Genomic DNA, 57,062 nt, shown 5'->3' with positions numbered 1-57,062 from the left:
TTCCAGGAGCCGATGACCTCGCTCGATCCGCTTTACAGGATCGGCGCGCAGATCGCCGAGCCAATCGTCCATCACCGGGGCGGCAGCAAGAAGGAAGCGAGGGCACGCGTTCTCGAACTCCTGAAACTTGTCGGTATTCCGGACCCGGAGCGGCGCATCGACAGCTACCCGCATGAGCTTTCAGGCGGCCAGCGCCAACGCGTCATGATCGCCATGGCGCTGGCAAACGAGCCGGATATTCTGATCGCGGATGAGCCAACCACCGCGCTCGACGTGACAATCCAGGCGCAGATCCTCGATCTTCTGAAGTCGTTGCAGCAGCGCTTCGGCATGGCCGTGGTGCTGATAACGCACGATCTCGGTGTCGTCAGGCATTTTGCCGATCGTGTTGCGGTTATGCGCCGAGGCGAGATCGTTGAAACCGGTCCGACGGAAGAGATCTTCGAGCGCCCGCAGGCGGACTATACGAGGATGCTTCTCGATGCCGAACCCAGCGGCCACAAGCCGCCGGTCGGCAAAGAAGCGCCGGTCGTTCTCGCTGGCCAGAACGTCACGATCGATTATGTGATCCCGGGCGCCTTCCTGTCGAAGTCACGGGCTTTCAGGGCCGTGGACGGCGTTAATGTCAGCCTTCATCAAGGGCAGACCATCGGCATCGTCGGTGAATCCGGATCAGGCAAGTCCACGCTCGGTCGCGCGCTTCTGCGCCTTGTCACTGCAGAGGGCCGCATTTTCTTCGGCAAGACGGAAATCACCGGACTTGGCCGAACGGCAATGAGGCCATTGCGGCGGCAGCTGCAGCTTGTGTTCCAGGATCCGTATGGATCTCTTTCGCCAAGGCAGACTGTTGGAGAGATCATCACTGAGGGTCTCTTTGTGCACGACCCACAGCTCAGCCGCGCGCAGCGCGACGAGCGAGCAATAGAAGCGCTGAAAGAAGTCGGCCTCGATCCCGCCGCCCGCAACCGCTACCCGCACGAGTTTTCAGGCGGGCAACGTCAGCGTATCGCAATTGCCCGCGCGATCATCCTCAAACCAGATGTCGTCATTCTCGATGAACCTACATCGGCGCTGGACCGATCCATTCAAGGACAAGTTATCGACCTCTTGCGTAATTTGCAGAAAACGCACAACCTTTCCTACATCTTCATCAGCCACGACCTCTCTGTCATCAAGGCCATTTCGGATTATGTCATCGTGATGAGAAACGGGAAGATTGTCGAAGAGGGAGAAACGGACGCGATATTCGAGCGGCCGGCGGCTGAATATACCAAAACACTGATCAAATCCGCGTTTTCGGCCGAAGTAACATCATAGATTACAGCCCGGCACTGCCGGGCTTTTTCTGGCGCCGTTACAAAAGATCCGGTTTGTGGAGGAGGTCGTTATTTAGAGGCCATGGCGGCCTTCCTCTCCTGTTCAATCCCGACCATATCGCCACGTAGCAAGCAGGTTCGATGATGTGCGAAAGCTGGTACCCGTCACAGGACTAAGCGACTTCCAAATTCATAACGAAATCCGCGGTTTCATGGGCATGAATGCGGGTAAAACGTATCAGCTCGTCGAAGTGACGTTGCATCTTACGGATGGCTTCAGCGTTGTTGAGCACAAGATACATGGCGCCGACGAAAAGTGCTGCCCGTTGCGAACCGAAGATCGTATAGGGCACGGAAAAGCGTTCTTTTTCATTGAACAGAAACAGCCGGAATGATGGGTATAGCTCGCTGATAAGTCCCGACATATGTTTGAGTTGTTCGGCACGTGTCTCGCGGTCCAAACCGCTCCACATACCGCGCCCCTGCGCAAAAGCTTCCAGCGTTTCGAGCGGCATGCAAACTTCCATGTCGGTACCAGGCTGGCGATTATAATCGAGTCGAAACGCCGTTTCGCTGGCCTGCGCCATCACACTCTGATGCGCGCCCATGGCCTCGAAAGCGATGATCTCGGGTGTGCGAAGCAGATCGGGAATGCGTGCCGGAACATAACGGATTTTGGTGCCTGCAGCTTCCGCATGCCACTTCATCAACAGCGTATCCGTATAATCAGCACCGCCCTCCTCGATCTCGAAACTTGGCCGCAATTCCCCCATCAACCCCTGATCATGGGAAAGACCGAGTAGCCAGTCGAGCGAGACGGAATGTCGCTCGGCGATATTCAGCAGCGTCTCCACACGCGGAAGCCGCGCCGAATCACCGGAAAGCAATTGCGAAAGTGCTGATCGATCAATGCCAATAGCGGCGGCAAAAGACGCTTGGTTGTCTTCTGACCTGTTCACCAGCTGGATCAGGCGTGCACGAAACAATTCTGCGAGCGCGCGTTTGTCCATAATTCACCCGTTTGTTTATAATTATCACCATAATGCTTAAACTGTTATCAAAATCAACAGTTGGTCACCATAAACCCGTTGTGGCTGGCTGAGACTGATGCGACCCTACGGTGACAGGGGCATCAAGAGTATGAAATGACAGACATATTGGCAAAGAAGACGGCGCGGCTGACTGGCGTGCGCCGCAGAAGAACGCGTGACCGAATTGAATGGCCAACAGTCTCGCTGTTGGCGGTCTGTTACGGTCTCTGGATTTTCGCGGGATATTTTCTGTATCCGATGTTTCCAATCGTTTCTCTGGTGCTCATGGGCATTGCAGTTGCCCTGCACTCCTCGCTCCAGCACGAGGTTCTACATGGGCACCCCACGCGCAATGCACGACTGAACGAAGCTATGGTCTTTCTGCCGCTCGGGATTTTCTACCCCTATCGCAGTTACAAGCGCACGCATCTGCAACACCATGCAGACGAGCGTCTGACCGACCCATTCGACGATCCGGAAAGCTATTACCGGGCTATGGGCGACTGGCAAAAGATGCCGTCGTTCCTCAAGGTCCTGCTGGGATGGAACAATACGTTCATCGGGCGTCTGGTCATCGGCCCTCCGCTGATGGTTGTTGGTTTCACGATATCCGAATGGCGCAAGATCGCGCAGGGTGATCGGAGGGTGATCTATGCCTGGACCCTGCATCTGGCCGGACTTGTTCCGACACTGCTGGTCATATCCCTGATTTTCGGCGTTCCAATCTGGCTCTATGTTAGTGTGGCGGCCTATCTGGGCATATCCATCATTGCCATTCGCTCCTATTGCGAACATCAATGGTCCGAACAGCCGGATGGGAGAACGATCATTGTTGAAAACTCCATCCTTGCTCCACTGTTTCTCTATAACAACCTGCATTTCGTGCATCACAAAATGCCGACAGCCGCCTGGTATAAATTGCCCTCCCTCTACAGCGAGAGGCGGGCGGAGTGGCAGAAGATGAATGACGGATATGTGTTCAGCAATTATTTCGAGGTGTTCCGCGCTTTCGCCTTCAAGGCCAAGGAACCGGTAGCGCATCCTGTCTTGCGACGGGACGAGCAAGTTTTAATCGCGTCACCCGTCGTGCCTGCCGCTCTGATTTTTTCTGACAATGCGATGCAGGAACAAGACGTGAGACTGGAAATTCCATCGTGACATGGATCGCGGCACTGCCAATGTATGACTGGCCCGAACTGCGCAATGAGACGGACAGGCTGTGGGCCGATATGCGCACCCGTTTTTTAGCAGAGGGTATCGACGCTCCCAAAGGCCTCACCAGACGCAACGGCGATATGCCGGCGGTTCCGGGAGGTATTCGTGGAAAGGACGGCGCCATCATTGCCGCAGACCCTGCCACGCTCGATCCCGATGCATTGGATCTTGCGGTGCTCTGGCGGCATCCGGCTCTGCTGATATCCGGCACCTGCTGGGGCCCAATGGAGTTTGGCCTGCAGGATCATGTGCAGGTGATTGGACAGAGCGATTATAATGGCATCAAGGGTGGTGCAGGCGAGTTCTATTCCAGCGCCATCATTGCCCGCATAGCAGACGGTGGAGAGGGTGCTGAACCTTCGAAAACCGGTGAGGCCGCTTTGCCGAAAGGATTTCTTAGCGGGAAAATACTGGCATTCAACGAGCACAAGTCATTATCCGGCTATCTCAGCTTGAAACGCGATCTGGAAGCAGAAGGCGCGGGCCTCGATCTGTTTGAAAATTGTCTCGAAACCGGTGCGCACCGCGCTTCCGTCATCGCAGTGGCCGAGGGCCGGGCGGACATTGCCGCGATCGACTGCAAATCCTGGATGCTTGCGCAACGGCATGAACCGGCCGCCCGGAGCCTTCACGTTATCGGCTGGACTGCACGGCGCAAAGGCCTGCCCTTCATCCGCGCCAAGGGTATCGATCTGCCTTTCACCATGTAAGGCACGAGCCTTACGGCTTTCAATCACATATCCGGTGGCGAGAAATCACGCAGGAGCAGCCTTGCCTTTTCCATGTCCGCAGACAGGGGCCGGTCATCCGAATAGGGCTGGAGGTGCTCGCGAAGCAGATTGTAGACCGCATTTGTTCCGGCTGCCCGCCCGGCAACATTTTCCAGGAAATCATGGGCCTGCACCCCGGCCATCCATTCGATGGCCAGAATATATTCTGCATTGTCGAGAACCGCGAGCAGCTTGTTGGCGGCTGCCGTGGGATGAGAGAGGAAATCCTCCTGTAATCCCGATGTCAGCCCTCCATCTGTGGAGGCAGGCGCGGAAAGACGTCTGCTATCGCCGACAAGGGCTACGGCCGTATATTGCGCGATCATGAAACCTGAATGGCTTCCGGCATCGGTCGCCAGAAATGGCGGCAGACCACTCACCAGAGGATTGACCAGCCTGTCGATACGGCGCTCGCTCATGGACGCAATCTGTGCAATGGCGATGGCGAGACTGTCTGCCGCCTGCCCCAATGCCGGGGCAACGGCATGGGCCTCCGACGAGACGATGGGCTGCTCGGGCGTGCCAAGGATCGCGGGATTGTCGGTGACGGAGGCGAGCTCTCGGTCAACGATGGAGGCGCAGGCATCGAAGATGTCGCGTGCAGCACCATGCGCATGCGGCACGGCACGCAGGCTTAGCGCGTCCTGTGTCCGCCTGCCATGAGCGGCGGCAACCAGCCCACTGCCTTCAAGCCGGGATCGCAGAGCGGCCCCGACGGCCGCGATTCCCGTCGAGGGACGCAGCGCGAGAACCGTCTCGTCAAAAGCGTCGATCTGGCAGCCTGCTGCTTCAAGCGTCAGCGCCGCTATGGCATCGGCCCAATCTAGCAGGTGATTGGCCCGCGCGAGTGCCATGCAGGAAAGACCGGTCGCACAGGCTGTACCATTGACGAGGCTCAGCCCTTCCTTGGCACCCAGCACAATGGGTTGAAGTCCCATTGCCGCCAGGGCATCTCGTCCACTCATAACGCGCCCGCCGAGCCGGGCCTGGCCCTCTCCGATCAGAACAAGCGCAACATGCGCGTTGTGCACCAGATAGCCCGCCGATCCGCAGGACGGCACGTCGGGAATACAATCCTGTTCCAGAAACGTCGACAGATGCGAGACGATCTCGCGTCGGACACCGGAGTGCCCATGGGCGAAATTGGCGATCTGCGCCGCCATGATTGCCCGAACTTCGCGAGGATCCAACAACGGGCCGACACCGCAGGCATGGCTGAGAATAATGGAGCGCGACAGCCGACCCTGCGCGGTGCGATCCACCACAGTGTCCGACAGTGCACCGACCCCGGTATTGATGCCATAGGCACGCACACCGCTTTCGACGATGCTGTCAACGATCTGGCTCGCCCGGTCAATCCGCAGATAGGCCGCGTCTGACACACGCAGTGCCTCGCCCTTGCCGATATGGGCCACATCGCGCCAACTCAATCCATCATCCAGTAGAACAGTCATGACGTTTTCCTATGATGCAGAAACGGCTGCGAGGAGCGGGAATTTTCCATCTTGAATACTGCCGGCGTTGGCCCGTGTCTCAATTACTGCTGTAAAGACGATAGCGGCTGCCGGGATAAAGGAGGCGGACAGAAGACACGATCCCCTTTGTCGACCATGTGCGACGACGCACGAGCAGGCATGGTTCCGTCTTGGAAATCGCCAGCAGCTTGCATTCCCAGGGCTGTGCGCTGACCGCCTCGATATGCTGCTCGGCTTTCACGATCGGTGCCACTCGCGTGAGATAACCGTTGGGTGTTACGAGGTTGAAATCCTGTTTGATGTAATCGGGCGCGCAGTCCGAATTGACGAAACGATCCTCGATTTGCATCGGCACGCCGTCTTCCGCATGCACAATGATCGAGTGCGCAGCAAGGCTGCCAGCCGGAACAGCGAGCGCTTCGGCAAGATCTGGATCGCAGGTTTCGATTTGAAGAAGTATGACCCGCGCGCTGTGAACACCGCCGTTGCGTGTTATTTCTTCGGCAATGTTGGGTACGCTCTGGAACTGCGATGTGCGCTTCTTGGACGCAACGAACGAACCTTTGCCGCGTACACGCACCACAAGCCCTTCGTCGGCCAGCTCACGCAAAGCGCGGTTGGCCGTCATACGGCTGACACCGAGAATATCGACCAGTTCGTTTTCCGATGGAACACGTTGACCGATCTTCCACTCACCCGCCTCGACGCGACTGCGGACATAGTCCTTCAGCTTTACATAGAGTGGTGAACTCTGGTCTTCGGTGCCCTGCGCGTCATGAGCGTTCTCAGATATCGGTGACATCACTTCCCGGAAAATCTTTCTGTCGTGATCCATAGCTATGACGTCACCAATACGCAGGGTTGTCGGCAAAGGGAGGGGCAATGCCACGCCCTTTGCCGATGGATTCAGTTCAATTTGTGTTCGGCCAGCCAGTCGCCCGCCACGACATCGAAACTGTCGTGATTGGCCAGACGACCGTTCATAACGACGAGATCTTTCGTCGTCAGGGCGGCAGAAACAGCATCGAGAGTGCTTGTCACAACGTCGCTAGCTTTCGGTGTGGCAATCACTGGTACGATGTTCTGGGCGGGAAAGAGGTTCTTGACGTCTTCAAGCACGATGAGATCGTTTGCAGCGATGGCCGGATCGGTCGAGAACAGGTTTGCAGCATGGACCTGACCGTTGATGAGTGCCGAAAGGGTCAGCGGGCCACCGACGTCAAGCGATTTGAACGACTGGAACTCGAGGCCATAAAGTTCCTTCAGACCGATAATGCCTTCCTTGCGCGTTTTCCATTCCGGTGGACCGCCAAGTACGAGCTGCGAGGCTACGGGTGCGAGATCGGCAATCGTCTTCAGCTTGTATTTGTCAGCGGTCGCGCGCGTCACAGCCACGCTATCGGAATCCTGTGCTGCGGAGGGTGTCAGCATCGAGACGCCTTTCGGCAGAGCCGCCTTGAGCGCTGCGGCCACATCGCTTGGCGAATGGGCCGTGGCGTTCTTGTCGAGATAGCTCAGCGTCGCACCAGCATACTCCGGCAACAGATCGATTGATCCGTCCAGCAACGCAGGGATATAGACTTCGCGGCTACCGATGCTCAACTTCGTTTCGACGGCAACACCCTTGGCGGCAAGGGCCTTGGCGTAGATCGTCGCCAGAAGCTGGCTTTCGGGGAAGTCGGCGGAACCGACGATGATTGTCGTCGTATCGGTTCGCGGAGTGGCTGGCGCGGCCAGCGGATTGCTTTGCGCCAATGCCGAAGCAGCGGAAAGTGCCATGAGCGCAAATGCGCTGGCGGCAGTGATGATCCTGAATGCCATGCGAGCTTCTCCTTTATGTTGAAACAGTCGTGGAATAGAAAACCCGGTTATTTTAGAACCTCTAACGCTTCGCTCGACGCGTCAGGCCTGGTGATACGGTGACCCTCGATATGACGCCGATGATCAGATCCACGGTCAGGGCCAACGCACCGACGAGAACGGCACCTGCGGCCATCTGATAATAATCGTTCTGCGCCCGCCCATCGATGATCAGGCGACCGAGACCACCAAGAGAAACATAAGCGGCGATAGTTGCGGTCGAGATGATCTGAAGCGTGGCGCTGCGCAGACCGGAAAAGATCAATGGCAGAGCGCAGGGCAGTTCCACATCGAACAGAATATCGAGCGGACGTTTCCCCATGCCTCTTGCAGCATCCACCGCAGCGGGATCCACCGCCGCGATACCGGCGTAACTGCCAGTCATGATCGGCGGCACGGCCAGAAGCACGAGCACGATAAGGCTGGGTACGATAAAAGCCATATCGGATGCGAAAACGGGGCCAAAAACAATCACAAGAAGTGCGATCAGGCCGAGGCTTGGAAGGGAGCGCAGCGCATTTGCAAGACCCGCGATGAAGACGACACCGCGTCCCGTGTGTCCCACATAAAGCCCAACCGGCAAGCCAATCAGACAGGCGAGGAAAAGGGCCGCAAAGCTATAAGCCAGATGCTGACCGACGAGAACGATGACACCATCACTCCCTGTCCAGTGAGCTGGATCGCTAAACCATTCTATCATCGCGCCGCACTCCCAGGCTGCCACGGCGTCAGGCGGCGTGAAATGAGCAGAACAAGCCCGTCCAGCAAGGCTGCGAGAAGCACGCAGAGTACGATGCCTGCTATAATCGGCGTCAGGAACCGCAGCTGAAGCCCCTGCGTGAAGAGCAGACCAAGTTGCGGCGTTCCAACCAGTGCCGCTACGGAAACGATGCTGACATTGGAAACCACGGCCACACGCAATCCGGCGGCAATCACAGGGACCGCGAGCGGTAGCTCCACCACCACCAGACGCGCAACCTGTCTGTAGCCCATGGCATTGGCCGCCTGGAGGACGTCTGGCGAAACCGATTCCAAACCATCGTTCACTGTTCGCACCAGAAGCGCCAACGCGTAGATCGTCAGCGCGACGACGACGTTTAGCGGATCGAGTATACGGGTGCCGAGCACCAGCGGCAGCAGGACGAACAGCGCAAGCGACGGAATTGTGTAAAGAAGTCCGGCAACCCCCAGCAGGGTCGACCGGAATAAACCGGCCCGCTGCGCAATCCAACCGAGCGGCAGGGCAAGAAGCAGGCCGATCACCACCGGGATGACCGAAAGGCCTAGATGCCAGATGAAAAGCTCGAAAATCCGCCCGGATTCCCGGTAGAGCCAATCAAACCTCATGGCTGACCTCCGAAGCGACCGACCCGCGCGGCTTCGATGGCTTTGGCGACATCAGAGAGTGTGACGGTGCCGACAAGCTGGCCCGTTGACCCTACGATGACCCCGCGGCCGGAGGGCGAACTCAACGCTGCATCGAGCACATGGCGCAAACTGCTGCCTTCCGCCGCCAGCGTGCCACTGAGATTGAGATCTCCCTCACGCAGTGGCTGCCTGAGACCTTGCGCATCGGCCCATCCAATGGGACGATGTTCGGCGTCAGTCACCAGAACCCAGCGATCCGTTGCAACGCCACGAAGGCTGTCCGGTGTTGCGCCGAGCAAGGCTGTCGGCTCCGCACCGAGAGGGACTGCTTCGTCAAATTCTGCAAAACTCAGGAAGCGATACCCTCTGTCCCGGCCGATAAAGTCCGCCACGAAGGCATCTGCCGGGCGCGCCAGCAATTCCTCTGGAGTGGCGATCTGCGCAAGCGTTCCGCCGGCACGCAAAACAGCAACCTGATCGCCAAGCTTCAACGCCTCGTCTATATCATGGGTCACCATGATGATGGTCTTGCCAATCTCACGCTGCAAGCGAAGAAATTCGTCCTGCAACTGTGTGCGAACGACGGGATCGACAGCACTGAAGGGTTCGTCCATCAGCATGAATTTGGGATCGGAAGCGAGTGCACGCGCAACACCGACGCGTTGCTGCTGGCCACCCGAAAGCTGCCACGGATAGCGATCGGCAAAGGCGGCGGTTAGCCCTACACGCTCAAGCAACTCATGCGCCGTGCGCAGTGCTTTTTCCTTCGGCGATCCGTTTAGCCGCGCAGTGGTCGCAATGTTCTGAACAACGGTGCGATGGGGGAAAAGCCCGGCATGCTGGATGACATAACCGATACGACGACGCAGCAGTGCCACGTCCATGCCATCTGTCGGTTCGCCGTCAAGAAGGATCGAACCGGACGATTGTACGATCAACCTGTTGATCATCCGCAAGGATGTGGTTTTGCCGCAACCCGAAGGGCCGACGAACACGGTCAGCTTGCCGTTTGGCGCCGTCAGGGACAAACCGTTTACGGCAGTAGCCGCGCCCGCATATTGCTTGGTGACGTTGTCGAAGACGATCATGCAAATCTCTCCTGCGCTCTGTCTGCGCCTTCAGGCTCGGCAACTGTGATGACTGCCTAGGTTGTCTATACAAGCACGCAAATAGCGTATCCGCAAGATAGATCGATGAAAATATCCGCAACCCTGCGAATGACTAAACTTTAAGCATTTTGACCGCTATAGAGGCGCTGTATGCACATAGAGCAAGCGATCTCGGCGGCCGCAACTCTCTACGCCTTCAAACTGCGCTGCTTTGCCGATCAAGATCAGGCCCGCTCAACGAGACAAATTTGTTCATAAGCAACTCGTTGCTTCAATTTTTGTGCGCGGGAGCAGAATGGAAATACGAATTAATTCGTGCTGAAATTCAACAGATCGCGTGCTGATCGTGACTGAGACCGCAAAACAGGCGTTTTTGAAAACCACTCATCCACGGCGACTTGGCTCGAGAAGGCCATAAAGCCTTGTGGCCACCGCCATCGAACAATAGTATTACCGCGTCGTATTCAATTAACGAGGATAACATGGCAACAGGTACCGTCAAATTTTTCGCACAGGACAAAGGCTTCGGCTTCATCACTCCGGACAACGGCGGCCCGGACGTCTTCGTCCACATCTCCGCCGTAGGGTTTGGTGGTTCTCTTCAGGATGGCCAGAAGGTCAGCTACGATGTGGGACAGGACCGCAAGACTGGAAAGTCCAAGGCCGAGAACGTCAGCCTCATCTGATCAGCGTCTCTTGGCTCCGCGATTACTCGCGGGGCCAAATCGGTCCTGACTCCCGCTGACCTTAGGCTGTTTCCATCCCGTCGCTCCCGATCCGTGCCAAGCCGGATGCAAAAACTTCGGCGTCGATGGGACGGCTGAAAAGGTAGCCTTGGCCGACCGGACAGCCCATTTCGCGAAGCATTTTGCGCTGGGCCTCGGTCTCCACGCCTTCTGCAACCACAGTTAACCCAAGGGCGCGTCCAAGATCGATAACGGCCTGGACAATCACCCTTCTGGACGGCCTCGTTGCGAGTTCGCTGATAAAGGTGCGGTCTATCTTGATCTCGGTAACCGGAAAGGTTTCGAGCGATCGCAGGTTTGAATAGCCCGTGCCGAAGTCATCGACGGAAAGGCCGACGCCGCTCTGTCGCAGCCGCTGAAATGCGTCCATCACGCCGGGTGTATCGCTGAGAAACATGCTTTCGGTGATCTCAAGCGTCAACCATGCCGGGTCGGCCTTGGTCAGGCACAGGACCCGATCCAGCATTTCGGCCATGTCATGCTGCAGGAACTCCCCGGCGGATACATTCACCGCAAAGCGCAAAGCCTTGCCGCGATGCGCGTTAATGCGCCGTGCATAAGCTGCGACGGTCGTCAGACTTCGTTCGGTCAGATCAAGCAGCAGACCTGATCGCTCGGCAGTCTCGACGAAACTTCCGGGGAGCTGGCTGCCAAACAGAGGATGATTCCAGCGTATCAGAGCTTCCGCACCCACCCACTCGCCGGTTGCAAGGTCTACCTGGGGTTGGAAGTGATACACAAATTCGTCATTCGCGACCGCGACCTTCAATTCGCGAGTCATTCGCACGCGTCGGCTTGCCTGTTCGTGATCCGAGTCTCGAAACCGTCGCGGACCACCCAGAGGGGCGGACTTGGCGGCCCACAGGGCGATGCCGGCATTGCGGATCAGCGAAATGGGTCTCGCCCGAGGCTGGCCCACCGCATAGCCGATGGCGAAACGCAGTGAGACACTTGCACCTGGCACGACGAAGTCAGCGGCAAGCGAAGCGAATACCGCTGCCACGATAGTATCCGCACTTGATCCATCCGTGAGCTCAAAAGCCAAAGCGAACTCATTGGCGCCCATGCGTCCCACCTGGGCAGCGCCCACGTCCCGCAGCCGCCGCCCTGTTTCATAAAGCAGGGCATCCCCGACTTCGAAACCGTATCCCGTGTTGAAATCGTGAAAACCGATCACATCCAGCTTCACGACCAAGGGCGTCGCTTTGGCATTGGTTGCGAAACGCTCCTCGGTAGCCAGGATAAATGCTTGACGGTTCAGGCAACCCGTGGTCGCGTCGAGGTTCGCGACACGATCCAGCGCGGTGTGCGCCTGGCGAATCGCCGAGACGTCGCGCAGTATGCCGACGTAGAATAGTTCTTCGCCCACCCAGGCAGGCCGGAGACTGAGACTGTTCCAGAACGCCGACCCGTCCTTTCGATAGTTACGCAGCGTTGAGTCCAGAGGCTCCGCCGCCTCGATCGCAGCGCGAATGTGGACGACCTCTTGTTGGTCGCGCTCGTTGCCCTGCAAATAGCGGCAATCTTTCCCGACGACCTCGTTCCGAGCGTAGCCAGTCAGATGCTCGAAGGCCTGATTGACATAGAGCAAAGGCGAATTGGCGCCCAAACGCTGTGCGATCGCGATCCCATCGGTTAGTTCTTCGACCAGCGTCGCAAGAATTGGCCTGATAGCGTCGGAGCTGAGAAGCGCATTGTCCGAAATGACCGGCGCGGGCTGCATGAGGTGCGACTGCATGCGTTTTTCGAATTCTTCCATGACAAGAACCATGGACGGCGAACACGGGCGGGGCAACCCGCAGCCGAGGCGGTTCCAAGACAAGCGTCAGCCGTTTTCGGACAAACTGATTCTCGCGCCATCGCCGGACGTCCGAAAGCGATCACGGTAGTCGGACGGCGTCACTCCAGCGTGCGAAACAAAGGCACGGCGCATCGCGCGTGTCGATCCAAAACCACTTCTCGCTGCCACCAAAGCGATTGGCAGGCGGCTCCCCTCCAAAAGGAAGCGCGCAACGTCGATACGGGTCCGGTCGACATAGTCTGATGGCGATATACCGACCTCCTGCGAAAAAACACGCGTAAAGTTCCGCACACTCATGGCCGCGATCTTCGCCAAGGCGCTGACAGAGAGGTCAGCCGCCGGATGGTTCAGAACATATTGCTGGACGTTGTGTAGACGGCTGCGGTCGATAGCCTGTGCCGCCAGATGCACGCTGAACTGCGACTGATCGCCTGGTCGCTTCAGAAACACGACGAGTCGGCGAGCAACGTAGAGCGCAATCTCCCGGCCCAAGTCCTCCTCGACGAGGGAAAGGCCGAGATCTATAGCCGCGCTGGAACCGGCCGACGTGATCATCGCGCCATCACGGACAAAAACCCGGTCGCTTTCCACCCGCGTCTCGGGGAAGCGCTCGGCCAACAGTGACGCGAACTGCCAGTGCGTCGTAACACGCCGGTCTTTCAGTAGACCTGCCTCGCCAAGCACGAATGCCCCTGTGCAGACGGAGCCATAGCGCCGCGCCTGAGCCGCGATTTTAACAATCCAGTCGACAACACGCCCGCCCGGACTTTGCGGAACTCCGACGCTGCCGGCTACAAGCAATGTATCGGGGCTACCAAGGTACGCATCGAAAGCGCAGTCGGTCAGAATTTTTAGCCCCGATGCACAGCGGATCGTGCCCTCGTGCCCTGCCAAGACAGCAACTTCGTAGAATAACTTTTCAACACGGGCATTTGCTTCGGCAAACACGTCCATTAGCCCTGCAAGCTCCAGAGAATGCACGTCCTTTGGAACGAAGATCACGATCCGCATGAGAGTATCTTTCCCTGCACAAAGGACTCAAAGCTCTCGACGAGGATCTACGCGCCGACGCCGGTCTATGTGGCGACGGTTGCACAATGCTGAAGGTCCGTCAAAGTCAAAGGTATTAGCTCGAAGCGACGGAAGAACTCTGCACGCGCTGACTTTGTTCGAACTGCCGACCACTAATGGATGCTTTTATGATTGCTACCGCAATCCCAGCCGCCCGCCATTGGTGAACGAGATATTATCTCATTTTGTTGCCGATCTGAGCCCATCTGTTCGACATTATGAGGTCCGAATAGTCTGGGCTATGAACGCTTTTCGGCGAGGATAGACAGCATGTGTATCTGCGGCGGCTTGGCGAACAGGTCCCCTGCCTCTGCCTTCGCCATCAAGGCTGCAGCGACTTGGCCATTTAAGTGCGCATCCCTACCGTCCTCATCGTCGAACGTATCGAAGATTGCAAACGAAGTTGGGCCTCCCTGTATCGCATACCAGGAAATCGTGCCGGGCTCTGCATTGACCAGCGGTAAGGCTGATCGCAGAAACTCGGCGACCTCCTGTTCTTTGCCGGGCATTGCCTCGAGCGGAACGTAAAGCGCGAATTTGGTCATGACCACCTCCATGGGCACATCATTGTGCCGCAACTGAAGGAACGCGTTAAGCACGACAAATGTTCGGTGATGGACAATAAAAAGGGGTGTCGATGTAAAAATGCGATCCACGCCTCTGCACACATGAGGTTTCGATGATCAGTCGATTTCTGGATGGCCACCTAAAGCAACGAGCTGCTCTGTGTTGTCTATGTCCACCTTGGCGCTTTCGCCAATCTCTATGTCGATGACGTCGAGACCAGATTGGGTGATTATCTTGCGCGCGCCGCTGTCGCCTATAAGCGCCATGAGCTGCGGGAATGCGGCGCGAGGAAAGACAACCGGGTTTCCCGGATTTCCTTCGCACACCGCGCGAATAATCGCCTTTCCGTTTCTCTCCGCAAAAGCGCCGATGAGTGCGTCAATATCCGCAGGTTCAAGCAACGGCATATCCGCAAGCATGATCATAATCCCGTCGGGAGCTTGCAACGCGGCGCGCTGGACGCCGAGCACGATCGAGCTTGCCATTCCGTCACTGAAGTTGGAATTTCTCGCGATGATCACGTCGAGCCCTGCAATTTCGGCCTCGACGTCCGAGCTTCGGTATCCGGTCACAACAACCACAGAACGACTGCCGGCCCCAATAGCTGCCAATGCGGCCCGACGAACGAGGCTGGTTTCCCGAAAACGCGCAAGAAGCTTGTGCCCGGCACCCGCCATCCTGCTCGATCGTCCAGCGGCCAGGACAACCACGGCAACTGACACTCGTCTATCTCCTGCCGCTTCCACACCGAACCTCACGCATAAAGGGACAAGCGGCTCGCCGCGATGTCGGCAAGGATGGACAGGGCAAGGGAGTTCGCATCGCGGGTTGGCCCGAAAAGTCCGATCGGTGCCCTTATCCGATCAGTATCTGCCCGGGAGAAACCGGAGCTGACAAGGAAATCGACCCGTCTACGGTGTGTACGGGTGCTCCCCAAGGCGCCGATGTAGAATGCGGGTGACCGTAACGCGGCTTGCAGAACGGCCTGCTCCGCATCAAGGTCGTGATGGAGAAGAACAACAGCGGTGTACTGATCGATATCGGGCACAACTTTTTCGTTCGCTGTGCAGGCCACCACCTCGTAGCCGGAGGATTGGGCTATATCAGCGACCCTCTCGGCCTCTATACTTTGACCGGAAATCACGACACGCGTGCGCGGCCGATAGACCGTGAAAAAGCGGTCGTCGGCGCAACCGGCCCGCGATGGCGGTTCGACGATCTCGAGCTGTTGGGTCTGCCTCGTGTAGCACAGGCCCGTGGTCCGGCGCTGATGAAGCTGTTCAAGAACGCCGCTCAACATCTCGGTATTTTGCAGCACGTGGATCGACACTGTAATCCCACCACCGCACGGCAGGGAAATGTCGAAAAAGGGGGAGCCTAATCCGAACTTCACCTCCCTATCTCTGTTCTCGCCCATTGCGTCGAGCGCCTCGGAAGCGACAGCCGCCTCAATGCAGCCCCCAGACACATAACCACAAAAACGACCATCGGCCGCAACGGCGACATGGGAGCCAAGCGCGCGCGCCGCTCCCCCGCGAATTTCGACAAGGGTGGCAAGTGCCACCCTGCCCTTTGCAAGCTCCCTTATCGCAAAGCCAAATATTTCTTCCGTATCATCGGTGAGCAACGACCTGACCGGCGTCGGCTTTGTCGCAGCTTGGATATCCTCCTGAGGACAGATATCCGTGAGGGCGGCGATTTCGTCATGCAACATCCGGCAGCCCGCCTATGATCTTGTCGAGCGTCACAGGATAGTGACGCACCCTCACCCCGGTGGCATTGTAGATTGCGTTGGCGACAGCTGCAGAAACCCCGCAGAGACCAAGCTCGCCAACGCCCTTGGCCTTCATCGGCGACGACATGGGATCTGCTTCGTCCATGAAAATCACTTCCTGATGGGGAATGTCGGCATGCACCGGAACTTCGTAGCCAGCCAGATCGTGGTTGACGAAGAAGCCTTGCTTCGTATCGACCGCCAACTCCTCTGACAGCGCTCCACCCACACCCATTGTCATGGCACCAATCACCTGGCTGCGCGCTGTTATCGGGTTCAGGATCCGTCCGGCCGCACAGACGGCCAGCATGCGTCGAATGCGCGTTTCACCCGTGGCCACGTCAACGCCGACTTCCACGAAGTGGGCACCGAACGTTGACTGTTGATGGGCTTCGGAAAGATCGCCCCATTCCATTCCATCCTCGCCAACAAGGCCGTTTGGCGCAGCCGCCTCCGTAAGCGCTACCGAACGGTTTCCAGATCGAACCTGTCCGTTCTCGAACACGACGTCATCAGTGTTAAAGCCGAGTTTCTGCGCCACCGCCTCACGAAGCTTCACGCAGGCTGCGTAGACGCCGGAGGTAGAACAGTTCGCGCCGAACTGCCCGCCCGACCCCGCCGAAACCGGAAAGCGGGAATCGCCCAGCTGAACGGCCACTCGATCGACCGGCAGGCCCAGCATCTCAGCTGCTGTTTGTGCGATGATGGTATAGCTGCCGGTCCCGATATCCGTCATATCGGTTTCAACCGTTGCAATGCCGTCCGCGCCGAGCCGAACCCTTGCTGCGGATGGGAGGAGAAGATTGTTTCGCAAAGCGGCTGCAACACCCGATCCGATCAGCCAGTTTCCTTCTCGCCGGGAACCCGGCTTGCCGCGCTGGTTCCAGCCAAACCGTTCCGCCCCGAGCTTGAGACAGCCGACCAGGTTCCTTTGGGTAAAAGCGCGCTCGGGCTTCTCAGGGTCGACCTGGGTGTCGTTCAGTATCCGAAACTCGACCGGATCGACGCCCACCTTTTCGGCTATCTCGTCTATGGCGATCTCGAGAGCCATCAACCCCGGCGCTTCGCCCGGCGCCCGCATCGCATTGCCTTCGGGCAAGTGAAGCGTGGCCAGTCTCATGGCAGTCATCCGGTTCTCACCCGCGTAGAGCAGTCGTGTCTGATTGACAGCCGTTTCCAGCTGCCCCCCAGGCTGGTCACCCGACCAGCTTTCGTGAGCAATCGCGGTGATTTTGCCGTCCTGTGTCGCTCCAATGCGAATACGCTGGATCGTCGCCGGCCGATGCGTCGTGTTGTTCGCTATGAACGGACGGGGAAGCGCGACCTTGACCGGACGTCCAGTAGCCTTTGCTGCAAAGGCAGCAAGCACCGCGTCGGCTCGCAAGAAAAGCTTACCCCCGAAACCCCCGCCTATGAATGGCGACATCAAATGGATATTGTCCTTGTCGATACCAAGTGTAGTCGCCAGATCGGATCGCCACCAATCAATCATCTGGCTGGACGTCCAAACGGTCAGTTTATCGCCATGCCACGCAGCGATGGACGCATGGGGCTCCATCATGGAATGTGACTGATCTGGAGTGGTATAACTTTCGTCGAGAGTGACCGGTGCGCTCTTGAAGGCCCCCTCGAAGTCACCGACTGCCGTGTCGGGCTGCTGCTTCTCGTCGGGCTTGACCGCACTGTCCTTGGCCTTCTTAAGATCGAAGCTCCCGGGCGCAGTTTCATATTCTACTGTCACAAGCGAAGCTGCGGCGCGCGCCTGCTCGAAGGTTTCTGCGACGACCACTGCCACCGCCTGGTGATAGTGCTGGACTTCATCGCCACCAAAAAGATTGGCTGTGTTGAATTTACCCTTCTCGCGCTTGCCCACGTCCAAGGTGGTGACGACCGTCAAAACGCCGGGGGACCGCTTTGCGGCGTCGGTCGATATCGACCGGATACGGCCCTTCGCAATCGCGGCACCGACCGGATACCCGTAGGCGTAAGGAATGTTCGGATCATGCCATTCATAGGCATACATTGCTCGGCCCGTTGTTTTCTCTTGGCCGTCAATGCGCGGGATAGGCTGACCGACGACTTTCATCCGGTCGATGGGATTGTTGATTGCAGGTGTGTCGAATTTCATGGTCGTTATCCCCTTGCCTCTGCGATCACCGCACCGATCGTTCGTTCCACGAGGGTTATCTTGAAGCGATTTTGCTCCGTCGGGCGAGCGTCGCCGAGAAGTGCCGCGCTTGCGGCTTTTGCACCGCTCTTCAGCTCCCGGTCACCTGAGCCTGTTCGCCAGGGTTTGTGAGCGACGCCACCGACAGCCACGCGGCCGGTGCCATCCGGCTGGATCACCGCAGCGACGGATACGAGCGCAAACGCGTAGGAGGCCCGATCGCGCACCTTGCGATAGATATGCTTGCCCCCAATTGGCTTCGGCAGCGTGACCGCAGTTATGAACTCGCCCGGCTCCAGGACCGTCTCGATGTGTGGGGTATCGCCGGGAAGCCTGTGAAAGTCTGCGATCGGGATTGCGCGGCTACGGCCGTCGCCATTGACCGTTTCGACGGTTGCGTCGAGCGCCCTCATCGCAACAGCCATGTCGCTGGGATGAGTGGCGATACAGGATTCGCTGCTTCCAACGACTGCATGCTGTCGCGAAAAACCGCCAAGGGCCGAACATCCGCTTCCCGGCTGCCGCTTGTTGCACGGTTGGTTGGTGTCATAGAAATACGGACAGCGCGTGCGTTGGAGGAGATTGCCCGCGGTGGTGGCCTTGTTTCGCAGTTGACCAGACGCCCCGGCGACCAGGGCGCGGGTAAGCAAACCATAGTCGCGACGGACAGTCTCGTCGCTTGCCAGATCGGTATTGCGGACCAGAGCCCCTATGCGCAGACCGCCATCAGAGGTGGTTTCGATCTTGTCGAGACCAACTCCGTTGATGTCGATGAGATGCGCCGGGTGCTCGATCTCCAGCTTCATCAAGTCCAGGATATTTGTCCCGCCGGCGATGAATTTGGCTTCCGGATTGGCTGCTGCCGCTTTCGCTGCCGCCTGAGCCGTTGTGGCTCGCTCGTATGTGAAGGCTCTCATGCTTCGATCCCCCCGACTTCGGCAATTGCATCGAGAATGTTCGAGTAGGCGCCGCATCGACAGATGTTTCCGCTCATTCGTTCCCGAACTTCTGCCGCGGTGACTTCCACCTTTGCGGAAATGTCTGCAGTGGCGTGGCTTGGGATATTCGACTTAATTTCCTCCAAGACCGCCACGGAGGAACAGATTTGTCCGGGAGTACAGTAACCACACTGAAAACCGTCGTGTTTGATGAATGCGGCTTGCATGGGATGCAGGTTTCCAGGCTGTCCGAGGCCCTCGATGGTGGTGACCTCGTCACCGTCGTGCATCACAGCCAACGTCAGGCACGAATTGATCCGGCGTCCATCCACTATCACGGTACAAGCGCCGCACTGTCCGTGATCGCAGCCTTTCTTTGTGCCGGTTAGATGAAGGTGCTCGCGCAAGGCGTCGAGCAAGCTCGTGCGATTGTCGAGTTCGAGATCATGCATCTCGCCGTTCACTTTGAAGGAAACACTTGTCTTGAAATTCATTTCTTCCCCCGAGGACTGTGCTGCGGCTCCTTTTGCCGCAACTCCCGTGACAGCAATTGCCGCCGCCGAGGAAACAAGTAAGTCCCGCCGCGAAAGTTCCAAATGTGAGTGATCTCTCATCTCCAGCTCCATTCGTTGTTGATGGCCTGGCGCACTCGGAGAAACGCCATATCTCAACATAGGGAAGCAAAAGAAGATGATTAGATGCGCCTTTTCGCTAACACTTATTAGCGAGGCTCATAAATCGGCATACGCGATCCATGGGGCAGCCACCGTCAGCCGCCCACTGTCACCCAGGCCGTCTTTCGAGAGATGGAGTAGACCACGCGCTCATAAAACTAACGCATCTGGCAGAGTTGCGACAATTGCGACCCCGTCCAGCGCCTCGCGAGTTCGCTGGCATCCACCGTGCCGGGCAGCAGGCTTCCCAGCTCACCGCCGATCTGAATTTGAGCATCGGTGATTTTGCATGCTCTTTCGTTGACTGAAACGATCACCGCAATCTCCGACTGCATCGGTGGCATCTCGAAAAGCGCGTCGGGAGGGCTTTCGCAAGTAACTATGGCCGTAGCTCTGAGAGTGGAGTTTTGATCCACGCCACGGCAAAGTTCTGCGGATTGCACGCGGAAACTGCGAGTTTGGTTGGGCCCGGCTGGGAGCTGCTCACAAACCTGTGCTGAGGAAACTGCCCCTGCAATGAGCGGCCATTCAGGCCGCCCAACCAGAGAAAAGCAATTTGCGAAAACGGGGGCGGCTGAGGCGACGAGCGACGCCATACATACAAACAGCGCTGGGATAGGATGTTTCACGGTGGCAGGCTCCTCCACGTCTTTCAGACAGTTGTAAAGCTGGATTGCGGCTTTTTCGCTTCGAATGCAGCAGGAGCCGGTTAATCGATCCGTATATGCGCCGTTTGGTCAGGCTTTTCTGGCGGGGAGGATGGGCGAGAAAACCAAATCGATTGGCGCGATAGCGCTCGTGTTTTGAGATGCCGCTTGCATGATGGCCGACATCCATCTGGTACCTTATCACGACAACGGATGAATGAGAAAAGTTTAGTCGGCTCCAAGTTTCCTGCGTCAAATGGCATAAAAAAAGGGCGGCCAGAGCCGCCCTTTTTATGGAATATTTACGCCGCCCCTGGCCGATTGATCGTCAGGAAGTGACGAACGACGGGTTTGTCCGGACCAACATGGTAGGTCAGAACCTTTCCCTGCACGTCTGCATCGGCGTTGGAAACCCGCTTGTGCTGGCGGAGGTGCTCAGCCCAGGATTCCACCATGAACCACTCGACGATCTTTTCCGGATCGGCGGAATCTTCCGTCACACCCCACCCATAGGCACCATCGCGGCGGCGTTCTTGAGACAGGTGGTCGAGAGCACGCAGGAAGGCTGAACGATGCTGTTTCTCGACCTTGTACTCGATGAGGATCAGGACAGGACCACGGTCATGAGCAACAGGCTCGGCGACCAGCGGTTCCGGCCAGTGGTTGGACGGCACCATGTCGGCGTCACCAGCCGGGAGCTTTACGCGGTGCATGATGAACCCTGCAACGAGCAAGCCAGCTGCACCGATAAGCAATGTCGTCTGAATTCCAACGGCTTCGCCCACAGCACCCCAGCCGAGGCTGCCCGCCGTCATGGCTCCGTTGAATACGGTCAGATAGACAGCGAGGCCACGCCCACGCACCCAATTGGGCAGAACAGCCTGGGCTGCGCCGTTCAGGGTCGTAAGGGCGGTGATCCAAGCACCACCGAGGAACAGAAGAGCGATAATGGCGACGATCTTCGGCGGGGCGAGCGAAAGGACACCCATGACAACTGCGGTGATCACCGCTGCGCCAAGAAGCAGACCATCCGAGCTCAGGCGTTCGCGTAGCCTCGGCATGACCAATGCTCCACCGATCGCACCGGCGCCGACCGCACCAAGCAGAATACCGTAGAAGCTGGCATCACCACCCAGCAGTTGACGGGCAACCAGCGGAAGAAGTGCCCAGACGGCACTGGCGAATGCGAAGAAGATGGCGGCACGAAGAAGGACGACATGCAGGGGGCGGCTTGAGCGAGTGTAACGTAGGCCAGCCCTGAACGCGCCGAAGAAGTTCTCTTGTAGAGCGTCGTTGGCGTTTTTGGCACGTGGCCACCACACCAGAGCCGCGATAACGAAGATGTAGCTTGCAACGTCTGCGCCATAGGTGATCCCCGCCCCGAACGCTGCCAGAAGCAAACCGCCAGCAGCTGGGCCGATGGAACGAGCGATATTGATGCCGAGGGAGTTGAGAGCGACAGCGCTCTTCACGTCCTCGCGTTTCACCAGTTCAGGAACAATCGCCTGCCAGGTCGGGCCCATCAATGCGGCACCAACGCCGCCGAGGAAGGTCAGGCCGATCAGTGCGCTCACGGAAAGCATGCCTGTCTGCGAGAGGACCATCAGCGAGATACTTACGGAGGCCAGCAGGAGCTGGACCGCAATCAGGAACTTGCGGCGATCCAGAATGTCGGTGAGAACGCCTGCCGGAATGGCAAGCAGGAAGATCGGCAATGTTCCGGCCGCCTGAACCATGGCGACTGCAGCAGGCGATGCCGAGAGGTCCGTCATCAGCCATGAGCTTGCGACATCGCGCATGAAGCTTCCGGTATTGCCGAGAACCGTTGCAATCCACAGGACCGCGAAGACGGGCTGTGCGAGAGGAGCAAAAGCGCCCCCGGATGTTTTCGCGGCGCTCATTTACCCGCTCCCTTTGCAAGGTCGGCCGCTGCAACGAAGATGAATGCACCGGCCAGACCGACGTGTTCGAAGAAGGCGTTCGTTGCCATCATGCGGTCCATGCCGGGCGCCATTTCCCAGAAGCGAAGAGCAATGAACGTTGCGAGAAGCGTAAAGCCTGCAAGTGCGAGCGCGCCTGCCCAGCGCAGGAAGCCCGAGACCACCATCGCGGAGGCCGTAAGCTCGAACACGATGACGACGACGGCAAAGAGAGCAGCAGGGCGCAGACCGAAATGATTCATCTCAGCAAGCGCGCCATTGAAATCGAAAATCTTGGTGAGTGGACCCTGGATGTAGGCAGCGCAGAGAGCAAGCAGCGATACAGTTCTCGTAATGGGAGAGCCGACGACGCGTGCAAGTCCGCTCAAGGCCGAATTCGATATAGGGGATTGGTAGGTCATATCCTGCTCCTTTTTGGTCGCTGACGTGATCGAGCGGCCGCGTTTGATGGAGCGATATTGGCCGGTGATCGCTCTGCCAACAATTGCAGCAATAGTTTCGATTTAATTGCCAATATTGCAATTATAGGGTCGGATCGCTTGGGCGAACAGAAGTCGCCCAAGCGAGGGCACGATCAGACTGCCCAGCAAGAGCAGCCAAGAGCGCCGAAGAAACCCTTGAGGTCGGCGATCGGAAGTTTCGAGGTCCAGGCTCCCGCATGGTCGTGACCATGCACGCCGCAATCGCTGGCGCAGCCACAGGTCGAGATAGCCGTGCGCCTTAGAGACCGCGCGCCAGCACCTTCCGGCTCGCCCCATGCCGCATATCCGCCGAACTTGCGGACTGGAGACCAGTCGGGCATTGCAGGCGGCACGTCGTTCTCGTCGAGCGTTTTGAAGTCACCCGCTCCATAGACGATTTTGCCGCCAACCATGGTCAGCTCCGATACCAGGAACGAGATCTCGTCTTCGGCGCAGGAGAAGAAGTCCTTGTCGGGAACGACAAGGTCGGCGAACTGGCCTTTCTCGATACGGCCTTTCTTTCCTTCTTCATTCGAAAACCATGTGACTTTTTCAGTCCACATCCGCAGAGCCGTCTCGCGATCAAGGCAGTTGGCGCGCGGATAGAGTTGCATGCCACCAACCGTCTTGCCGGTCACCATCCAGGACAGCGAGACCCAGGGATTGTAGGAGGCGACGCGGGTCGCATCCGTGCCGGCAGAAACGTTGACGCCCTTGTCGAGCATCTTTCGGATCGGTGGGGTCGCTTCGGCAACGCCTTGGCCATATCGCTCGACAAAATATTCGCCCTGATAGGCCATGCGATGCTGGGTTGCGATGCCGCCACCAAGGGCCGCAATGCGGTCGATGGACCGGTCCGAGATGGTTTCGGCATGGTCGAAGAACCAGTTCAAACCTTCAAGCGGAATGTCCTTGTTGACCTTCTCGAAGACATCAAGCGAACGGGAGATTGTCTCGTCATACGTGGCGTGCATGCGCCATGGCCAACGGTTCTCGGCCAGAACGCGCACCACTTCTTCGAGTTCGCCTTCCATTTCCGGCGCCATTTCCGGACGTGGCTGGCGAAAGTCCTCGAAGTCCGCCGCGGAGAAGACCAGCATTTCGCCGGCACCGTTGTGACGGAAATAGTCGTTGCCCTGCTTGTATTTGACCGAAGACGTCCAGTTGAGAAAGTCTTGCTTTTCTTCCTTGGGCTTCTGGGTAAAGAGATTATAGGCCAGACGCACCGTCATCTGGTTCTCGTCAGAGAGTTTTTGAATGACCTCGTAGTCATCAGGGTAGTTCTGGAAGCCACCGCCTGCATCAGTCACACCCGTTACGCCAAGACGATTGAGCTCACGCATGAAATGGCGGGTGGAGTTGACCTGATAGTCGAGAGGCAGTTTGGGTCCCTTGGCAAGGGTGGAATAGAGAATGCCGGCATTAGGCTTGGCCAGCAACAGACCAGTCGGATTGCCGTTGGCATCACGGGTGATTTCGCCACCGGGTGGATTGGGCGTATCGCGGGTGTAACCGACGGCGCGCAGTGCAGCACCGTTCAAGAGCGCGCGGTCATAGAGGTGCAGCAGAAATACTGGGGTATCTGGCGCGACCGCGTTGATCTCCTCGATCGTCGGCAGACGCTTCTCCGCAAACTGGTGTTCGGTGAACCCGCCGACAACACGCACCCATTGCGGGGCTGGCGTTATCGCCACCTGGCGCTTGAGCATGTCCATTGCATCTGCCAGCGAGCGCACGCCGTCCCAGCGCAATTCCATATTGTAGTTTAACCCGCCACGCACAACGTGGGTGTGGTTATCGATGAGGCCGGGCAGAACGCGCTTGCCCTTGAGATCGACGATCCTGGTGTTGGAACCAGCAAGGGACATGACCTCGCTGTCTGAACCGACTTCAAGAAACAGTCCATCCTTGATGGCGACCGCGGTCGCGTTTGGATTGGTGCGGTCAAGGGTCGTGAAACGACCGTTATGGAGGATCAACTCTGGGTGCATGGTATCTATTCCGGTCTGGTTGGGATCGGCGGCATTGGCCTTTGAGAAGAGGTTCGAAAACGCCAGGCTCGAGGCCGCTCCAAGGAAGGTTCGGCGCGTCGTCATCAGCTCCGCTCCTCCAAATTGGTTTGCGAACGATGGGCAATCTCCGGAGAATTTCCGCCCTTCGGCATGTGACCGAACATGTGCGGCTTCACCTGCTGGAGCCAGGAAACCGCTGCCGGCTCCTTGCTCCAGAGCGATTTGGCGAGCGGGATGATCTGCTCACCGACGAGAATGCCGAGCAGGCCGACAAGCGCGATAACCGGCGGAGCAGGCGAACGCACGTTGAGCAGGCTGTAGACGATGCCGACCAGCAGACCCGCGCCAAGAGACAGAAGATAGATTTTCATGAGAGTCATCCTCGTTAAAACGGACAACCGCTCCGATGCGTCACCGGAGCGGTTGATCTGGCTTACTTCGCGGGGTTCGGGCCGATGCGCTTGCCATGGCTGACGCGTTCGGCACCGCCGTGGACGTGAGTGACCGCGTAATCGATGCCCATGCCGTAAGCGCCGGAATGCTCCTTCACCAGTGTGGTGACCGCATCGTAGGTTTCCTTGCGAGCCCAGTCGCGCTGCCATTCGAGCAAGACCTGCTGCCAGGTGACGGGTATGACGCCAGCCTGCATCATGCGGTCCATTGCATATTTGTGCGCATCGGAAGAGGTGCCGCCGGAAGCGTCGGCGACCATGTAGATTTCGTACTCCGGAACGTCATGCAAAGCAGAGAGTGCAAAGGTCGTGTTGCAGACTTCGGTCCACAGACCGGAGACGACAATCTTCTTGCGGCCGTTTGCAGCATTCTTTGCCAGCGCATCGCGTACGTTCTGATCATCCCAGGAGTTCATCGAGGTGCGTTCAAGGATGTCATTCTGCGGATAGACGGCCAAAAGTTCGGGGAAGGTGTTGCCGGAGAAGCTCTCGGTCTCAACCGTGGTAATCGTGGTTGGCACGTTGAAAATCTTAGCAGCCTTGGCCAAGCCAACGACGTTGTTCTTCAGGGTCTGGCGGTCGATAGACTGAACGCCGAATGCCATCTGCGGCTGCTGATCGATGAAAATGAGCTGGCTGTTGGCGGGGGTAAGAACTTCAAGCTTGGACATGTCAATTCCTCTTCGGTTGTTTTGGACCGCGAATGCGGCCGGTGATGAAATGAGCAGGACCTTTCGGACGGATGCCGTGCCCTGGGACACAGCTTCCAAGACCGTCGGGAGGTTGAAACCGATGCTTTCTTTCGCTTGCTGCCTCGGCTGCTGAAAGAAAAGGTAGCGCGACTTGCGACCCCGTAGAATTGCAATATTAATTGGGAATGAATTGCTTTTATCGCAATAATAATCTCTCGATTCGGCTGAGCTGCGGACTTCGCACGGGGCAGCGATACGCGGCCACGCGTTCCGAAAACTTCTGAAGGAAATTTGATGCGCAGAGTCGGCCTTGAAGACCTCTGCAGCGTCCTTGGTTTCGCTGCTCGGTGGAAAGCGATTTGGCTGAATTTGCTCTGCGCGGCACTGCCAGTGAACAACGGTTGCGCGGTGTGTGAGCCGCGTAATCCTTGGCAGTCTGCCGTTGAGTATTGACGCGACAAGATGGCGGGTCACCGTTGGCATTGACGCCCCATATCGCGATCACGTCGCCTTATACTTGATCTGAACAACCGTTATTCCAAATTGCAGGTGGGTTCGTGCGACCAAGGAGCCAAGCCTGTCAAAGCATACTCCCATTCGGGATAGAGCCACGGGCTCACATCAGCCGTGGGATATCGTCAAAGGAGAACGTGGAGAAGCCCGCCGTTGTGGAGTAACTATCCATGGATATGGATAAAGCTATCAGGACGTGGCGATGCCCTCATCGTAGGCAGAAAACACGCCCGCAACCCAGTCTGCAAATACCCGATACTTCACGCTCGGAAACCGGCCCGCTGGCCTAACTATGTGAACAGGATAACGTGGTGGCGCCCAATCTTGCAGGATGGGGACCAGTGCGCCGCGAGCGATATGGGCGCGTGCCAAGAATTCAAATGTCTGTCCAATACCCAGCCCCGCCAATATTCCATGCAAATGCGCAGTCGCATCACTGGTGGAGAGCTTGATCGGGCTGTAGATTTCTATTTTCTCGTCACCATTCATCAATCGCACTGGTGCGGCCTTCAGGCTGCGCGCGAAAAAGTACTGAACGAAAACATGATCACGCTGCAGATCCGATGGCGAAGCTGGCACGCCGTATTTTTCGAGGTACGCCGGGGTGGCGCAGGTTACTATCTCGACGCTGCATAGTTTCTTCGCAACAAGAGATGCGCTGGGCAGATCTCCGGCACGAATGACGCAATCTATTCCCTCTTCAACGATGTCGGCCTGACGTTCTGTCACACCAAGGTGCAACTCGATCTCTGGATAGAGCGCGTAAAACTCTGGCAACCGAGGGATCAGAATCGTATTGGCGAAGGTCCCTCCTACGTCAACACGAAGTTTTCCCCTGGTGGCAAGGCGCCCGCGGGTCGCCTCGTTGTTCATTTCATCGAAATCGGCGATCAGCCGGAGGGCGCGCTCGTAATAAGCAACGCCCTCGGGTGTCACCGTGAGTGAACGTGTCGTTCGTTCCAACAATTTGAGGCTCAAGCTGGCCTCAAGATCCTGAACAAGCTTGCTCACGGTGGACCGTGGCGCACCCATCGTGCTGGCAGCCTTTGCAAAGGATCCGGCCTCGACGACGCGAACAAAGGCTCTGATTGCTCCCAATTGATCCATTGGCATTTCTCCATAGAAGCCCGATCAGTTGCCACAGACACCAGTGAGCGGGGGTTGTTAGGCAGTCAGCGGCTCGAGATTTGCCTGGATCTGGTCACGGAACGCTTCATACCGGCTCGGCAACTTAAGCGCCTCGCCCAGATGTGCCGTGTCCTCGTCCCGGTCAAACCCCGGCTCGTTCGTGGCAATCTCGAACAACACGCCGCCTGGTGTGCGGAAGTAGATTGCCCAGAAATAATCGCGGTCAATGACGGGCGTAACCTGATAACCGGTGTCCATCAGTGCCTTGCGAACTTCGAGTTGCTTTTCGCGGTTTTCGACGGCAAAGGCGATATGGTGAACCGAGCCGGCGCCCTGACGGGCAAACGACGTTTTCGGCAGTGCTGCGACATCAATCGTATCGGCGCCGTTTCCATTGGGAATGATAAAGCGGGTCACGTCACCTTCCTTCTCGGCGCGTTGATACCCCATGAAACCCAGAAGCTCTTCTGTCGCGGCAGTATCGTGCAGGCTGAACCGGGCGCCGGCAAAACCGCGGATAGCTGCATCGCCCGGAATGCCGTCCGCCAGCCACGGCGCGCGGTTGTCATCGGCAGATTCAATCAGCGCCAGACTGTCGCCGTCCGGACCCATGAATTGAAGTCTGTTGGCGCCAAAGACGGTGTCAGTTTTCAAGCCATCGACACCGTGTGCGGTAAACCGATCCTGCCAGAATTTCAATGCGCCCTTTGGCACGGAGAACTGGGTTTCCCCGACCTCACCAACACCGGGACGACCCAGCATCATGTTCGGGAAAGGGAAGTAGGTCATGACAGTGCCGGCAGAGCCGTTCTCGTCACCATAATAAAGGTGGTAGACGTTCGGGTCGTCGAAGTTAACGGTCTGCTTGACGCGACGCAGGCCCAGTGTGTCGGTGAAGAAGCGATTGTTCTGACGCGCATCCGAAGCCATTGAGGTTACGTGATGCAGTCCCTTGATATCCTTGATCATGTCCTTGCCTTTCAATGTCGCCGTTAGTGTTTGGCTGTTGACGAATATCTAGACCGATTGATCACACCAGAGAATTGCAATATTAATTTCGACTGCGTTGCTCTTTTTGAAACAATCCCAATGAACGATTACAAAGCTCTGCGAACCTTCCTCCTTGCGGCCGAAAAGCGAAATTTCGCCCAGGTTGCCCGCGAACTCGACATGACGCCGGCTGCAGTCACAAGGGCTATTGCGGCACTTGAAGCCGAACTCGGCGTTCAGCTGTTTGTCCGTACGACCCGGCAAGTGTCGCTGACAACAGACGGTGCGATCTTCGCCGCCCAGATTCAGCCGGCGGTGAAGACGCTTGAAGAAGCGCGCCGCGACGTGATGAACGCTCACAAAGCCGACGAAGGGCGTCTCAGGATCAGTGCGCCGACGTGGTTTGGCAAGGCGGTGCTCCCACCGATCCTCTCCGGCTTCAAAGAGCGGTACCCGAAGATGGGCTTCGAGATATCACTGTCCGACGGACTGGTGAATATCGTTGATGATGACTACGATCTGGCGATCCGCATCTCGTCTCAGCCATCGGACAAGTTCACGATATGGAGGAAAATCCGCGTCGTGCCGCGCATTCTGGTTGCGGCACCGGGAAGCCGGTTTGTCGAGATGCAGCATCCGAACGAGCTGACGCCAGACGATTGCCTCGCCTATAGCGGCGAAAGCCGGCGAGAGAACTGGGTGCTCTCGGACGGCGGCTCGAGCATGACGATATCGGCAGGGCGCGCCTTCAGCGCCAATAATGGTGAGGTTCTGGCCGACATGGCCGCAGATGGAGCAGGCGTTGCCATGCTGCCGAACTTTCATGTCTCGGAACACCTCAAGAGTGGGCGCCTCGTGCACGTCTTCAAGGGCTGGGCTCCACCCGATCTGTGGTTGACCCTCTACTACCCGCCCTATCAGGCTCTGCCTCCCCGCATTGCATCCTTCTCCAAATTCTTCGAGGAGCAGGTTGCGGCGCAGATGGTCATGCTTGATTGATATCCCTGACTGTCCCGCCACAGCGTCCTTGCTGTGCGGAGATCTCGGCCGCGACCCGCGCCTGTAACTGCCAGAGGTTTCGATCGCGAATGCCCTCTGCCTGAAGATCGACGATCGTGTTGTGCAGATACTGGGCGCAGGAACCGCCCTCTCCGCAGGCGCTGGCGATCAGTTTTGCGGTCGTTTCCACCGGTAGCGGCGCCGTCAGACCCGCGCGCTTTGTGCTCGCCCAGAATGTCAGAGCCTTCTGGATGCCGTCAGGCGTTTTGACCTTTACCCAGCGCACCATGTCGATGACTTCCCGATACCTGATTTCGCGGGCGACGAGAGCTCGAAGGTCGTCACGCCGCCGCTCGGACGAGAGTTGCAGGATGACGCCGTCGCACTGTCCACCACGCTCAAGCGCCATCATCAGACCTGGCTGCGCGCTCGTTGCCCGCCAGCGCTCGATTTTCAGGGAAAACGAACGATGCCAGCCATGGGCGGTGGCACGTCGCCTGCCGGCTGGCTTGAACTCAGGATTCCAGATGAGGGAACCGTATGCAAACACCCAGATCGGATCGCTATCGGCTTCACGCTCGATAGCGGCAACCAGAGCGTCAAGTTCTGTTTCAGATAACGGCGTCCAGCCCGGCTCCGGGCCGTCGTCACGGACGTCTCTGATGGTCAGGGCTACAAGCTCGGGCGTCAACTGCATCGTCGTCTCGATCGGTAGTACGGCAAGGATTGCATCAGTGGCCGTGGCAGGTTCCGCCACGGCCACCTCTTATCGTCAGGATCGAATGAATGCCAGAAGATCGGCGTTCAGCACATCGGCATTCACGGTCAGCATGCCATGCGAGAAGCCGGGATAGGTCTTCAGCGAACCATTCTTCAGCAGCTTGGCGGACTTCAGTGCAGAATCCGCGATTGGAACGATCTGATCGTCTTCGCCGTGGAGAACGAGCGTCGGCACGGTGATTGCCTTCAGATCTTCCGTCTGGTCGGTTTCGGAGAAGGCCTTGATGCCATCATAGTGCGCCTTTGCACCGCCCATCATGCCCTGGCGCCACCAATTCTGGATTACGCCTTCCTGAACCTTGGCGCCATCGCGGTTAAAACCGTAGAACGGGCCGGCCGGGACGTCGCGGAAGAATTGCGCCCGATTGGCCGCCAGCGCCGAACGGAAGCCGTCGAACACTTCGATCGGCAGGCCTTCTGGATTGGCTGCGGTCTTCAGCATCAGTGGCGGGACTGCCGATACCAGAACGGCCTTGGCGACACGACCGGCCGGCTGACCAAACTTCGCCACATAGCGCGCCACTTCGCCACCGCCGGTGGAATGGCCGATATGCACGGCATTTTTCAGGTCCAGCGCTTCGACGACAGCGAAAGCGTCGGCGGCATAGTGGTCCATATCATGCCCTTCGGAGACCTGGGCAGAGCGTCCGTGGCCACGGCGATCATGGGCAACGACCCGGTAACCGTTGGCGAGGAAGAACAGCATCTGGGCATCCCAGTCGTCAGACGATAACGGCCAGCCGTGATGAAGTACGATGGGCTGAGCATCCTTGGAGCCCCAATCCTTGTAGAATATTTCGACGCCGTCCTTGGTGGTGATAGTACCCATGGTCTTGTTTCCTTCGATTGATGTGTTGGTGGGGGCAGCGTTTGCTGCGAAGGTGAATACGGGTGAAATGGCCATCGCCGCTGCGGCTGCACCAACTGAAAGCAGTGCGCCACGGCGCGTTATGGAAAAGTCGTTCTGGGTCATCTCACGTCCTGCAAATGTATGGTTTCGTGTTTCAGGCGACGCCGTTGCTCGTCTGATGCGTGGATATTGCTACCAAGTCGCGGGCACAACAATTGAACTAATAATTCATAGTTTGTTGTGAAATTCGAAATAATACGTTCCGGTCGTTATCGGGACAGTGCGGATTGTCCCGATAACGCGGAATCTATCATTTCTGCTTTGCCGAGACGGCCTTGGCGGCAGCATCGATGGTATCAGCGACGACCGTCGGCTGCGTCATGAACAGGGCGTGGCTTGCTGAGACCTTGGTGATCTTGGCTTTGATGCGTTCGGCCATATGGATCAGCATTGCCTGGTCGAATGCCTTGTCCTCGGTAGCGATCACAGCCCAGCTGGGCTTGGTGCGCCAGGCAGCATGTTCGAGCTTCGTGCCGAACGCCGACATGTTGATCGGGACCTGAGCGTCCCTCATGAACGCAACATCGGCATCGCTAACGTCATGAGCAAAACCAGCCTTGAACTTTGCCGGGCTGACATATCCAAAACCATCCTTCGTGGTTTCGATGACAAATTCCGATGCGGGAGCAAACCCCTGATATTGCTGGGCTGTCGTTTCGCCGGCATCTGGTGAGAGCGCAGAGACATAGACGAGGCCAGCAACCTTTTCATCAACGCCCGCTTCTGTAATGACCGTGCCGCCCCAGGAATGTCCGACCAGAATGACCGGACCGTCCTGCCGCTCGAGAGCACGCTTTGTGGCGGCAACGTCGTCCGCCAGAGAGGTCAGGGGATTCTGGACGATGGTCACGCGGTAACCACGCTTTGTGAGATTGTCGTAGACACCCTTCCAGCCAGAGCCGTCAGCAAAAGCGCCATGGACAAGCACGACGTTTTTTACGGACTGGTTCTGGGAAATGGTGTCGGCAGCGTTTGCCGGCAGTGCGGCAGACAATGCGGCGGTGGCAATTGCAGAAAGGGCGGTTGCGGACTTGCGTGTCATGGCTTCTTCCTTTTTGTTTTGCGATAACTGTTATCGCGATACACATAAGCTGACAGATGCTGACCCTTCCGTCAAGATAATTCTTATCGCGATATTTATTTTTGCCATATGATTGGCTATATGTATGTGTGAAGGAGCCTAGAATGACCATACGTCACAACAATCCACCGCCTTTGCACGACCAGCTGTGCTACGCAATTTATACTGCCGGCATTGCCATCCAGCGCGCTTACAAGCCCCTTCTGGATGAGCTGGGGCTGACGTACCCGCAATATCTCGTGCTAAACGTGCTTTGGAGCGGAGATGAGCAAACCGTTGGCGCCATTGCAAACGCCCTCGCATTGGAATCGAGCACACTGACGCCGCTCTTGAAGCGCCTTGAGACAGCCGGCTTGTTGCGCAGGACCAGAAACCTCAGCAATGAGCGGCAGGTGGTCATCGCTTTGACCGAGGAAGGCCGCGCATTGCAGCACAGGGCGGGCTGCCTCAGCGACACCTTGCTTGCAGCTTCAATGCAAACTCCAAAGGAGCTGGCCGATCTGAACCACGACGTCCGCCATCTCCGCGACGCGATCTATTCACAGATCGGCGGGTGGGACGCGCCCGCCTGATCTGCAGGCGCATCTCGGAACCTACGCTGTCGGCACCGTCCCCCCATCAATTGTGTATTCGGTACCAGTAATCGAAGCCGCACGGTCGGAAGCGAGGAAGGCGATCAGGTTTGCGACCTCTTCCGGTTTTGCCGGGCGGCCGAGCGGAATGCCGCCCAGTCCATCCATGATGATCTTCTTGCCACCCTCAAGGTCAGTTCCGGCCTGCTTCGCCAGGCGCTCTGCAAGGTGGACGGAGGCTTCCGTTTCGATCCAGCCCGGCGAAACCCGAACGACACGCACACCTTTGGGCGACACTTCCTTCGACATCGCCTTGCTATAGGTCGAAAGTGCCGCTTTTGCTGCGGCATAGGCTGTTGTCGATTCCGGAAGTGGCAGGACTCTCTGGATGGATGTCACATGCACGACGACGCCGCTTCCCCGGGCGACCATATCCGGGACCAGTTGCCGATCCAGCCGGACAGCCGGATAAAGGTTAAGCGACATTTCCTTGTGCCAGTCATCCTCCGACAGGGCAGAAAAGCCGCCCCCCGATGCTGAGGAGCCACCCAGCATATGGACGATGACATCGACGCCGCCAAGGCGCCGCCGCGTGGCCTCTGCGACGATTTCACATCCCTCTTCGGTGCTCAGGTCCGCATCGACGAACAATTCTTCCGGCATGTTTTCCGGACGGGCACGCGCTGTCGTCAGCACCTTTGCGCCTAGTTCGCGAAACAGGCTGACGGTCGCAGCGCCAGCACCCTTGGTTCCAGCCGTAATGAGTGCGCGTTTGCCTTTCAGATTGAGAAAGTCGATCATGACCGGATCTCCAGCCTGACGATCCTGTCGTCGTTGATCGTGAAGGCATGGATTAGCATCACCGGACTACCGGGAAACTTGCCACTCACCCTCGCCCGCACGAGTACCTTGTCACCGTCAACCGTGGTTTCCACAGGTTCGGCAACGTATTGAGCCGAACTCTTGGCGGCCACCCACCATTGACGGATGGCGGCAGTGCCCTGATAGCGGGCATTCTCGTCCTCGACCACCGCATCGACATCAAGCGTTTGCAACAGCCCGTCGGCATCGTTGCGGGTGTCGGCGTCAAAATACATATTCACAACTTGGGGCATATCCATCTTATTTCTCCTTGTGAGGTGCCCCTAAGTTAGTGCTCTACCATTGCATGGATAAGTGGGATAAATATGCACGTGATGTTGAACAGATCGGGATAATGGAACAGTTAAACCTTAGGGAACTCGAAGCAGTCATCGCGATCGCCAGGCGCGGGACGTTTCGCGCAGCGGCTATCGATCTCGGTATGTCCACAACTGCGCTCAGCCACACCATCGGCAGGCTTGAGGCGGGGCTCGGCGTACGATTGTTCAATCGCACCACGCGCAGCGTCTCGCTGACAGATGCCGGCAGGCTCTTTGTACAGCAGGTTGCGCCTTCGCTTCAGGACCTTCATGCCGCTCTGGAAACGGTTCGCTCACAACGCGAGACACCGTCTGGAACGATACGCATCAATGCGGCACCGTTTGCAGCACGCGCCATCATCTCACCGCTCGTGCTTGAGTTCCTGCGTCGCTATCCCGAGATGAATGTCGATCTGGTCACGGAAGGAAAAATGGTTGATATCGTCAATGACGGTTTTGATCTGGGCGTCAGGGTGGCAGGTCTCGTTCCCAGCGACATGATTGCCGTTTCGCTCGGCCGGCCCCAGCGACACGCTGTTGTTGGTTCTCCGGACTATTTCGCACAACATCCTAAACCCGTGGTTCCTCCGGATCTTCTCAATCACAGATGCATTCGCGTTCGCTTGCCGGACGGCTCACTGTTTCGATGGCGGTTTGAAAAAGACGACGAGCCGGTGCAAATCGATGTGCGAGGCCCGATCACACTTGATGAAGCGGGCCTTGTGAGGACTTCGGTGCTGGAAGGTACCGGCCTGGGCTATACCATGGAAGAGGAAGTGCTCCCCGACATCAAAGCGGGGCGCCTTGTCCGGGTGCTGGAGGACTGGACACCACCGTATCCGGGGCTCTGCCTGTATTATCCCGGGCGCCGCAATCTGTCGGCTGGAGTGAAAGCGTTTCTTGATCTGGCCCGCGAGCTTTCGCGACGAGCTGCTGACTAACCCGCTGACCCCGCATTTGTAGTGGCGGCCCTTTGGGGAGCCGCCACATACGTCTTGGGATGGGGAAACAATCAAGCCTTGATGAAGGCCAACAGGTCTGGATTGATCACGTCGGCATGCGTGGTCAGCATCCCGTGCGGGAAGCCCTTGTAGATCTTCATCGTGCTGTTCTTGATCAGTTTGGCCTGAAGCTCCACGGCGGCCTTGTAGGGAACGACCTGGTCGTCATCACCCTGGGTCACCAGCGTGGGAACGGTAATCGCCTTCAAGTCTTCGGTCTGATCTGTCTCCGAAAACGCCTTGATACCTTCATAGTGCGCCACGGCGCTGCCCATCATCCCCTGGCGCCACCAATTGTCGATCACACCCTGCGAAACTTTCGCATCCGGCCGGTTGAAACCATAAAATGGGCCCGACGCAACATCGAGGAAGAACTGCGCGCGATTGGCTGCCAGGGCGCTACGGAACCCATCGAAGACTTCCATCGGCGTGCCATCAGGATTGCCTGCGGTTTTCAGCATCAGCGGCGGAACGGCGCTGACGAGGATTGCCTTTGCCACGCGTCCCTGTGGCTGACCATGCCGTGCGACGTACCGAGCGACTTCGCCGCCGCCTGTGGAGTGACCGATATGAACGGCATTGCGCAGGTCAAGATATTCGGCGACGGCGGAGGCATCGGCAGCGTAATGATCCATGTCTTGACCATTGCTCACCTGGCTGGAGCGTCCATGGCCGCGGCGGTCATGGGCCACAACACGATATCCCTTGCTGAGGAAGAACAGCATCTGGGCATCCCAGTCGTCTGACGACAGCGGCCAGCCATGGTGGAAGACGATCGGCTGTGCATCCTTCGGACCCCAGTCCTTGAAGAAGATCTCTACGCCGTCTTTGGTGGTGACGAAATTCGTGGTCATCGATGCAATTCCTTCTGGGTTACGGGAAATTTTCTTTTCGGAAGCCATCGCCGGCATGGCCAAGGCAAGAGAAACCGTGGTGCCGGCCAACAGGACCTGCCGACGGGACAGTGAAAGTTCGTTGATCATGGGCCTCTCCGAAATTTCGCGCGCTCATTCGGCGCCGCGGGTGCTTTCGAACAGGAACCAGGCACGGCGCTCTGCCTCATCCACCCAGTTTTCGATCAGGCTGGCGGTTGCGATGTCGCCATGGTCTTCACAAAGATTGTGTGTCGCCTTCATCAGCGAGACGAGTGTGAGGTTATCGTCGCGAAGCTCGGCCAGCATATCCGCCGGGGTCACGAAATCGGCGTCGTTGTCGAGAAGCCGCTGCAACCTGGAAATATGGCTGATCGAACGAAGTGTGGTGCCGCCGATCTTGCGAGCTCGCTCGGCAATGTCGTCCGTCATGGCGAAGATCTGCTCGCCCTGCTCGTCCAGCATCAGGTGGTAATCACGGAAATGCGGACCGCTCATATGCCAGTGAAAATTCTTCGTCTTGAGATAAAGCGCGAAGACATCGGCCAGCAGCGCCGTCAACGCGCCGGAAATATCGGCGGTTGCGTTCGTGCCAAGGGCAGTCGGTGTTGCAAGAGGCGACTTGCGATGTTTTTCAGCGAGGCTGCGGTTCATGGTAATCTCCATTGGGTTTGGGTTTGGGTTTGGGTTTCAGGGATTCAGGGCTTCAGAGCCGTGCAACGATCAGCGGATCGTCGATATCGACAGGAAGAGGCAGGAGGGCTTGCTCGGAAAGGCCCAACTGGCTAGCGATCACATTGCGTGAATAACCGGCCGCCGCTGCTCGGTAACCGATATCTTGTGGCGCGCTGTGACTGAAGAAAATCAGGATATGCAGTGTGCCACTGCCGGCGTTTTCGATGTGATGCGGGTAAGCCGGCGGCACGAAATAGGCGTCGCCCGGATGGATCGAATAGGTGTCAGCGCTTCCATCGGGATCAAGGACTGTCATCTGACCGGTCCCTTCGAGCACATAGCCCATTTCGGCGGTCTCGGGGTGCCAGTGCGGTTCGCGCAGGCCAATCTCGCTGATGCGGACAGAAAACATCGAAAGACCATTTAGAACAGACCAAGCCGGAGCCTGCGCGGTCCTTGCAGAGCCCGCCGGCGACGATACGTGCGGCGCTGACTCCTCGACACGGAATTTGAGCCTGTTTGGATGAAGCGCCTGCTTTTCAACGGCTGGCTGGGCCTGCAGGTCGAATATCTCTGTGTTTGCGTTCAGCCTGCCAAAACTCGGCGGCGTTTGCGGTTGCCACTCGAATGTGCTCAGCAGCACGGCGTCGGACATCACGTCGAAGGCGCCAGACAGGCCGAAATCTTCCGGATCCTCGTTCGAAAAGGCAAGGATGAACTCCGCCTCCGTCTCACCGGTATTTTCAATTGCGTGAACCGTGCCTGACGGAACGAAGAACATTTCGCCAATGCCGATAAGAAAGACGTCGCGGCTGCCATGATTGCCGACGACAGTCACCAGTGCCTGGCCGCGGACACAGTAGCCCAGTTCATTGGCATTCGCATGCCAGTGAGGCTCCCTGATCGCGTGTGCCGTGAGCACCAGCCTGCGTATTGAAAGGCCTTTGAGGATTGGCAGTTGATTGCGACCAAGGCACATGATCGATCCCGCCGGGCTTTCGAAGGCTGCAGGCCGGTCCTTGAGAGAAAGAACATGTTTTGAAATCTGCATCTTCAACTCCTGCCCACATCGTTTGTTTGACGAGATGGTTGTAGGCGAGGATCTGGTTGTGCGGTATCCAATGCTTGGTTAGTCGGACTGACACCTAAGTATAGTGGCTCGCCTGCCGAACCGAGGCTACAAATTCAGGCCCTCCACTGAAGAGATGCTGGATGCCAATGCACCCTGAATGTTCAAGCGCGCCCTTTCACACGGATGTCGCGATCCATCTGAGGCCATCCCAGTCCTGGAATGGCCTTTCTTTTTTGCGCGGTTATGAGATTGAGTTTGCATAGGAATATTGGAATTGCCAATTGCGTTTCGGCAGCAGGGATGGCTTGATAATGCGGTCGATCTCAACGTGGGAAATCTCCTTGCATTCGCTGGTCCTGGTAAACCCGGAAAGACGGCTGCCGGCGCGCTTTGAACTTGGCGTGCTCGTCTGCGCATTTTTGCTCGCAGCGCTGATCTTCTATCTCGATACCTATACCGACATTCACAGCGCGCTTGCCACGCTCTATGTCATCACCTTGCTTCTGTCGGCAGAAACCCTGACAGAAAAAGGGACGATGCTGGTGACCGGTATCTGTATCAGTCTGGCGGCAGTCTCGTATCTTGCAGCTCATGGGCTGCAAACCGACCTCGCCGCAACCCTACGCCTGGCGGTCGCGGTTGCTGCAATGTTGATCACCTGCGCCTTGATCATCCGCAATCAGCGCGCGCGCCTCAATCTTGTGAAATTCAATGCCGCCCTGCAGAGCAGCGAAGAGCGCTACCGTACGATTTTCGAGCAAAGCCGCGTTGCACTTTGGGAGCGCGACTATTCGCAGGTCCGCGCAATGCTGATGGCGTTGAAAGCAAATGGTGTCAAAGACCTTGGTGCTCACGCTCGGGAGAACCCGGATTTTCTGGAGCGATGCATTGTCAGCGTCCCTACCGTTGCCGCCAACGCGGCGGCACTTGAATTGCTGGGCCATGTGGGCAACAGCAATCCCGGCTCCATGCGCCGCTATATTGCCCAGGACGACGCCACCTTTCTCGATCTCATCGCGGCAATTTTCAACAACGAGACGCATTTCGAAGGCAAGGGCAGCATCATCACCAGCGATGGCACCAGCAAATTTGTGCTGCTGACCGTTGGCTTTCCTGAAGATCCTGCCAATTTCAACCGTGTCATTGTCGGTATGTTCGACATTACGGAACGGGAACTCGCCCAGAAAGCACTGTTCGAGGCCCAGGCGGAATTGGCATTGGCGTCGCGCGCGGCAACCGTCGGTGCGTTATCTGCCTCGCTCGCGCACGAACTCAATCAGCCGCTCGGCGCCTTGGTGGTCAACGCCCAGACCCTGCAGCGCTGGCTGGATCGCGACCCGCCGGATCTGGCAGCCGTTTCCCGCTCAGCTGAGCGCATCGCTCGTGACAGCCAGCGTGCCAGCGACATCATTCAGAGCGCAAGATCAATGCTTGGTAACCGCCCGCCCGATATCGAGCCGGTTTCGCTGGCCGATCTCGTCACGGAGACACGCGCGCTGATGGAGAGCGAGCTGGTCAGAAATGGGGTCATTGTTGAAATAGCTGAAGCAAGCGATGTGCCCACCGTCAACGCTGTGCGGATAGAGCTGCAGCAAGTCTTGATCAACCTGATCACCAATTCCCTTCACGCCATGGCCGAAACCCCGGAAGCGATGCGGCGGATATCGGTAACGATCGAGCCTGGGGATGGTCAAAGCGTGATCATCAAGGTTCTCGACACAGGTCCCGGGCTCAGTCCGGACGTTCTCAAAAACCTGTTCAAACCATTCTGCACGACCAAACCAACCGGGCTTGGCATGGGCCTTGCCATCTGCCGCAGCATGCTCGAAGCCCGCGGCGGCACGCTGTCTGCCAGCAATCACATCAATGGTGGCGCATTGTTCGAAATGATCGTCCCGATGGAGGCAACCCATGAATGATGCGAGAAAGTCCGGCAAACCGCCGAACGGCGATACGCCGGTTGTCTACGTCGTCGATGACGATACTGCGATACGCGAGGCTTTGGTCGATCTGTTCCTGTCAATTCGAACAGAAGCAAAATCCTTTGAAAGCGCCCAGGACCTGCTCGAAAATGCCGATCTGGACCGACCTGGCTGCATTCTTCTCGACGTTCGCCTGCCCGGTGCGAACGGCCTTGATTTTCAGCTCCACCTGGAAAAACTCGGCAACCGAATGCCGATCATCTTCATGACGGGTCACGGTGATATACCAATGACAGTCCGTGCCATGAAAGCAGGCGCCATCGACTTCCTGACCAAACCTTTTCGGGACCAGGACATCCTCGACGCCGTCTCGGTCGCTTTTCAGAAAGATCGGGAAATGCGCCAGCAATCTGCTGCAAATGGCGCCGTCGTGGAACTGGCCAAGACATTGACCCGCCGCGAGCATGAGGTCATGACGGCTGTCGTGCAAGGCCTGATGAACAAGCAGATTGCGTTCAACCTCGGGATCAGCGAGATCACGGTCAAGCTGCATCGCGGCAATGTCATGCGCAAAATGGAGGCGCGCTCCGTAGCCGAACTGGTGCGCAAGGCGGAACTGCTAGGCCTTTGAGGCCAAAACCTAGACCCTTGTATGGTGCAATGTTGTGTCTCGATGGCGCATATAGAAGCCAGTTGATTTTAAGAGGCAAGGCCCAATCAAATTGTCCAAAACACCTGTCATAGCCATCGTTGACGACGATCGGTCGATCCGCGAAGCCCTTGACGATCTCGTTTTGTCCTGCGGTTACGAGAGCCGGCTGTTTTCGTCTGCGGAAGACTTTCTGGCCCGCGGTGATCGCGTCGCGATCGACTGCATGCTGGTCGACGTTAAAATGCCAGGCTTAAGCGGCATCCAGATGCAGGACGTGTTAAACTCGCGTGGTGATCAAAAGCCGCCGATGATCTTCATGACATCCTATTGCGACGAGCGAACGAGAGCAGCGGCAATGGATGGCGGTGCATTCGCATTCCTTGGGAAGCCAGTCGATTTCAACCAGCTTATACTGTGTCTTGAAGAAGCACTGAAGCACTGAAATTTCCAACACGTTCAGGAGTGGAACCATGTCTGATCAATGCTCGCACCTGCCGACGATCCGATCGGTCAAGCCCATGACGCTTGGCTGCGAGGAATGTCTCGAAACTGGCCAGATATGGCTTCATTTGAGGCTCTGCCGCGAATGTGGTCATGTCGGCTGCTGCGATCAGTCCCCCGGCCGCCACGCGACCGCGCATTTCCACACCACCCGCCACCCCATCATCGAGGGCTATGACCCGCCGGAAGGCTGGGGCTGGTGTTATGTGGACGAAACCATGGTGGACCTGCCTGATCAGACACCGCAACGCGGGCCGATACCGCGATATTACTGAAACTTCGCCGAAAAATCGGCGGTGACCTGCGGACGACATTTCCAGCTGGAGGTAACAGATGGCAGATCTCAGCGCGCGCCTGGACCAGATGTTTCCGGTGCTCAACCCCCATCAGGTCGAGACGGCCAAGCGTTTTGCCAGCGGCGAGCCAAAATATTTCGCTCGTGGTGACTTCGTCTACAAGGTAGGAGACCACGCAGCGCCCGCCTGGCTGGTGCTGAAGGGATCGATGGACGTGTTTCGCCACGAAGGTCTTTCCGGCGAGGCGCCGATCACGACGCATGGAGCAGGCCAGTTGTCTGGCGAAGTCAACCAGCTGTCGGGTCGACCGACACTTGCCGGGGCCCGCGCCGGGTCCGAGGGCTGCACGGCCATTCCCTTTGATGCCGCCCATTTGCGGGCCTTGGTGATCGGATCGGCCGATGTCGGCGAAATCATCATGCGCGCCTTCATCCTGCGCCGCGTCGGTCTGATCGATGCAGGCGCAGGTTCTGTTCTGATTGGAACCGCTGGCAATGCCGCGCTCTCGCGTCTGCAAGGATTTCTAGCCCGCAATGCCTTTCCCCACATCGTACTTGATGCTGCCATGGAGGGTGAAGGTAAGGCGCTGATCGAACGCCTGGGTATTCTCGCCTCCGACCTTCCGCTAATGGTCTGCCCCAACGGCACCGTGCTCAAGAAACCGACAGATGCGGAGGCCGCAGCATGTCTCGGCATGACGCCGGACCTCAAGCCCGGAAAGCTCTATGACGTCGCTGTTGTCGGCGCTGGACCGGCGGGCCTTGCCACCGCCGTCTATGCCGCTTCGGAAGGGCTCGACGTCCTTGTCATCGATGAACACTCGATTGGGGGGCAGGCCGGCGCTTCGTCTCGGATCGAAAACTATCTCGGCTTCCCGACGGGCATATCCGGACAGGCGTTGGCGGGACGTGCCTACAATCAGGCTCTCAAGTTCGGGGCGGAAATGGTTCTTCCCGTCGCTGTCAAAAATCTGATCCCTCCGAAAGATGACGCAGGTGTGCTGGCGCTCGAACTCGACGGTGGAAAATCGGTGACGGCCCGCAGTGTCGTCATCGCATCCGGCGCTCGCTACAGGCGACCGGACATCACCAACATTGACGGTTTCGAGGGCAACGGCGTTTCCTATTGGGCCTCGCCGATCGAGGCAAAACTTTGCGCCGGCGAAGAGATCGTCCTGGTTGGCGGCGGCAATTCGGCAGGCCAGGCCATCGTTTTTCTGGCGCCTCAGGTCAAGACACTTCATCTGGTCGTGCGGCGCGCACTCGAAGATACGATGTCGCAATATCTGATCGACCGTATCAAGGCCCTGCCGAACGTCCAACTGCACATGCATTGCGAAGTGGACGCGATCAATGGCGATAACGCCACTGGCATCTCCTCCGCAAGACTGCGCAACCGCCTGGATGGAAGCGTGAACACCTTGCCGCTTCATCATCTCTTCCTTTTTATCGGCGCGGATCCGAACGCTGGCTGGATCAGCAGCCGGGTGCAAACCGATGACAAGGGCTTCATCGTCACTGGGCAATCCTTCGATGAGCATTGTCGTTTTTCCCGCAAGCCATTGCCCCTCGAAACCAGCCTGCCGAATGTCTTTGCCATCGGGGATGTCCGTGCCGGATCGACCAAGCGGGTCGCGGCAGCAGTGGGGGAAGGTGCCGCCGTCGTCTCGCAAATCCACGCCGCACTAAGCCTGATAAAGCCCCCGAACTGAAGCATCCGACCTTTCTCAAAATCAAAAACCCGCTGGCAGAAGCCAGCGGGTTAAAAATATCGTTCTTGAGTACCGTGACAGACAGCCGGTCGATACTCAGATAGCCGACGCACCGAGTTGCCGGCCATAAGCAACGATTTCCCGGCCAACCGCGATGCGCTCATCCTCGAACCGCTGCAAGGCACTGGGAAGGTCAACCTCGGACTCCAGGCTGTCGCTCAACGCCATGACATCGCCCGCTGCCTTCGACACGCCCATCGCGGTGTGCGGACGCGCGACAAAGGCGGCGTCGCCGATGAGGACGACCGAACGGCCCGTCATGCGGGGCGACTCGTAGTCGAAAATGCCCTGGATAGAGGGGCTTGGCTCCGCCTCGACCGCCTGGGCGAATTGCGGCGGAAGCATCTGCAGCGCATCGACGCGCAACGCCTCCAGATGGTCGCTCGACAAGCCACCACGCGGCAGCGAAAATGCATGCGTTCGCCCATCCAGATCGGTGAACGTGTGGGCAAGTTCGCTTGCTGGCACTTTGCGATACCAGACCCAGTTATATCGGCGATTGCCGATGTCCATTTCGCCCTTCGAGCCCGGGACAAGATAACCGAGCGCATGTACGCCGGGCCTGACATGAAAGGCAAACCGGTCGAGAAGCAGATTAGCTGCCGTTGGAAGCCTCGTTTCCGGGATCAATCCACGCCATGCGACATAGCCGGAATAGCGGTTTTGCGTGTCTCCGAGATTGACCGCTGCGCGCACCACCGAACCAAGGCCATCGGCACCGATAACCAGATCGACATTCACCCGCGTGCCGTCACCAAAAATCAGCTCCGCGCCACTCTCGCCATCCAGCACTTTGACGACATCCCGACCCAGCACATAGCTTCCTGAAGCGATGCGAGAAGCGACAGTTTCGAACAGGTAGTCCCAGGAGATCTGGGTCTGGGGCGCCTTAACGGTCTGGGCGATAACGCCATCCTGATCGAGATAGATGCGTTCCTTAGCCACCACGCCGATACGGGCGACATGCTCGCAGCCAATCAGCCTGAGAATGTGCAGCAGGTCCCTCTGACCGACGAGGCCCGCTCCCCGACCTGCAAGACCGCTCTTCGATCGCTCGTAGATGCGGACATCGTGGCCAGCCTGTTGTAACATGATGCCAGCGAAGAGGCCGGCAAGCGAACCGCCGACGATTCCTATGCGTAGTTTTTCCATCGTTCCGCCCTCAGTTTCCGACAACCGTCAGCGAATGCCGGCGATGATGAAATATTTTAACCGCGAAGGCTGCGAGGCCAAACGCCGCGCCGAGAAGGCTGACGACGAGCCAGTCGCCCTGCCCCCAGGCCAGTGTCGCCATCGCCGAACCTGTGGCACCCCCCAGAAACATTCCAGTCATGAAGACCGTGTTGAGACGGCTACGCGCATCGGCATCCAGGGCATAAATGATGTGCTGGTTAGAAATCAGCGCGCTCTGTATGCCGAAATCAAGCACGATGACGCCCACAACCAAGGAAGCGATCGATGCCCAGAGGCCGAAGATAAGCCAGGCGGCGATCGTCAATCCGGCGCCCATCCAGACCACGAAATGCGGTCCCCGTCTGTCGGCAACAACTCCTGCCAGAGGCGCTGCAAATATGCCGACCGCACCGACGATCCCAAACAGACCCGCGACATCCGCACCGAGCTGAAATTCTGGCCCCGCCAGATAGAGAGCGAGGATGGTCCAGAAGGCCGTGAACGACGCGAACAGAAACGCCTGGATGATGGTCGCTGCCCTCAAGGCCGGGTGGCGTTTCCATAGCTGGCCGAGCGACCGGAGCGCCTGATGATATCGCAAAGTCGAGGTTGGCCGATGATGCGGCAGGACCGCAAACATGAGGCCCGCGGCGAGCAGGGCAAGCGGTACGCCGATCCAGAACATTTCCCGCCAGCCGGCGTGTTCGCCCACAAAGCCCGAGAGGGTGCGGCTGAACAATATGCCCGACAATACGCCTGCCATGACGGTGCCGATTGTGGCGCCGCGCTTTTCGGGCGCGGCCAGCGATGCCGCAAAGGGCACGATCTGCTGGGCGACTGTCGAGCATGCTCCAACCATGACCGATGCTGCAACCAGCATCCAGGCCGTCGGCGCCAGTGCAGCCAGCGCGAGCGCGGCGGCAAGCACCACGAATTGCCCAATGATCATCCGGCGGCGATTAACGAGGTCGCCGAGCGGCAGTAAAAGGAACAACCCCAGTGCGTAACCGAGTTGCGTTGCGGTGGGCACCATGCCGGTAACTGGCTGCCGACTGAAATCCGCCTCGATGAGCCCGAGCATCGGCTGATTGTAGTAGATGTTTGCGACGGCAATACCGCCCGCGACGGCCATGGCCAGAAGCGCCACTTGTCCGATCGCATCATTGTGGGTGGCGCTTGCCGCCCCGGCTTGCATCTGTCCTGTCTTTTCCATGATACTGTTCCACCGCCAATCTTGATCTGGGCAAAATATGCTCAATCTCGTTGGCCGCACATTCGATAGACGTCTACCTGGACCTATACATCGGTCTAGGTTCGTACTGATGCGTTCGATGCTAGATTTATTGAAACACGCTGAAGGGAGACTGTGATGAGCGAGAAGCGGCCGGATGGGATAGAGCATTATACAGCGCCAGCAGGTGGCTGGGGCGCACTAAAAGCCGTTGCCAAAACCCTTGCTCACCAGCAGATCATCGCCGAGGGCGCGGCGACATTGTTAAAGGCAAACCAGCCCGAAGGCTTCGATTGTCCCGGCTGCGCCTGGCCCGATCCGAAGCACACAAGTTCGTTTGAGTTCTGCGAGAACGGAGCAAAAGCGATCACCTGGGAATCGACGGCCAAGCGGGTTGGCCCCGATTTCTTTGCCGCTCATTCGGTGACTGATCTCTGGCAATGGACCGACCACAAGCTTGAAGATCAGGGGCGCCTGACGCATCCGCTGATCTATGATCATGCCAGTGACCGCTACGTGCCGATCGAATGGGATGCCGCATTCGCGCGTATTGCCTCGGAGTTGAACGCCCTTCCCAGCCCTCATATGGCCGAGTTCTACACGTCCGGTCGTGCCTCCAACGAAGCGGCGTTTCTCTTTCAGCTCTTCGTTCGCGCCTATGGCACCAACAATTTCCCCGACTGTTCCAACATGTGCCACGAAGCCACCAGCGTCGGTCTGCCCCTGTCGATCGGTGTCGGCAAGGGCACTGTAACGCTGGAGGATTTCGATCATGCCGACGCGATCTTTTCGTTCGGGCACAATCCCGGCACCAACCATCCGCGCATGATGACGACATTACATGAGGCCTCCCGCAGGGGTGTGCCGATCGTCGTCTTTAATCCACTCAAGGAGCGGGCGCTGGAGCGGTTTGCAGCCCCCCAGGATCCGATCGAAATGGCGACGATGTCATCCACGCCGATCGCATCTGCCTATCATCAGGTTCGTACCGGCGGCGATCTTGCCGCACTCAAGGGCATGATGAAGCGCATCTTCGAGCGCGACGCGGCCGATATCGAAGCTGGCGGACCCGGCGTCATCGACCGCGATTTCATCGCGGCGCATACGATTGGCCTCGAAGCCCTGCAAGCCGATGTAGATCAGACGCAATGGCCGGAGATTATCGAGAAATCCGGCCTCTCACTGGAAGCACTCGATAGCGCCGTGGATGTCTACCTCAAGGCGAAAAACGTCATTCTCTGTTATGGCATGGGCATCACACAGCATGCCCATGGCACGGCCAATGTGCAGCAACTCGCCAATTTCCTGATGCTGCGCGGCAATATAGGCCGGCCAGGCGCCGGTATCTGTCCCCTGCGCGGCCATTCCAACGTTCAGGGCGACCGAACCGTCGGCATCACTGAAATTCCCAATGAGGCTCTTCTTGCTGGCATGGAGAAAGCCTTCGGTTTCCGCCCGTCTGGTGAAAAGGGCCATAATGCCGTGGAGGCAATCGAGGCCATCATTGAGGGCAGGTCGAAAGCGTTGGTGTGTCTTGGTGGCAATCTTGCTGTCGCCATGTCCGATCCTGAAGCGACGTTCGCGGGCATGCGGAAACTCGATATGGCCGTTCATCTTGCGACAAAGCTCAATCGCTCGCATCTGCTGCTGGCAAAGACATCGATCCTCCTGCCGGTTCTGGGCCGAACGGATCTGGATATTCAGGCGACAGGGCGCCAATCCGTCACGGTAGAGGATTCCATGTCGATGGTGCACGCGTCGCGCGGTTTCCTCAAACCGCCAAGCGATGAGTTGCGCTCGGAACCCTGGATCGTTGCCGGCATGGCCAAGGCGACGCTAGGTAACCGGCACGACATCGACTGGGACGGCATGGCCGGCGACTATGAGCAGATCCGCGACAAGATCGAAATCGTATTTCCCGATTTTCATGATTTCAATACGCGCGTGAAAACGCCCGGAGGCTTCCGGCTCACTGTCGCGGCTTCTGATCGTGTGTGGAATACGCCGTCCGGCAAGGCCGAATTTCTCGTCGCACCGGGCCTTGATGAGGACACACGCTTGCACGACCCCGAAGCCCTTGTGCTGACCACCTTGCGCAGTCATGACCAGTACAACACCACCATATACAGCCTCGACGACCGCTACCGTGGTGTCTACGGCCGCCGCGACGTCATCTTCATGAACCAGCGGGACCTTGAAACGCGGGGACTAAGAGACGGAGACCTCATCGATGTCGAAGCAATTTGCGGGAGTGGCGCCAAAACCGCTACCGGATTTACCGCCGTTGCCTACAATATTCCGCCCGGCTCGGTAGCAGGTTATTACCCCGAAATGAACCAGGTCATTGCCCTCGCAGACTACGACAGGAAATCCGGGACCCCAGCATATAAGGGCGTTCCAGTGAGGATACGCCGATCCACGTAACCGAGCTTTATTTTACCAAACAATCCGGGCCAGCTTCCCAGAAACAGAAGCTTCGTTGCAGCCAGCGACAAGATGTCGGCGGCGAAGGACGGAAAATTAGGTAGCCGATACGACGTGTTCCTTGTGTTGAGCGCATTATTAATGATAAGCGTCAGCAATACTCTCAATCCATGATAATATCCAACATCATGGAGACGGCGCCGTCGAAAGGGTTCTGACATGCGGATCACCAAGGAAAAGAAGCAGGAAAATCATGACCGGATTGTTGCGATTGCATCCGGGATGTTTCGCGAACGAGGGTTCGATGGCGTTGGCGTGGCTGACCTGATGGAGGGTGCGGGCCTGACCCATGGTGGATTTTACAACCACTTCGTCTCGAAGGAGGCGCTCATAGCAGAAACCTCCGCCAAAGGGTTTTCCGAAACGTTGGCACGCTATGCCGGGTATGATTTGGGCGAGATGATCGACGCCTACATCTCGCGCACGCATCGTGATGCGCGTGGCCAAGGCTGCACGGCCGCTGCACTGAGCGGGGAAGCAGCGCGGCTGCCAAACGAAACCAGAGCTGTTTTCGGCGAAGGCATCGAGCGCCTTGTTGACGCACTGGAGAGCAATCTTGCGGCGAACCAGCCCGCCGGCTCAAATGCCCGCACGCAAGCCATCAGCATTATGGCGCAAGCTGTCGGGGCCATCGTGCTATCGCGGGCCTGCCCGGACGCATCGGCCCTGGCGGATGAAATTCTCGATATTTGCCGCGCCGATTGCCGGGCCTCTGTCGAAAATGGCGGGCGGGAGCAATAGGGCCGCAGCCATGCGGCCCCATCTCCTGCAAAATACGAACTCAGTCTGCGACCTTCACAACGACCTTGCCCCTGGCGCGCCCGGTCTCTACATGGGCCAAGGCCTCCGCCGTCTGAGCAAAGGGAAATACCTTGTCCACGACCGGACGGATCACGCCGGCGTCGATCAGCTTGGCGATCTGGGCAAGTTGTTGCCCTTCCGCGCGCATAAACAGGAAGGAATACAAGACGCCCCGGCTTTTCGCCTTCTTCAGCACGCCCCGGCTCAGCATCCGTACCACCAAGCGCAGGAACAGGTTCAGCCCCAGAGATCTGGCAAAGGGAACATCCGGCGGCCCCGAGATCGATATCAACCGACCACCCGGTTTCAGAACATTCAGCGACTTGGCCAGCGTCTTGGCATCCTGACTGTTCAGCACCAGATCATAACCGGATAGCACCTGTTCGAAATCCTGCGTCCTGTAGTCGATCACCACATCGGCGCCGAGGCTTTTGACCAGGTCAATATTCGCGGCACTGGTCGTGGTGGCCACCGTGGCGCCGAGATGCTTGGCAAGCTGGATGGCAAAGGTCCCAACCCCTCCGGAACCAGCCTGAATGAACACTTTCTGGCCGGGCTTGACCTTGCCGACCTCCACCAGCGCCTGCCAGGCGGTCAGTCCAACCAGCGGTATGGATGCAGCCTGCTCCATCGAAAGGCTCGCGGGCTTCAGCGCTACATCGGCGGCGTCAATTGCGATGAACTCTGCAAAGGTACCAGCCCGGTGATCCCTCGGACGGGCGTAAACCTCGTCCCCAGCCTTGAATTGCCGCACATTCGCGCCCACGCTTACAACCGTTCCGGCTAGATCGTGACCCAGAATAAAGGGCGGGCGATAGGGCAGGAACAGCTTGAACTCGCCGTCCCTTACCTTGGAATCCAGAAGGTTGATCGCCGTGGCCTGAATGCGAACCAGAACATCATTCGCGCCCATCCGGGGCTCGGGCATGTCTGCCAGACGCAAGGCGCCCTTCTTTTTGTATTTGTCGACAACGAAGGCTTTCACGGACGTTCTCCAGTGTAAAAATATTATCGGCTCAGATGGCTAAAAAAGCCAAGGCTTTCAGCGCGAACTGAGCATGCTGTTGGAAGGCCCTGCCGTGGCCGTCATTCTCGCTCACGCGATGTTGAATTGCTTGCGCAAGGTTCGATCAAACAGCGCGCGCGGCAGGAAACGCCGGGCAAACGAGGTCTGCCGGGCCGCCTTGCCGGAGGGGTAGCGCAACCGCGGCGCCTTGTCCTGCGCCGCCATCAGGATGGTGGCCGCAACATCATCCGCCGTGTCGCCGGTCGCCATGGCCAAGTCAAACGCCGTGCGGTATCTGGCCAGTGTCTGGCCATAGGCTGCAACCGGACGGTCGCCTTGCGGAGAGTTGGCCTCGATCGAAGTTTTCGTTGCCCAAGGCTCGATCACGGCGACACGGATGCCGAACTGGCGAACCTCATGGTCCAGCGATTCCGAATAGCCCTCAATGGCGTGCTTGCTGGCCGAGTAATAGGCTCCAAAAGGACCGGGTATTAAGCCCAGGACAGAGCCGATGTTCAATATCCTGCCATAGCCCTGTTGGCGCATCATCGGCAACACGGCATTGGTCACCCGAACGACACCCAGAAAATTGGTTTCGAACAGCGAACGAACCTGATCCACCGAGCTTTCTTCGGCCGCCCCGGACAGGGCGTAACCGGCATTGTTGACCAGAAGGTCGATACGGCCAAGTTCCTGATGCGCCAGCGCCACGGCATCCGAGACAGACAAATCGGAAGTCACGTCACAAGCAATCATCCGAATGCCATCACGTATCTCGCCAGGTGCGGCCTTACGACTCGTGCCAATCACCCGGTAGCCTGCCCGGGCCAGAGCCGTGGCGGCCGCCTTGCCAATCCCACTGGAAGCCCCGGTCACAAAGGCAGTCTTCTGTCTTTTAGTAGCAAACGTCGCCATAGCGTCTTTCTCTCTTTTCGGTATCACCATGGATTGCCGCCAAGGCATATGGTTTTACGACACTAATTTTATGATGATTTCCGTCATCATTGATGATTTTTAATGATATATATCATCATTAAAGTCAAGCGTGACTTTCAGACGGCGAGGGAAAGGGTAACCCTTCAGTGTCGGGACCCGGCACCAATCCGCAACGGATCAGGCACAGCACACTGATTTGATGGGGCCGCACCAGCGAGCGACCCCAAAAGTAGTCAACGCCCGGCAGCTGCCGCCAAAGAGGGGTAATCGATATAACCCGCAGCACCGCCACCGTAGAGCGTAGCCGGGTTTATCTCTGCCAACGGCGCATCGCTTTTCAATCGTTCAACCAAATCGGGATTGGCAATGAACGGCCGGCCGAAGGCGATCAGATCCGCCAGGCCCTCGGCAAGATGCGAAGTCGCCAGTTCGAGGTCATAGCCGTTGTTGGCGATATAGGTCTTGCTGAAGCGACGGCGCAATGATCCGAAGTCGAATGGCGCGACATCGCGCCGCCCACCTGTGGCACCCTCGACGACATGAATGTACACGATGCCAAGGGCTTCGAGCTGATCGACGATGTAATCGAACTGCGCCTGCGGATCAGTACTCGAAATGCCATTGGCGGGCGAGACCGGCGAGATGCGGATGCCGGTGCGTGCAGCGCCGATTTCCTGGACAACCGCGGCCGTGACTTCCAGCATGAGGCGCGCACGGTTTTCGACAGAGCCGCCATAGGCGTCTGTGCGAACATTGGCACCGTCCTTGGCGAACTGATCAAGCAGATAGCCGTTGGCCCCGTGGATCTCGACACCATCGAAACCAGCCTCGATGGCGTTGGCTGCTGCCTGACGGAAATCGTCGACGATCCCAGGAAGCTCTTCCAGTTCAAGGGCACGGGGTTGCGAAACGTCCACGAAGGCATTGTTGACGAACGTCTTTGTCTCGGCGCGGATGGCTGAAGGGGCAACCGGCGCTGCGCCGTTCGGCTGGAGATCAACATGGCTGATGCGACCGACGTGCCAGAGCTGGAGGAATATATGGCCACCCTTCTCGTGCACCGCACTGGTGACCTTGCGCCAGCCTTCGATCTGCGCCTGGGTATAGATACCGGGCGTGTCCTGGTATCCCTGCCCCTGCTGTGATATTTGCGTGGCCTCGGAAATGATGAGCCCGGCAGAAGCACGCTGGCCGTAATATTCAGCCGTCAGGTCACCTGCGACAAAGCCCGAACCGGCGCGATTGCGCGTCAGGGGCGCCATGACGATCCGGTTGGAAAGCGTCAAGGAGCCGAGCGTATAGGGTTCGAAAAGCGTCTTTTTAGTCATGATTTACCTATGTGTTGCCGCCGCAGCGGTATGGGTTGCGCGGTCTGCTCAAGCGACGGTGCGGTACCGTTCGGCTGGCAGCGCATTGCCGAAGTTGGCCAGCATGGTCTTGCGCGCAGCTTCAAAGGCTTCCCACTGACCGGCATCGGGAAGCGGCGGGATGGTCACCGGCTCGCGACGGTCGAAGCCGACCAGAGCCGCATCCACAAGATCGCCCACCTCCATGACGTTGTTCAGTGCATTGACGTCGGCGCCGACATGGTCCCAGATTTCGGTTCGTGTCGTGGCGGGAAGAACAGCCTGAACGTAGACGCCCTTCGGTCCAAGCTCGAGGCTAAGCCCCTGAGACAGGAAGAGGACAAAGGCCTTGGTTGCGCCGTAGACCGTCATGCCGAACTCCGGCGCCAGACCAACCACGGAGCCGATGTTGACGATTGCACCCTCACCTTTCTTGACGAGTCGAGGGGCAATTGCGCTGGCAAGGCGAACGAGTGCAGTCGAATTGAGTGCAACAAGCCGGGCCATGTCGTCGGTGCTCTGCTCGATGAACGTTCCACCGATGGCCGTTCCGGCATTGTTGACGAGGATGCCGATGCTGTCATCGTCGCGCAGTCTCGTCTCTACTTTCGCAAGATCGGCGAGTTGCGTGAGATCCGCCTGGACGATGTCTATGGCCACGCCGGTTTCCTGTCGCAGACGGCTTGCAACGGCCTCCATTCGCGCCACGTCACGGGCGACCAGCACGAGATCGTGGCCGCGCCGCGCAAACCGATCGGCATAGGTTGCACCAATACCGGTGGAGGCGCCGGTGATGAGGACTGCAGGATTTGTGCTCATAGGATTGCTCTTTTCTGTGATGGAACCTATATTCATGACAATCATCATGATTGGATTTAAATATGATAGCCATCATGTAAATGTCAACGACCATGTTGGGAGAATTGTGAAAATGAAGGTCAGCCGAGAACAGATGGCGGAAAACCGTCGCCGGATTCTGGATGTCGCCAGCCGGCTGTTTCGCGACAAGGGGTTCGATGCCGTCAGCGTTGCGGAGGTGATGAGGGCAGCCGGTCTTACTCACGGCGGCTTTTATGGACATTTCAGTTCAAAAGACGATCTGGTCGCGGAGACCCTTGCCCATGCCCTTGCTTCAGATAGCGTCGGAGGAGGCAACTTTAGCGATTTCGTCAAATCCTATCTTGCGCCTCGCCATCGCGACAACGCTGCCGGTGGCTGCCCAACCGCCGGTCTCGCTGCAGCAATTCGCCACCAGACGCCGCCGGCGCGCTCCGCCATGACAGAAGGCCTTCGTGCGCAAATTAGCCGGATCGAAAAGGCACTCCCGCAACTGGACCCGGCAGATCGCCGGCGCACAGCGATAGGAAGCTGGGCGGCCATGGTTGGGGCGGTCATACTCGCCCGGGCAATCGACGATCCGGAACTATCGGACGAGATTCTGGAACAGACGCACGCATGGATCGATAACAGCATCAGTTAGTCCGCAAAAAACGACGACGCGGACCGGCATGACCCTCCCACGTAACCTTCATCCAAATGCGATTGGAGGCTCTGCGTTTTTCAACATTCCAGTTGGCGCGGTGTGGGCAATCGGTAGCAAAGCGAAGCTTTGATCTCCCGCAGCATCGGAGCCGGGCGCAGTGATGATCCCGGCATGGCCTGCCGGGGTCTGGTATCCGCGTGATAAGTCCGGCCGGAAGATCGGTCCGGATGTGGATGAGATGGAAACCCCCAGCCTTTCAACCGTGCCCGGCCAGATGGTGTGCGGCCCCGCATTGTTGCGGCTCCTGCTGCCCTTGAACGCCGCCGTCACACCACTCTTCAGGTGTGAGCCGGCACGCATGGACGCCCCTACTCTGCCGCGAGCGCCAGCGGCTGCCCTACGTGCTCGACCGTCTCTTTTTCGGCACCTGCCTTGGGTGGCTTGATCCGGAACCAGACAGCATAGAGGGCCGGCAGGAAGAGCAGGATCATTACCGTGCCTGCTGCCGTTCCACCGATCAGGGTATAGGCCATCGACCCCCAAAATACTGAGTGGGTCAGAGGTATGAACGCCAGGATCGCCGCGAGAGCCGTCAGGATCACGGGTCGTGTCCGCTGCACTGTCGCTTCGATAACGGCATGATAATCATCGAGCCCTGCCGCCTTGTTCTCCTTGATTTGCTCTGTCAGGATAAGCGTGTTGCGCATCAGGATACCCGCCAGTCCGATCAAGCCGAGAATGGCGTTGAAGCCGAAAGGCTGATTGAACAGGAGCAGGGTCGGAACCACCCCGGCAAGACCAAGCGGCGCTGTCAGCATCACCATTGTCATTGTCGAGAGACTGCGAACCTGCAGGATGATGACGATCAGCATGGCAGCAATCATCACCGGGAAAACCTGAGCGAGTGCCGTATTGGCCTTGAGAGACTCCTCGATGTTGCCGCCCATCTCGATACGATATCCAACGGGAAGCGACGCGATGAGTGGCCGCAGAGCTTTCATAACCTGCTGGGAAACCTCCGGAGGCTGCGTCGCCTCGTTGATATCAGACCTGATCGTGATGACAGGCGTGCGGTCGCGACGCTTCAGGATAGGTTCTTCAAACCGGATTTCGGAGTGCCCGAGTTGATCCAGCGGAACCTGACGGCCATCCCTGCTCATTAGAGAGAAATCGGCAAGACGTGACGGATCGAGGCGGTTTTCGCCAGCACTGCGAGCGACGACGGGCACGTTGCGGATATTGTCGCGCACCTGCGTAACGGGGATGCCGGAGAGCAGCATCTGCAATTGCTGGGCCGCCTCCGATGGAGAAAGACCAATCAGATTGAGCCGCTCCTGGTCGGGCACAAATCGCAGAACGGGTGTTCGGTTGCCCCAGTCACGGTTGGCTTGGCGAACATCGGGGATAGTCTTCATGATCGCCAGAGCCTGCTCAGAAATCCTGTAGAGTTCATCCTGATCGGGACCCATGATCCGGAACTCGACCGGGAACGGCGTGTAAGGACCAAACACAAGCTGGGTGACGCGGACGGACGCTTCAGGAACAAGACCCTCCGAAATAGCTGCACGAAGGCGATGCTTCAGTTCTTCACGAGCGTGGGCATCGGGTGTGAGCACGACGACCTTGGCGAAGGCAGGGTCAGGTAGTTCCGGTGCCATGGCAAAGAAGAACCGGGGTGCGCCCTGCCCTACGTAGGACGTGACGATATTGGTCTCAGGCTGAGTTTGCAGCCAGTCCTCGACTTTCTTCACCGCAGATGTCGTCGCCTCAATGCTCGTGCCCTCGGGCATGCGCACCTCGACCAGCACCTCAGGCCGATCCGACGTCGGGAAAAACTGTTGTTTCACGCCGCCCATTCCAACGACCGAAACGGCCATGGAAATGCCGACCACGGCGCAGACCATGAACTTATGGCGGACAGCGAACTCTATGACGGAACGCAGACGGCGGTAATTCGGCGTGTCATAGATGGCGTGATGACCGCCCTCGACCGGCTTGATGTTGGGCAACATCTTCACACCGAGATAGGGCGTGAAGGTGACGGCGACGATCCAGGATACGATGAGCGCAAACCCCACGACCCAGAAGATGTTGCCGGCATATTCGCCTGCGGTCGACTTGGCAAAACCCACGGGCATCAGGCCGATGATCGTGACCAGCGTGCCGGACAGCATCGGCGCTGCCGTATGGCTCCAGGCATAGGCCGCCGCCTTGATGCGGTCCATGCCCTCTTCCATCTTCACCACCATCACTTCGATGGCAATGATGGCATCGTCAACTAGAAGGCCAAGCGCGAGAATCAAAGCGCCAAGCGTGATGCGGTCGAAGAAGCGCCCGGTCTCCAGCATGATGAGGAAGACGACCGCAAGGGTGAGTGGCACAGCAAGTGCGACAACAATACCAACGCGCCAGCCAAGTGCCACCAGACTGACAAACAGAACCACGCCGAGCGCCATCGCGAACTTGAACATGAACTCGCCGACGGCTTCATCGATGTTGACGGCCTGGTCGCTGACTTTGGTAAGCGTCATCCCCAGCGGCAATGTTTGCGCAATGGCGGCAGAGCGAGCCTCAAGCGCCTTGCCGAGATCAAGACCGTTCCATCCCGCCTGCATCACCGCACCCAGCATGATTGTCGGTTCACCCTCGTGGCGGATGATATACGTGGCGGGATCCTGATAACCGCGTCGCACCTCTGCAAGATCGGAGAGCTTCAGCGTTCGTCCAGCAGCAACGATCGGCGTGTCGGCAATCGCCTGCACACTGTTGTAAGCTCCGTCGAAGCGGATAAAGACCTGTGGACCTCGTGTGTCGATTGAACCCGCAGGCGTGACCGTGTTCTGTCGCTGCAACGCAGAAGCGATATCCTGCGCGGATATGCCGAGTGTCGCGAGCTTCGCATAGGAGAACTCGACGAAAATCTGCTCGGGGCGCTCGCCGACGATATTGATTTTCTTGACGCCAGGCACGTGCAGGAGGTCCTGGCGGATGACTTCCGCTTGCCGAACGAGATCGCGCATCGGCATTCCCTTTGCCTTCAGGGCATAGAGGCCGAAACTCACGTCAGAATATTCGTCGTTGACGAATGGGCCCATGACGCCCGGGGGGAGATTGCGGGCTTCGTCGCCAAGCTTCTTGCGCGCCTGATAGAACTCTTCTGCAACCGCACTTGCCGGCGTGTTATCCTTGAGGGTAACGGTCAGGAAAGCGTAACCTGGCCTCGTTGTGGTCTCGACGCGGTCGTACCAGGTCAGTTCCTGAATACGTTTCTCAAGCGGCTCGGCGACGAGGTCCTGCATTTCTCGCGCTGTTGCACCCGGCCAGACTGACGTGACCGTCAATGTCTTGATGGTGAAGGACGGATCCTCGGCGCGCCCCAGCTTGACGAAAGCGTAGACGCCGGCTGCGGCCAGCAGCACGATAAAGAACAGGGTGATGGCGCGTTCGCGAACCGCGATGGCTGACAGGTTGAAGCGCATTAGTTTTTCACCTCTTGGCTCGAGGCAATCCTGACGGTCGCGCCATCGTCGAGAAGATGCGCGCCGAGGGCAACGACCTGCTCCCCGGTGCCGATCCCCGTGACAAATGCCGTCTCCTCGC

Annotated in this window: 53 protein-coding genes and 2 pseudogenes (1 of these 55 running past the window's edge); 16 read left to right on the top strand and 39 right to left on the bottom strand. The window is 58.0% G+C overall.

Features of this window, described 5'->3' with window-relative positions; translation table 11 throughout:
- Positions 1-1,317, top strand: partial view of an ABC transporter ATP-binding protein gene (locus T18_RS20620; RefSeq protein ID WP_038494790.1) — the 3' portion only. It extends 294 nt beyond the left edge of the window; 1,317 of the gene's 1,611 nt are visible here — the last part of the coding sequence; the start codon falls outside the window, past its left edge; it ends in the stop codon at positions 1,315-1,317.
- Between the two features lie 172 nt (positions 1,318-1,489).
- Here the strand turns inward: T18_RS20620 and T18_RS20615 are convergent, their stop codons facing one another.
- Entirely contained in the window at positions 1,490-2,326 is an 837-nt protein-coding gene (locus T18_RS20615) for a helix-turn-helix domain-containing protein (RefSeq protein ID WP_003518324.1), read from the bottom strand.
- Positions 2,327-2,461: 135 nt separating this feature from the next.
- On the opposite strand from T18_RS20615, the gene T18_RS20610 reads away from it, so the two are divergent.
- The gene (locus tag T18_RS20610) at positions 2,462-3,505 is read left to right on the top strand and encodes a fatty acid desaturase (RefSeq protein WP_003518325.1); all 1,044 of its coding nucleotides are present in this window, start codon (positions 2,462-2,464) and stop codon (positions 3,503-3,505) included.
- Between the two features lie 20 nt (positions 3,506-3,525).
- Positions 3,526-4,272, top strand: a complete 747-nt coding sequence (locus T18_RS20605; RefSeq protein ID WP_035252707.1) for a phosphate/phosphite/phosphonate ABC transporter substrate-binding protein — start codon at positions 3,526-3,528, stop codon at positions 4,270-4,272.
- Between the two features lie 23 nt (positions 4,273-4,295).
- Here the strand turns inward: T18_RS20605 and T18_RS20600 are convergent, their stop codons facing one another.
- The 6 genes from T18_RS20600 to T18_RS20575 form a co-directional block, all read right to left on the bottom strand.
- On the bottom strand, positions 4,296-5,786 hold the full coding sequence (locus T18_RS20600) for an HAL/PAL/TAL family ammonia-lyase (RefSeq protein WP_038494788.1): 1,491 nt from the start codon (positions 5,784-5,786) through the stop codon (positions 4,296-4,298).
- A gap of 79 nt (positions 5,787-5,865) precedes the next feature.
- Positions 5,866-6,609 (bottom strand): histidine utilization repressor, encoded by a 744-nt coding sequence (gene hutC, locus T18_RS20595; protein ID WP_035252724.1) that lies wholly within the window; start codon positions 6,607-6,609, stop codon positions 5,866-5,868.
- Between the two features lie 104 nt (positions 6,610-6,713).
- The gene (locus T18_RS20590) at positions 6,714-7,628 is read right to left on the bottom strand and encodes an ABC transporter substrate-binding protein (protein WP_038494785.1); all 915 of its coding nucleotides are present in this window, start codon (positions 7,626-7,628) and stop codon (positions 6,714-6,716) included.
- Between the two features lie 61 nt (positions 7,629-7,689).
- On the bottom strand, positions 7,690-8,367 hold the full coding sequence (locus T18_RS20585; RefSeq protein WP_003518330.1) for an ABC transporter permease: 678 nt from the start codon (positions 8,365-8,367) through the stop codon (positions 7,690-7,692).
- Positions 8,364-9,014 carry an ABC transporter permease gene (locus tag T18_RS20580; RefSeq protein ID WP_003518331.1) on the bottom strand — a complete coding sequence of 217 codons (651 nt, stop codon included), beginning with the start codon at positions 9,012-9,014 and terminating at the stop codon, positions 8,364-8,366. Before T18_RS20580 ends, T18_RS20585 begins: the two co-directional genes overlap by 4 nt.
- On the bottom strand, positions 9,011-10,123 hold the full coding sequence (locus T18_RS20575) for an ABC transporter ATP-binding protein (protein WP_038494782.1): 1,113 nt from the start codon (positions 10,121-10,123) through the stop codon (positions 9,011-9,013). Before T18_RS20575 ends, T18_RS20580 begins: the two co-directional genes overlap by 4 nt.
- A gap of 503 nt (positions 10,124-10,626) precedes the next feature.
- Between T18_RS20575 and T18_RS20570 the strand changes: the two genes are divergently transcribed.
- Positions 10,627-10,830 carry a cold-shock protein gene (locus T18_RS20570; RefSeq protein WP_003518333.1) on the top strand — a complete coding sequence of 68 codons (204 nt, stop codon included), beginning with the start codon at positions 10,627-10,629 and terminating at the stop codon, positions 10,828-10,830.
- A gap of 61 nt (positions 10,831-10,891) precedes the next feature.
- Here the strand turns inward: T18_RS20570 and T18_RS20565 are convergent, their stop codons facing one another.
- From T18_RS20565 to T18_RS20495, 16 genes are all read right to left on the bottom strand, one after another.
- Positions 10,892-12,649 (bottom strand): putative bifunctional diguanylate cyclase/phosphodiesterase, encoded by a 1,758-nt coding sequence (locus T18_RS20565; protein ID WP_233284965.1) that lies wholly within the window; start codon positions 12,647-12,649, stop codon positions 10,892-10,894.
- Positions 12,650-12,715: 66 nt separating this feature from the next.
- The gene (locus T18_RS20560; protein ID WP_003518336.1) at positions 12,716-13,702 is read right to left on the bottom strand and encodes a GlxA family transcriptional regulator; all 987 of its coding nucleotides are present in this window, start codon (positions 13,700-13,702) and stop codon (positions 12,716-12,718) included.
- A gap of 299 nt (positions 13,703-14,001) precedes the next feature.
- Complete coding sequence (locus tag T18_RS20555) at positions 14,002-14,307, bottom strand: putative quinol monooxygenase (RefSeq protein ID WP_035252727.1); 306 nt, start codon at positions 14,305-14,307, stop codon at positions 14,002-14,004.
- A gap of 138 nt (positions 14,308-14,445) precedes the next feature.
- The gene (locus T18_RS20550) at positions 14,446-15,051 is read right to left on the bottom strand and encodes an NTP transferase domain-containing protein (protein ID WP_233284964.1); all 606 of its coding nucleotides are present in this window, start codon (positions 15,049-15,051) and stop codon (positions 14,446-14,448) included.
- Positions 15,052-15,083: 32 nt separating this feature from the next.
- Positions 15,084-16,043 carry an XdhC family protein gene (locus tag T18_RS20545; protein WP_003518342.1) on the bottom strand — a complete coding sequence of 320 codons (960 nt, stop codon included), beginning with the start codon at positions 16,041-16,043 and terminating at the stop codon, positions 15,084-15,086.
- The gene (paoC, locus tag T18_RS20540; RefSeq protein WP_038494776.1) at positions 16,033-18,231 is read right to left on the bottom strand and encodes an aldehyde oxidoreductase molybdenum-binding subunit PaoC; all 2,199 of its coding nucleotides are present in this window, start codon (positions 18,229-18,231) and stop codon (positions 16,033-16,035) included. The genes T18_RS20545 and paoC overlap by 11 nt, the downstream gene beginning before the upstream one ends.
- 5 nt (positions 18,232-18,236) lie before the next feature.
- Complete coding sequence (locus T18_RS20535) at positions 18,237-19,187, bottom strand: FAD binding domain-containing protein (RefSeq protein ID WP_003518347.1); 951 nt, start codon at positions 19,185-19,187, stop codon at positions 18,237-18,239.
- Positions 19,184-19,822, bottom strand: a complete 639-nt coding sequence (paoA, locus tag T18_RS20530) for an aldehyde dehydrogenase iron-sulfur subunit PaoA (protein WP_038495864.1) — start codon at positions 19,820-19,822, stop codon at positions 19,184-19,186. Before paoA ends, T18_RS20535 begins: the two co-directional genes overlap by 4 nt.
- A gap of 218 nt (positions 19,823-20,040) precedes the next feature.
- A complete protein-coding gene (locus T18_RS27205) occupies positions 20,041-20,217 on the bottom strand; it encodes a hypothetical protein (protein ID WP_003518350.1) in 177 nt (58 codons plus the stop codon).
- A 614-nt stretch (positions 20,218-20,831) separates the two neighbouring features.
- Complete coding sequence (locus T18_RS20525) at positions 20,832-22,430, bottom strand: MFS transporter (RefSeq protein WP_038494773.1); 1,599 nt, start codon at positions 22,428-22,430, stop codon at positions 20,832-20,834.
- Entirely contained in the window at positions 22,427-22,870 is a 444-nt protein-coding gene (locus T18_RS20520) for a DoxX family protein (RefSeq protein ID WP_003519413.1), read from the bottom strand. The genes T18_RS20525 and T18_RS20520 overlap by 4 nt, the downstream gene beginning before the upstream one ends.
- 173 nt (positions 22,871-23,043) lie before the next feature.
- The gene (locus T18_RS20515; RefSeq protein ID WP_038494768.1) at positions 23,044-25,026 is read right to left on the bottom strand and encodes an amidohydrolase; all 1,983 of its coding nucleotides are present in this window, start codon (positions 25,024-25,026) and stop codon (positions 23,044-23,046) included.
- Positions 25,026-25,313 (bottom strand): XapX domain-containing protein, encoded by a 288-nt coding sequence (locus T18_RS20510; RefSeq protein WP_003519470.1) that lies wholly within the window; start codon positions 25,311-25,313, stop codon positions 25,026-25,028. Before T18_RS20510 ends, T18_RS20515 begins: the two co-directional genes overlap by 1 nt.
- A 62-nt stretch (positions 25,314-25,375) precedes the next feature.
- On the bottom strand, positions 25,376-26,065 hold the full coding sequence (locus tag T18_RS20505; protein ID WP_038495861.1) for a hydrolase: 690 nt from the start codon (positions 26,063-26,065) through the stop codon (positions 25,376-25,378).
- A gap of 723 nt (positions 26,066-26,788) precedes the next feature.
- Positions 26,789-27,706, bottom strand: coding sequence for a LysR family transcriptional regulator (locus T18_RS20500; RefSeq protein WP_003519232.1), 918 nt, complete (start codon positions 27,704-27,706; stop codon positions 26,789-26,791).
- 57 nt (positions 27,707-27,763) lie between these two features.
- Complete coding sequence (locus T18_RS20495; RefSeq protein ID WP_003519234.1) at positions 27,764-28,696, bottom strand: VOC family protein; 933 nt, start codon at positions 28,694-28,696, stop codon at positions 27,764-27,766.
- A 120-nt stretch (positions 28,697-28,816) separates the two neighbouring features.
- Between T18_RS20495 and T18_RS20490 the strand changes: the two genes are divergently transcribed.
- Positions 28,817-29,716 carry a LysR family transcriptional regulator gene (locus T18_RS20490; RefSeq protein WP_003519235.1) on the top strand — a complete coding sequence of 300 codons (900 nt, stop codon included), beginning with the start codon at positions 28,817-28,819 and terminating at the stop codon, positions 29,714-29,716.
- Here the strand turns inward: T18_RS20490 and T18_RS20485 are convergent.
- From T18_RS20485 to T18_RS20475, 3 genes are all read right to left on the bottom strand, one after another.
- On the bottom strand, positions 29,703-30,413 hold the full coding sequence (locus T18_RS20485; protein ID WP_025595163.1) for a gamma-glutamylcyclotransferase: 711 nt from the start codon (positions 30,411-30,413) through the stop codon (positions 29,703-29,705). The two genes, T18_RS20490 and T18_RS20485, sit on opposite strands and share 14 nt — an antisense overlap.
- Before the next feature lie 75 nt (positions 30,414-30,488).
- Positions 30,489-31,469, bottom strand: a complete 981-nt coding sequence (locus T18_RS20480; protein ID WP_038494765.1) for an alpha/beta fold hydrolase — start codon at positions 31,467-31,469, stop codon at positions 30,489-30,491.
- A 187-nt stretch (positions 31,470-31,656) separates the two neighbouring features.
- Entirely contained in the window at positions 31,657-32,448 is a 792-nt protein-coding gene (locus T18_RS20475; protein ID WP_003519240.1) for an alpha/beta fold hydrolase, read from the bottom strand.
- 143 nt (positions 32,449-32,591) lie between these two features.
- On the opposite strand from T18_RS20475, the gene T18_RS20470 reads away from it, so the two are divergent.
- The gene (locus T18_RS20470) at positions 32,592-33,059 is read left to right on the top strand and encodes a MarR family winged helix-turn-helix transcriptional regulator (protein ID WP_003519242.1); all 468 of its coding nucleotides are present in this window, start codon (positions 32,592-32,594) and stop codon (positions 33,057-33,059) included.
- Between the two features lie 21 nt (positions 33,060-33,080).
- Here the strand turns inward: T18_RS20470 and T18_RS20465 are convergent, their stop codons facing one another.
- The gene (locus T18_RS20465) at positions 33,081-33,860 is read right to left on the bottom strand and encodes an SDR family oxidoreductase (protein WP_013762165.1); all 780 of its coding nucleotides are present in this window, start codon (positions 33,858-33,860) and stop codon (positions 33,081-33,083) included.
- A complete protein-coding gene (locus T18_RS20460; RefSeq protein ID WP_038494761.1) occupies positions 33,857-34,180 on the bottom strand; it encodes a nuclear transport factor 2 family protein in 324 nt (107 codons plus the stop codon). The genes T18_RS20465 and T18_RS20460 overlap by 4 nt, the downstream gene beginning before the upstream one ends.
- Positions 34,181-34,227: 47 nt before the next feature.
- On the opposite strand from T18_RS20460, the gene T18_RS20455 reads away from it, so the two are divergent.
- The gene (locus T18_RS20455; protein WP_025595167.1) at positions 34,228-35,181 is read left to right on the top strand and encodes a LysR family transcriptional regulator; all 954 of its coding nucleotides are present in this window, start codon (positions 34,228-34,230) and stop codon (positions 35,179-35,181) included.
- A gap of 71 nt (positions 35,182-35,252) precedes the next feature.
- Here T18_RS20455 and T18_RS20450 read toward each other — a convergent pair whose 3' ends face one another.
- From T18_RS20450 to T18_RS20440, 3 genes are read right to left on the bottom strand one after another with little or no spacing between them, the layout of a single operon-like run.
- On the bottom strand, positions 35,253-36,224 hold the full coding sequence (locus T18_RS20450; protein ID WP_038494758.1) for an alpha/beta fold hydrolase: 972 nt from the start codon (positions 36,222-36,224) through the stop codon (positions 35,253-35,255).
- Positions 36,225-36,248: 24 nt separating this feature from the next.
- Positions 36,249-36,767, bottom strand: coding sequence for a Dps family protein (locus T18_RS20445; RefSeq protein ID WP_038495858.1), 519 nt, complete (start codon positions 36,765-36,767; stop codon positions 36,249-36,251).
- Between the two features lie 52 nt (positions 36,768-36,819).
- Positions 36,820-37,839, bottom strand: a complete 1,020-nt coding sequence (locus tag T18_RS20440) for a cupin domain-containing protein (RefSeq protein ID WP_038494755.1) — start codon at positions 37,837-37,839, stop codon at positions 36,820-36,822.
- A gap of 332 nt (positions 37,840-38,171) precedes the next feature.
- On the opposite strand from T18_RS20440, the gene T18_RS20435 reads away from it, so the two are divergent.
- From T18_RS20435 to T18_RS20415, 5 genes are all read left to right on the top strand, one after another.
- Positions 38,172-39,779 carry an ATP-binding protein gene (locus tag T18_RS20435; protein WP_233284985.1) on the top strand — a complete coding sequence of 536 codons (1,608 nt, stop codon included), beginning with the start codon at positions 38,172-38,174 and terminating at the stop codon, positions 39,777-39,779.
- Positions 39,772-40,413 carry a response regulator transcription factor gene (locus T18_RS20430; protein WP_003519256.1) on the top strand — a complete coding sequence of 214 codons (642 nt, stop codon included), beginning with the start codon at positions 39,772-39,774 and terminating at the stop codon, positions 40,411-40,413. Before T18_RS20435 ends, T18_RS20430 begins: the two co-directional genes overlap by 8 nt.
- Before the next feature lie 91 nt (positions 40,414-40,504).
- Positions 40,505-40,876, top strand: coding sequence for a response regulator transcription factor (locus T18_RS20425; RefSeq protein ID WP_003519258.1), 372 nt, complete (start codon positions 40,505-40,507; stop codon positions 40,874-40,876).
- A 28-nt stretch (positions 40,877-40,904) separates the two neighbouring features.
- Entirely contained in the window at positions 40,905-41,210 is a 306-nt protein-coding gene (locus tag T18_RS20420; RefSeq protein WP_003519260.1) for a UBP-type zinc finger domain-containing protein, read from the top strand.
- Positions 41,211-41,268: 58 nt separating this feature from the next.
- Complete coding sequence (locus T18_RS20415) at positions 41,269-42,942, top strand: FAD-dependent oxidoreductase (protein ID WP_003519261.1); 1,674 nt, start codon at positions 41,269-41,271, stop codon at positions 42,940-42,942.
- 96 nt (positions 42,943-43,038) lie between these two features.
- Here T18_RS20415 and T18_RS20410 read toward each other — a convergent pair whose 3' ends face one another.
- Together T18_RS20410 and T18_RS20405 are read right to left on the bottom strand one after the other, a co-directional pair.
- Complete coding sequence (locus tag T18_RS20410) at positions 43,039-44,154, bottom strand: FAD-dependent monooxygenase (RefSeq protein ID WP_003519263.1); 1,116 nt, start codon at positions 44,152-44,154, stop codon at positions 43,039-43,041.
- Positions 44,155-44,164: 10 nt separating this feature from the next.
- Positions 44,165-45,388, bottom strand: a complete 1,224-nt coding sequence (locus tag T18_RS20405) for an MFS transporter (protein ID WP_038494749.1) — start codon at positions 45,386-45,388, stop codon at positions 44,165-44,167.
- A gap of 156 nt (positions 45,389-45,544) precedes the next feature.
- Here T18_RS20405 and T18_RS20400 point away from each other — a divergent pair, with 156 nt between their 5' ends.
- Both T18_RS20400 and T18_RS20395 read left to right on the top strand, forming a co-directional pair.
- On the top strand, positions 45,545-47,830 hold the full coding sequence (locus T18_RS20400; RefSeq protein ID WP_019566810.1) for an FdhF/YdeP family oxidoreductase: 2,286 nt from the start codon (positions 45,545-45,547) through the stop codon (positions 47,828-47,830).
- Between the two features lie 219 nt (positions 47,831-48,049).
- Positions 48,050-48,631, top strand: a complete 582-nt coding sequence (locus T18_RS20395) for a TetR/AcrR family transcriptional regulator (RefSeq protein WP_003519268.1) — start codon at positions 48,050-48,052, stop codon at positions 48,629-48,631.
- 40 nt (positions 48,632-48,671) lie between these two features.
- Here the strand turns inward: T18_RS20395 and T18_RS20390 are convergent, their stop codons facing one another.
- The 4 genes from T18_RS20390 to T18_RS20375 form a co-directional block, all read right to left on the bottom strand.
- Positions 48,672-49,676 (bottom strand): NADP-dependent oxidoreductase, encoded by a 1,005-nt coding sequence (locus tag T18_RS20390; RefSeq protein ID WP_003519270.1) that lies wholly within the window; start codon positions 49,674-49,676, stop codon positions 48,672-48,674.
- A gap of 111 nt (positions 49,677-49,787) precedes the next feature.
- Positions 49,788-50,612, bottom strand: a complete 825-nt coding sequence (locus T18_RS20385; protein ID WP_003519271.1) for an oxidoreductase — start codon at positions 50,610-50,612, stop codon at positions 49,788-49,790.
- A 254-nt stretch (positions 50,613-50,866) separates the two neighbouring features.
- Entirely contained in the window at positions 50,867-51,961 is a 1,095-nt protein-coding gene (locus tag T18_RS20380) for an alkene reductase (RefSeq protein ID WP_038494745.1), read from the bottom strand.
- A 48-nt stretch (positions 51,962-52,009) separates the two neighbouring features.
- Positions 52,010-52,798 (bottom strand): SDR family NAD(P)-dependent oxidoreductase, encoded by a 789-nt coding sequence (locus tag T18_RS20375; protein ID WP_003519273.1) that lies wholly within the window; start codon positions 52,796-52,798, stop codon positions 52,010-52,012.
- A 112-nt stretch (positions 52,799-52,910) separates the two neighbouring features.
- Between T18_RS20375 and T18_RS20370 the strand changes: the two genes are divergently transcribed.
- Complete coding sequence (locus T18_RS20370) at positions 52,911-53,459, top strand: TetR/AcrR family transcriptional regulator (protein WP_038494739.1); 549 nt, start codon at positions 52,911-52,913, stop codon at positions 53,457-53,459.
- A 217-nt stretch (positions 53,460-53,676) separates the two neighbouring features.
- Positions 53,677-53,807, top strand: a pseudogene (locus T18_RS28265) (flavin reductase family protein); the annotation flags it as partial.
- Between the two features lie 23 nt (positions 53,808-53,830).
- Here the strand turns inward: T18_RS28265 and T18_RS20365 are convergent.
- Positions 53,831-56,941: an efflux RND transporter permease subunit gene (locus T18_RS20365; RefSeq protein WP_038494736.1), complete on the bottom strand. Its 3,111-nt coding sequence runs from the start codon at positions 56,939-56,941 to the stop codon at positions 53,831-53,833.
- Positions 56,941-57,062, bottom strand: a pseudogene (locus T18_RS27795) (efflux RND transporter periplasmic adaptor subunit); the annotation flags it as partial. The pseudogene T18_RS27795 and the gene T18_RS20365, both read right to left, overlap by 1 nt.

This window comes from Rhizobium sp. TBD182 (assembly GCF_001950375.1).
In the GTDB taxonomy this organism is placed as follows: Bacteria; Pseudomonadota; Alphaproteobacteria; order Rhizobiales; family Rhizobiaceae; genus Agrobacterium; species Agrobacterium tumefaciens.
This window is presented reverse-complemented; position numbering and strand designations above follow the sequence as displayed.

Excerpts from the sequence above, each read along its gene's own strand:
- T18_RS20615 (WP_003518324.1), bottom strand. The coding sequence starts at position 2,326 with ATGGACAAACGCGCGCTCGCAGAATTGTTTCGTGCACGCCTGATCCAG.
- T18_RS20610 (WP_003518325.1), top strand. The coding sequence starts at position 2,462 with ATGACAGACATATTGGCAAAGAAGACGGCGCGGCTGACTGGCGTGCGC.
- T18_RS20605 (WP_035252707.1), top strand. The coding sequence starts at position 3,526 with ATGTATGACTGGCCCGAACTGCGCAATGAGACGGACAGGCTGTGGGCC.
- T18_RS20600 (WP_038494788.1), bottom strand. The coding sequence starts at position 5,786 with ATGACTGTTCTACTGGATGATGGATTGAGTTGGCGCGATGTGGCCCAT.
- hutC (WP_035252724.1), bottom strand. The coding sequence starts at position 6,609 with ATGTCACCGATATCTGAGAACGCTCATGACGCGCAGGGCACCGAAGAC.
- T18_RS20590 (WP_038494785.1), bottom strand. The coding sequence starts at position 7,628 with ATGGCATTCAGGATCATCACTGCCGCCAGCGCATTTGCGCTCATGGCA.
- T18_RS20585 (WP_003518330.1), bottom strand. The coding sequence starts at position 8,367 with ATGATAGAATGGTTTAGCGATCCAGCTCACTGGACAGGGAGTGATGGT.
- T18_RS20580 (WP_003518331.1), bottom strand. The coding sequence starts at position 9,014 with ATGAGGTTTGATTGGCTCTACCGGGAATCCGGGCGGATTTTCGAGCTT.
- T18_RS20575 (WP_038494782.1), bottom strand. The coding sequence starts at position 10,123 with ATGATCGTCTTCGACAACGTCACCAAGCAATATGCGGGCGCGGCTACT.
- T18_RS20570 (WP_003518333.1), top strand. The coding sequence starts at position 10,627 with ATGGCAACAGGTACCGTCAAATTTTTCGCACAGGACAAAGGCTTCGGC.
- T18_RS20565 (WP_233284965.1), bottom strand. The coding sequence starts at position 12,649 with ATGGAAGAATTCGAAAAACGCATGCAGTCGCACCTCATGCAGCCCGCG.
- T18_RS20560 (WP_003518336.1), bottom strand. The coding sequence starts at position 13,702 with ATGCGGATCGTGATCTTCGTTCCAAAGGACGTGCATTCTCTGGAGCTT.
- T18_RS20555 (WP_035252727.1), bottom strand. The coding sequence starts at position 14,307 with ATGACCAAATTCGCGCTTTACGTTCCGCTCGAGGCAATGCCCGGCAAA.
- T18_RS20545 (WP_003518342.1), bottom strand. The coding sequence starts at position 16,043 with ATGTTGCATGACGAAATCGCCGCCCTCACGGATATCTGTCCTCAGGAG.
- paoC (WP_038494776.1), bottom strand. The coding sequence starts at position 18,231 with ATGAAATTCGACACACCTGCAATCAACAATCCCATCGACCGGATGAAA.
- T18_RS20535 (WP_003518347.1), bottom strand. The coding sequence starts at position 19,187 with ATGAGAGCCTTCACATACGAGCGAGCCACAACGGCTCAGGCGGCAGCG.
- paoA (WP_038495864.1), bottom strand. The coding sequence starts at position 19,822 with ATGAGAGATCACTCACATTTGGAACTTTCGCGGCGGGACTTACTTGTT.
- T18_RS27205 (WP_003518350.1), bottom strand. The coding sequence starts at position 20,217 with ATGCAGTCGGAGATTGCGGTGATCGTTTCAGTCAACGAAAGAGCATGC.
- T18_RS20525 (WP_038494773.1), bottom strand. The coding sequence starts at position 22,430 with ATGAGCGCCGCGAAAACATCCGGGGGCGCTTTTGCTCCTCTCGCACAG.
- T18_RS20520 (WP_003519413.1), bottom strand. The coding sequence starts at position 22,870 with ATGACCTACCAATCCCCTATATCGAATTCGGCCTTGAGCGGACTTGCA.
- T18_RS20515 (WP_038494768.1), bottom strand. The coding sequence starts at position 25,026 with ATGACGACGCGCCGAACCTTCCTTGGAGCGGCCTCGAGCCTGGCGTTT.
- T18_RS20510 (WP_003519470.1), bottom strand. The coding sequence starts at position 25,313 with ATGAAAATCTATCTTCTGTCTCTTGGCGCGGGTCTGCTGGTCGGCATC.
- T18_RS20505 (WP_038495861.1), bottom strand. The coding sequence starts at position 26,065 with ATGTCCAAGCTTGAAGTTCTTACCCCCGCCAACAGCCAGCTCATTTTC.
- T18_RS20500 (WP_003519232.1), bottom strand. The coding sequence starts at position 27,706 with ATGGATCAATTGGGAGCAATCAGAGCCTTTGTTCGCGTCGTCGAGGCC.
- T18_RS20495 (WP_003519234.1), bottom strand. The coding sequence starts at position 28,696 with ATGATCAAGGATATCAAGGGACTGCATCACGTAACCTCAATGGCTTCG.
- T18_RS20490 (WP_003519235.1), top strand. The coding sequence starts at position 28,817 with ATGAACGATTACAAAGCTCTGCGAACCTTCCTCCTTGCGGCCGAAAAG.
- T18_RS20485 (WP_025595163.1), bottom strand. The coding sequence starts at position 30,413 with ATGCAGTTGACGCCCGAGCTTGTAGCCCTGACCATCAGAGACGTCCGT.
- T18_RS20480 (WP_038494765.1), bottom strand. The coding sequence starts at position 31,469 with ATGACCCAGAACGACTTTTCCATAACGCGCCGTGGCGCACTGCTTTCA.
- T18_RS20475 (WP_003519240.1), bottom strand. The coding sequence starts at position 32,448 with ATGACACGCAAGTCCGCAACCGCCCTTTCTGCAATTGCCACCGCCGCA.
- T18_RS20470 (WP_003519242.1), top strand. The coding sequence starts at position 32,592 with ATGACCATACGTCACAACAATCCACCGCCTTTGCACGACCAGCTGTGC.
- T18_RS20465 (WP_013762165.1), bottom strand. The coding sequence starts at position 33,860 with ATGATCGACTTTCTCAATCTGAAAGGCAAACGCGCACTCATTACGGCT.
- T18_RS20460 (WP_038494761.1), bottom strand. The coding sequence starts at position 34,180 with ATGGATATGCCCCAAGTTGTGAATATGTATTTTGACGCCGACACCCGC.
- T18_RS20455 (WP_025595167.1), top strand. The coding sequence starts at position 34,228 with ATGGATAAGTGGGATAAATATGCACGTGATGTTGAACAGATCGGGATA.
- T18_RS20450 (WP_038494758.1), bottom strand. The coding sequence starts at position 36,224 with ATGATCAACGAACTTTCACTGTCCCGTCGGCAGGTCCTGTTGGCCGGC.
- T18_RS20445 (WP_038495858.1), bottom strand. The coding sequence starts at position 36,767 with ATGAACCGCAGCCTCGCTGAAAAACATCGCAAGTCGCCTCTTGCAACA.
- T18_RS20440 (WP_038494755.1), bottom strand. The coding sequence starts at position 37,839 with ATGCAGATTTCAAAACATGTTCTTTCTCTCAAGGACCGGCCTGCAGCC.
- T18_RS20435 (WP_233284985.1), top strand. The coding sequence starts at position 38,172 with ATGCGGTCGATCTCAACGTGGGAAATCTCCTTGCATTCGCTGGTCCTG.
- T18_RS20430 (WP_003519256.1), top strand. The coding sequence starts at position 39,772 with ATGAATGATGCGAGAAAGTCCGGCAAACCGCCGAACGGCGATACGCCG.
- T18_RS20420 (WP_003519260.1), top strand. The coding sequence starts at position 40,905 with ATGTCTGATCAATGCTCGCACCTGCCGACGATCCGATCGGTCAAGCCC.
- T18_RS20415 (WP_003519261.1), top strand. The coding sequence starts at position 41,269 with ATGGCAGATCTCAGCGCGCGCCTGGACCAGATGTTTCCGGTGCTCAAC.
- T18_RS20410 (WP_003519263.1), bottom strand. The coding sequence starts at position 44,154 with ATGGAAAAACTACGCATAGGAATCGTCGGCGGTTCGCTTGCCGGCCTC.
- T18_RS20405 (WP_038494749.1), bottom strand. The coding sequence starts at position 45,388 with ATGGAAAAGACAGGACAGATGCAAGCCGGGGCGGCAAGCGCCACCCAC.
- T18_RS20400 (WP_019566810.1), top strand. The coding sequence starts at position 45,545 with ATGAGCGAGAAGCGGCCGGATGGGATAGAGCATTATACAGCGCCAGCA.
- T18_RS20395 (WP_003519268.1), top strand. The coding sequence starts at position 48,050 with ATGCGGATCACCAAGGAAAAGAAGCAGGAAAATCATGACCGGATTGTT.
- T18_RS20385 (WP_003519271.1), bottom strand. The coding sequence starts at position 50,612 with ATGGCGACGTTTGCTACTAAAAGACAGAAGACTGCCTTTGTGACCGGG.
- T18_RS20380 (WP_038494745.1), bottom strand. The coding sequence starts at position 51,961 with ATGACTAAAAAGACGCTTTTCGAACCCTATACGCTCGGCTCCTTGACG.
- T18_RS20375 (WP_003519273.1), bottom strand. The coding sequence starts at position 52,798 with ATGAGCACAAATCCTGCAGTCCTCATCACCGGCGCCTCCACCGGTATT.
- T18_RS20370 (WP_038494739.1), top strand. The coding sequence starts at position 52,911 with ATGAAGGTCAGCCGAGAACAGATGGCGGAAAACCGTCGCCGGATTCTG.
- T18_RS20365 (WP_038494736.1), bottom strand. The coding sequence starts at position 56,941 with ATGCGCTTCAACCTGTCAGCCATCGCGGTTCGCGAACGCGCCATCACC.